The following is a 57,542-nucleotide window of genomic DNA, read 5'->3' on the forward strand; positions in this document are numbered from 1 at the left end:
ATTAGCACAAATAGCAGCATTAGCTCCTGCAAAAGCAGTAGGTGATTGATGAACCGTTACCTGCATGCTTTCAGGTGTTTCGAGAGTGCAGCCATTAGCATCGGTGTAGTTGACAAGTACATTATGAGTACCTGCATTAGTCCATTGAACTGTGGCTTGATAAGTACCATTAGCGCTTATGATATTACCTCCGCTTGATAAACTCCATGTGTACCCTTGCATGCCTGCTTCAGTTATGTAAACATATTGCTCATTTACGCAACAGGGTGTGGTGCCTGTAATACTGATTGTTGGTAAAGGATTTACAGTTACAATTTTTTCGGTTATCCTTGCACCGCAATTATGTGAAGTGGAGACTAGAGTTAGAGTTTGTTGACCCACACTAGTCCATTTAACGGATACAGTGCTTGTGTTGTTAGCTCCTATTATTGTACCACCAATAACCGACCAGGAGTAGCTGGTTAGATTTGCAGGGGTTGCATCATAATTGATTACCGAGTTTAAGCAAGCAGTATTGTCACCGTTTATTATTGGGACTGGATCATCTACTACTGTTATGGTTAACGAGGGTGATAAGCCACCAACTCCGCAATTCTCATTATAGCCTCGTACCTGAAGTGTACCACCGGAACCGAGAGTTGGAAAAGTGAGCGTTATGGAATTGGTTAGTGTTGTATCAATACTGCCATCGGGTTTGTGCCAAATGTATTTCTCTGCGGAAGTGATTGGCGGTATCGTGTAGGTCTCTATGCCACCTACGCAGACTGTACCTTCACCTGTTGGGGCTACTGCAGGTGTTACTGGTATTGACATTACCTGAACGACTAAATTATAACTGCCTTCAGTAAGATAGTACCACCAGGTATTAATCATCCTATTATCTCCAAAAGGTCTACTCCAGGAATGACAGCCTGTAACATACGTAGACGTAGGATAAACACATCCTACATCAATATTAGCAGTACCGCCGTAAATACTAGTATCGTCCCAATACACCGGCAGAATTGTAGAGCCTGTCGGTAGTGGTCGCACAATGTCAACCTTTATTCCCCAAGGGTTAGCTTCCATATCCCAAAAAGGCAAGTTGGTTAATCCATGCATATAGGATACACTTGTATTAATGTTATCACCAGCAGATACAGGTTGATTATATCCATTAAGACCATTCCATTTTATGGTATCAACAAGTGAGCAGTCAGGAGAACCTGTAACTTCTCCTGTCAAAACAACATCTTCACCTCCGGCTCCAGCGGGAGGAACATCTATATTTAATGTTATTGTCCCGGGTTGTGTTACTCTTATCAAATAATCTATACTACCATCACAATTACTATTTGTAGATACATTACATATGGTTCCGGGCGTTCCTGTAGGATAAACGTTTATATCGGGATTATTTAAAAATAATTTATACTGGGGCAAATCGCCGCCTGCGGGCCAGTTTGGAGTGGATTTTCTATCTTGAATCCAATTGCCTGTATTGGAAACACCCCATTGGTTACAATATGCCGAAAAAACTCCACCCGCAAGACCATTAAGATCCACAGAGGTAACAATACCGTCGTCGGAATAAACATAAAACTTAGTCATACATATGGGTTGATTTGCATAGGTAGTATTATTTGTAACTTGCCATGCCTTACTCCATAGACGTCCTAATTTCATTCCACTATTAACACTATTTACAGTAATATCAAATCTGCTAACTGTACTGTATGGCACATGTGAACCAGCCAAATCAGAAGCAAACTCAATATAATAATCTCCATTTTTTTGAGGAGTTATTACTAAAGGTGAGTATCCTGCAGGGTTACCTCCACCTATATTAGGTCCGGCATAAGCCTGAGAATGAGTGTTAATGAAACCTGCTTCTCCATCGACGGGCATGAGTTTAAATCCACCCGAAATGTCTATTCCATCAGGGTCTTTAAAACGATAATACATTGCTGTTGTTCCTAAGTTATGGGCAACCTCTCCAAAACCAAAATATATAACTTCTTTTGTATGGTCGGCTATGTGCACATTAAGTCTATATGGTTCGGGGCAGCCATTTTGAGCAAAAAGAGTTCGATGTTCGCCGATATCAGTATATAAACACAATTTGCAACATTGCGAAGCAGGACCATGGGATGGCTCAAGTTCTTTAGTACCTTCGGCATACGCAATAAACGGTAAAAAAAAGATTGAAATACTCAGTACCATCATTTTAAAATGATTGTATATACATTGTATCAATCCTTTTTTTCTCATAAAATTTTTATTGAGGCTATAAAGGTACAATATTTTTATTTTCAAAGTGTTTATTTATCAATAAATAAAATTGCATGCTTACGCAGAAGGCAGAATGGTGCTAAAAACGCCTACTTTTAACAACAAAAAATCTTAATATTACAAAGTAGTTTAGTACCTTTGCACACGAAAAACAATAAATAAATATGGATTATTCGTTCAAAGATATAGAAGAAAAATGGCAAAAACGCTGGCAAGATGAACAGGTTTACGAAACTAAGATAGATGAAGATAAACCTAAGTTTTACGTTTTAGACATGTTTCCTTATCCATCTGGTGCGGGCTTGCATGTCGGTCACCCATTGGGTTACATTGCTTCCGACATTTTTTCAAGATATAAAAAGCTGAAGGGTTTTAATGTCCTTCATCCCATGGGATACGACGCTTTTGGACTACCTGCCGAGCAATACGCTATACAAACAGGTACGCATCCGGCAGTAACCACTGAAAAAAACATTGTTAGATACAGACACCAATTAGACCGTATTGGCTTTTCGTACGATTGGAGCAGAGAAGTTAAGACCTGCGACCCTAAGTATTATCACTGGACGCAATGGGCTTTTGTAAAAATGTTCAACTCGTGGTACAACAATGAAACACAAAAAGCCGAAGATATTTCAACATTGATAAAAGAATTTGAACGAAACGGAAACGTAAATATAAACGCCAGCACGACTTTTAAAGGAACTTTTACAGCCAACGATTGGAACAGCTTTGCCGAAAAAGAGCAACAAGATATTTTGATGAATTACAGAATTGCGTTCAGAGCAGAAAGTTCGGTAAATTGGTGTCCCGAATTGGGAACTGTTCTGGCAAACGATGAGGTTTCGGAAGGTTTGAGCATTAGAGGCGGTTATCCTGTCGAGAAAAAACTCATGATGCAGTGGATGCTTAGAATTACAGCGTATGCAGACAGGCTTTTGGACGGACTTGACGATTTGGACTGGAACGAATCTATTAAAGAAATACAACGCAACTGGATTGGCAAGAGCAAAGGTGCAAGCATTTGGTTTGATATAGAAAATTCGGACAAGAAAATCGAAGTGTTTACTACCAGACCCGATACCATATACGGTGCTACCTTTATGGTTCTAGCACCCGAACACGAACTCGTTGCCGAAATAACAAACAAGGATCAAGAAAAAGCCGTAGCCGACTACGTTGCGTGGACTAATTCAAGAACGGAAGTCGAAAGGATGTCGGAAGTTAAAAAGGTTAGCGGTGAGTTTACAGGTGCATACGCTATTAATCCTTTAAATGGCAACAAAATCCCCATTTGGATAGCCGATTATGTTCTTATGGGGTACGGAACCGGTGCTATTATGGCTGTTCCGGCACACGATAGTCGCGACTTTTTATTTGCCAGACATTTTAATCTTCCCATAATTCAGGTTGTAAAAAACACCAAAGACGAAGTAACCGTTCCTACCGATGAATGGACTGAACCCTACGATTCTAAAGACGGTTATTCCTGCAATTCGGATATAATTAACGGTTTGAGTGTTGAAGAAGCAATAAAAAAGATTATCGAAGAAGTTGAGAATAAACAGATAGGAAAAGCTGTAACAAACTACCGTCTGCGTGATGTTATTTTCAGTCGTCAGCGATATTGGGGTGAGCCGATACCGATATATTACAAAGACGGCATAGCATACAGCTTGAAGGAAGAAGAATTACCACTTTGTTTGCCTAACGTTGATTCGTATCTTCCAACATCAACAGGTGAGCCGCCATTAGCAGGACTTTCAGACTGGAAAACCAATGAAGGCTACCAACTAGAAGTTACCACAATGCCTGGTTTTGCCGGTTCAAGCGCCTACTATCTGAGATATATGGATCCTAAAAACGACAAAGAGCTTGTAAGCCAAAAAGCAATTAATTATTGGCAAAACGTCGATTTGTACGTTGGAGGAGCCGAACACTCAACCGGGCACCTTTTGTATGCTCGATTTTGGAACATGTTTTTGTTCGACCTTGGAATTACTATTTCAACCGAACCTTTCAAAAAAATGATTAACCAAGGCATGATTCAAGGTCGTTCGAGTATTGCGTACAGAATTAAAGGCGAAAATACTTTTGTTTCACATAATTTAATTGGAGATTACGACGTGCAACCTATTCACGTTGATATTGGACTTGTTCATAACGACATCTTGAACATTGAGAAGTTTAAGCAATGGCGTCCCGAGCTTGCTGATGCAGAGTTTATTTTGGAAGATGGTAAATACATTTGCGGTTGGGAAATTGAAAAAATGTCGAAATCGTTGTACAACGTTGTAAACCCCGACGAACTTATAGACCAATACGGAGCCGATACATTAAGAATTTACGAAATGTTTTTAGGTCCTATTGAACAAGCTAAGCCATGGGATACTAACGGCATTGAAGGTGTTAGCAGATTTATCAGAAAGTTTTGGAGACTGTTTCATGATAATAACAACGATTTTGTTGTATCAGACGAAACTCCCACAAAAGATGAATTGAAAATTCTACATAAAACCATAAAAAAAGTTGAAGAAGATATAGAACGTTTCTCTTTCAACACAGGCGTCAGTGCCCTAATGATATGCGTTAACGAACTTACCGACCTTAAATGCAACAAACGCAGCATTTTGAACGACTTGATTATATTAGCTTCGCCTTACGCACCGCACGTTGCCGAAGAATTATGGCATCTTATGGGTAACCAAACATTTGTCGTTGAACAAAAATTTCCTGTATACAATCCTGAATATATAGTGGACGACACATTTAAATACCCTGTTTCGTTTAACGGTAAAACTCGTTTCTTTATCGAACTGCCTGCATCGCTTAGTAATGCTGAGATTGAAGCAGCCGTCAGACAAGCTCCTGAAACAACAAAATGGGTTGCCGATAAGTCAATTAAGAAAATAATTATCGTGCCTAAAAAGATAGTGAACTTTGTTATCGGCTAAAATTCTGATTTATGAATTATAAAAATCAAAATAACAAACAATACAAAGAACGTAAGAAGCCAAAGAACTTAATTTACGGTGTTCATCCAATACTTGAAGCGATTAACAGCGACAAGCAAATTGAAAAAATATTTATTTCACGCGATACAACCACACCTCAGATTAAAGAAATATGGCAACTTGCAAGAGCTAAGCAAATATATATTCAAAAAGTTCCGACAGCAAAACTACAATCACTTACCAACGGCAACCATCAAGGTGTTGCTGCATTTTTGTCTCTTATCGAGTATCAAGATATTGAAGAAATTTTGATGAAATCATTCGAAGAAGGTAAAAATCCTTTTGTATTAGTTTTGGATAGAATAACCGATGTTAGAAATTTCGGAGCGATAGCTCGTACAGCCGAATGCGGCGGAGTTGATTGCATTATCGTGCCATCGCAAGGCAGTGCAATGATTAATTCCGACTCGATAAAAACCTCAGCCGGAGCCCTGAACAGAATACCTATACACAGAAGTCATAATTTAAAAACCACACTCAATTATCTAAAAGGCTCTGGCTTATCAATATATGCTCTTACCGAACATGCAGAAGATTCGTATTACGATGTCAACTTTAACAAGCCTATCGCTATTGTTTTGGGATCCGAAGAAGACGGCATTTCTCCCGAATACTTGAAAATCTGCGATAGCGAAATTAAAATACCTATGGTTGGCAATATTTCGTCGTTAAATGTTTCGGTAGCCGCAGGAATTATTATCTTTGCTTCTGTAAAACAAAGACAAAATATTTAATCTAAATAAATTTGCCTTAAAATATGAACACTCGAATTAAGAAAAACACAACTTTTGCCATTGTATCTCTTTTGGTTCTTACTCTTTTGATTTCTTGTAAAAAAACCGAATATCAGTACCACCACGATGGTAGCCTTGAAGCCGAAATAGTTTACAGAGGGAAAAAACTGCACGGCACTACTAAATGGTATTATCCGATGGGAAACATCAAGCAAATTATTGAATACAAGAACAATAAGATTAACGGCGAGGTGAAAAAGTTTTACCCTACGGGAGAAAAAATGAGTTTGGAAAATTTTGTTGACGATAAATTAGACGGCGAAGCTATATATTGGCAGAAAAACGGAGGCATTTACGAAACACTTAATTACGACAAAGGTTTAAAAAATGGCGAATACATCAGCTACCACCCCAATAAATCAGTAAAAACAGAAGGCGGTTTCTACAACGACCTTTTCGACGGAGAATGGACATATTACGACGAAAACGGTATTACCGTGGGTAAAGGCGTTTTCGATAAGGGTAATGGCGAACTAACATCTTTTGATTTAAGAGGAAAAATTACCAGAAAAGTCAGTTATAAAAACAACATGAAAAACGGCGAGGAAATTTGGTACGATGAAAGTGGCAACGTCTCTAGAACCCTAATTTACGAAGACGATAAATTAGTTACGGAATAAAAACAAACTTGCTATGAATTTTGTTAAACAAATTCTGAAACCACTTTGCGTTATTGCAACTCTTGTTGTGGCACTAGCCTACTCGTGCAATAACAGAGAGTGGAACGATGACCCAAACTTTGAACTAAAATTCAGTAGCGATACCATCTTTTTTGATACGATTTTTACTTCCATCGGGACTTGCACCTACAACATAAAAATATACAACACCAGCAATAAGCCTGTAAATATCAAACAAATTATTTTGAAAAACGGCGAATCATCTCCTTTCAGGATTAATGTTGACGGTGTTAGTGGCACAACTTTCAACGATGTTGAAATATACGCCAACGACAGTTTGTTTTTATTTGCAAAAGCTACGATAGACCCCAACAACACAAGCACACCTTTTATTTGCGAAGACGATATTTTGTTTTTTGTAAATAACTCCAAACAAAATGTTAAACTGTTGGCTTGGGGACAGAATGCTCATTTTTATAATGATAGCACCATAAAAGGCAACATCACTCTCACAAACGACAAGCCACACGTGATTTACAAAACTCTGATTATTGATACCCTGTCGGAAATTAATATTGAAGAAGGCACACAGCTTTGTTTTCACAACGATGCTGCATTGATTGTAAAAAGCGGAGCAAAAATTTTGTCTCACGGAACCCTTGAAAATCCCGTAGTTTTTAGAGGCGATAAATATGCGGCAAATAAGCCTGATATAGATATAGTTCCCGGGCAATGGATAGGGATATTTTTTGAAAACAGTCACTCAAATGTTTTTACTTATACCGAGATCAGGAATGCAAAAGTCGGTTTATATATCGATAGTTGCGATAATAGCCAAACTGCAATAACGCTACACAACTGCCTTATAAGCAATAATGTTAGTTACGGATTACGTTCGGTTAATGCAAATATAATAGCTGCAAATACTGAATTTAGTAATAGCGGTGGTTATTTACTTTCTGTTGAAGGAGCAAGTACGTTAGATTTCAGGCACTGCACGTTTGCAAATTATTTTAGGTTTGGAAGTAGAAAAAGTTCTTCTATCCTTCTAGCTAACACATATTACGACACTAATTTCAATATAATTGCCGCACCAATTAATAATGCTTTGTTTGGGAATTGTATAGTTTACGGTTCTAGAACGGAAGAAATAAACATTAGAAAAGATGACAACAACAATTTTAATGTAATATTTAAAAATTGTTTGATACGTACCGAAAACAACGAAACTTACCAAACACTGTACAATAATTGTGTTTTTAACGAAGAGCCAAAATTTATCGATGTAAATGAATCTAACTTCCTATTAGATTCGCTATCGGCTGCGATAAATATAGGAAATGCCGAAATTATACTAACTTCACCATTGAATATTGAATACGACCGATTAGGAATTAGAAGAGAATTGCAAATTGATGCAGGTTGTTACTCGTATAATAAGACAGTACGTGGGTTGTAGCTTACTCTTAGCTATTGGCTGTTAGCTGATTCGTGTTGCGGGGTTCGAGTTCGACATTTTTGGTCATTTCAATGTTTTCGATTGCTGAAAGTCCCCGCTCGATTTGCAAAATCGAGCGAGCGTGGGTTCGACATTTTTGGTCATTGAGTACCGATATTGAGCGAAGCGAGATATCGGTGTATCGAAATGCCGAAAATGGAGGGAACATTGTCTCCAACACTTCGGCACTTCGATACGCCTTCGGCACTCAGTGACCGAAGTGTTTTAACTCGCACCATTCACCATTCACCAACCACTCATCACCACTTCAAGGTTTTATCAGACATCTATAACAAAACACTTCTACGTTATTAATATTGGGAACGGCGAGAGTTTCCGTAAAAGTAATTTTAATTTTTCTTGATTTAGTATTTTCTCCCTTTACCAATCGCTGATAGCCGACAGTTTTGCCTTTGCCGAACTCTATCCAATTGTTTCCGTCGTGAAATTCAACTTTAAAACCGGCTATATGTTGACCTAACTCAATATACTCTTGAATTTTAACAATGTTAAATTCTTTTATTTCGCCAAAATCGATAATTAAAAATCTGTTGCTGTCGTTATCTGTACATCTCCAATATGTGTTATAATCGCCGTCTATAGCATTAAAAGCCAAAAAATCTGCATTCTCACACGAAGAAGACTCAATTGTAGCGTTTTCGGATATTAAATTGTCCTTGTGTAATTTCTTGATTTCTTTCCCAAAATTTATCAAAGTAGCCGAATCTATCGGGTGAATTTTGCCTTCACGATTTGGAGGAACATTCAGCAACAACGGAATACCCATGCCGACTGTTCGCATATAAATGCTATCTATCAAATAACTGACATCTTTAACGCTTTTATCTTCTTGCGAATGGTAGAACCAACCCGGTCTGATTGAGACATCAGCTTCCGAAACACAAAATAAATTTCCGGTTTCGCTACGACCTTGCTCTCCGTTGTCGATTTTGTCTAAATCAATCAAGCACCAAGCCGGATCGTTTATGTATCCGTCTTCATTACCAACCCATATTGCATCAAGAACATAGTCGGTTCTTTCACCATTTTGATTGAAGTGCCATTTGTTGTCCATCCAAATGCAGGCGTTGAGTTGCAATTCTCTTACAGTCTTGTAAAAACGGTTCAAATCGTAGGTTTGCTTGTTTAAACTTCCCGAAGCTCCGTCAAGCCAGACTTCCACAATTTCCCTTTTGCCTGTTTCGGGATTCATTCTTCCATAATCGCCACTCAAAAGCTCAATCAGCTGATTTACATAAAAATCGTTATAATCGCCTGGTGTAGTATCGCCGTAGCTGACTTCGTGAGCATCCCAAGGTGATAAATATATACCCATGTCCATTCCGTACTTATCACACGATTCAGAAAATTCTCTTGCCAAATCACCTTTGCCGTTCATGTACGGACTGTTAGAAATATTGTAATCGGTCTGCTTTGTTTGCCACAAACAAAACCCGTCGTGGTGCTTCAAAACAATGATTACTCTACCAAAACCTGCCTTTTTGAACAGTCGCACCCATTGGTCAGTATCAATTTTATCAGCAGTCGGATTAAACGAAGTTGCCGGCTCTTTACTTTTGTCGCCCCACTCTATTCCATCATCTCCCGTATATGTGTTTATTCCGTAATGGATAAATCCGGCTAAAGGCGAATGCAAATACTTCATCTGAATGGCATTAGGTCTGGGACTATGCACATCAGAAATTTGTACTTGCGACAGCATGCACTTGCTAAGTAAAATTAAAAAAAGAAATAAAATTAGATATTTTGTTTTCAAGATATACTAATTGGAAAAGCTAAATGATGATTATTTGTCAAGCAAACTTTTCATGGTTTTACCAATAACAGCCGGCGAATCAACCACAACTACACCACTTTCTCTAAGGATTTTCTTTTTCGCTTCAGCAGTGTCGTCTTTACCACCTACAATAGCACCTGCGTGTCCCATTGTTCTTCCTGGAGGAGCAGTAGCTCCTGCAATAAATCCTACTACCGGCTTAGTGCCATATTCTTTAATATATTTTGCTGCTTCGGCTTCCATAGTACCTCCTATTTCGCCAATCATAACAATACCCTTAGTTTCGGGGTCTTTCATAAAAAGTTCTATAGCTTCTTTGGTTGTTAGTCCAATTATTGGGTCTCCGCCTATACCAACAGCAGTACTTTGTCCAAGTCCAGCTCTTGTAAGCTGATCAACAGCTTCGTATGTAAGAGTTCCCGACCTTGAAACAATACCTACAACGCCTTTTTTATGAATAAAACCAGGCATTATTCCTACTTTAGCTTCTTCGGGAGTTATAACACCAGGGCAGTTTGGACCAATTAAGGTACAATCTTTATTTTTGATAAAGTCCTTAACTTTAATCATATCGTTCACCGGAATACCTTCGGTAATGCATACTATTACTTTTATTCCAGCTAATGCCGATTCTAAAATAGCGTCGGCTGCAAATGCAGGCGGAACAAAAATAACTGAAACGTCGGCTCCGTGTTTTTCAACCGTCTCTGACACTGTATTATACACGGGTACTCCAAAAATCTCAGTTCCACCTTTACCCGGAGAAACTCCTGCAACGACCTGAGTGCCGTATTCTAACATCTGTTGTGCGTGGAAAGAACCTTCGCTACCTGTAATGCCTTGTACTATTACTTTTGAATTTTTATTTACTAATATACTCATATGCGATTTTTTTTCAAAGATAAAACTTCTGTCTTATTTGCGAACTATTTATGTTTTTTTTGAAAATTTAAGCGTACACACTCATATAGAATTTCAAACTATCAGCAATAATTTCTTTTGAAACACTGCAAACTTCAAACTCTCCTCCTAAATCTTTAAGCAATGAAAAATTGATTTTACCTATGCTTGTATTCTTCTTATCACTGTGCATAAGTCTTACAACATCATCTATGTTTTCTTCCTTAAAATTATAATACTCAAAGTTGTTTTTAGTAATACCACACACTTCTTTTACAACACTTTTGGGAAAATTGCACAATACTTCCGACAAATACAACTCGGCAACTACACCTATCGCTACAGCCTCGCCGTGGGTGAGTTCGGGAGCCAAACTTTCTTTGAAATTAAATGCCTCTATAGCATGAGCGACCGTATGTCCGAAATTAAGCATTTTTCTCTGCCCTTTTTCGTACATATCGTTTTCAACTATTGCCTGCTTTATCGTAGCCGACTTTGCAATTTCATCATAATTTAAAATCTGCTCGGGAAATTGCTTAACAACAAAATTTTGGTAATAACTTTTGTCGCTAAGTAGTGCATGTTTAATCATCTCGGCGTAGCCGGCTCTTAAATGCTTAATTGGAAGAGTTTGCAAAAAATCGGGATAAATAAACAAACCTTCGGGCTGATAAAAAGTGCCTATCTGATTTTTGAATCCCGAAAAGTTTATTCCGGTCTTCCCTCCAATAGCCGCATCAACCATTGCCAATAATGTTGTAGGCACATTGATGTACGATATACCTCTGTGATAAGTTGAAGCTACAAAACCTCCAATGTCGGAAACAGTACCTCCGCCAATATTAACAAGCAAACTGTTTCTGTTGGCTTCTAAAAATAACATCTGTTTCCACAAATCAATAACTTGCTCAATGTTTTTTGAATTTTCAGAAGCTTCTATTTCAAAAACTTTAAAATTGTATTGGCTTATAATATTTTCCAATATGGGAAAACATAATTTTTTTGTATTAGTATCGCACAATACAATTATTAAATTAGGATTAATTTGCTTTAATTCGCCTTCAAAATCTTTTAATGATGCGGATTTAAAAATATTCATACAAGAAAACATTTATACAAAAGTAAGGAATTTACCGAATTCATATTTATATTTTCAAGTTATTTTGCAATACGCACAACACATCGCAACATATGTTGCTTTAAAACAAAATTAATTTAAGATATATTTTTTTAATTTTGTTTAAAAATTTAATACTTTTGTAGTTTCATTTTTAAATGTTTATACGATGATTAATTTTAATGATACCCAAACAGCTTTTGAATACAAAAGCACAAGCAGTTTAAAACAATCGAAATTATTGTTTAAAACTATAGCTAGCAATACAATGGTAAAAATGGGAAAAGCTATGGCAAATACAGCCATAAAAATCAAATTCCCTATAGGTTGGGCAATAAAACCAACCTTGTACAAGCACTTTGTAGGAGGCGAAACTCTGAACGACTGTGAAAAAACAGTAGAATTACTCAACAAGTATAACGTAAAAACCATATTGGATTATTCGGTTGAAGGCTCAACCGACCGTTTGCATATGGAAGCTACGCTTCAAGAAACATTAGCATCGGTAATTCATGCTGCTAAACATCCAAACATTCCGTTTGCAGTTTTTAAACCTACGGCTTTTGCTTCAAAAGAACTACTTACACGTATTGCCGATAATAGCAACTTGTACGAAAAAGAAAAAGATGATAAAGAGTTTTTTGAAAATTCGGTAGAAACCCTGTGCAAAACAGCTTACGAAAATGATATTCCTATCATGATTGATGCTGAAGACTCGTGGTATCAAGAATACTTAGATGACCTCATCGAAAAGCTTATGATTAAATACAACACCGAAAAGGGAATTGTTTTTAATACCTATCAGATGTACAGAACCGACAGATTGGAATATCTTAAAGGTCAGCTTGAAAGAGCAAAAGCTCAAAACTTTATTATTGGAGCTAAATTTGTTCGCGGAGCATATATGGAAAAAGAAAGAGAACGTGCTGCACTAAAAGGTTACCCATCACCAATTCAGCCCGACAAAATCTCGACCGATAAACACTTTGACGCCGGAATTGAATTTGCAGTCGATAATATCGAAAAATTTGCAATATTCTGCGGTACGCACAACGAAAAAAGCAATTTGAGATTAGCCGAACATATGGTTGAAAAAAATATCAGCCCAAATGACAATAGAATTTGGTTCTCGCAACTATATGGAATGAGCGACCACATCAGCTTTAACTTGGCTAAAGCAGGATACAATGTTGCCAAATATACTCCTTACGGCAAAGTTAATAGCATACTTCCATACCTTATCCGTAGAGCCGAAGAAAACACTTCGGTTGCCGGACAAACAAGTAGAGAATTATCGTTAATTAACGCCGAACTCAAAAGAAGAGGCAACAAGGCATAGTACTAATAACTGATTGTTTTCTTGATTTCAACTTCTAAAATTAAATTTTATATCTGATGAAATATAATTTTATTGGATAAATATCGTTATTGCTTAATTATTAACACTATTAATTTAAACAAAATGCTATACAACAAAAGAGGACTACTACTAACAATTACACTCATCATCACGACAATATTCGGCACATGTTTATTTGCTCAGGAAAGGACTCCCGACGATGACCTAAAAGACGAAAAAGCTGCTACTCAAATTATGTTGCGTATTTTGGGCAACGATAGCGAAAAAATTAATTTTCAGATTATACCCAAAAAAGACAATGAAGACGTTTATAGGGTTACAGCCAAAAACGGTAGTGTTACCGTCAGAGGTTCATCAGTAATTGCCATGGCACACGGTGCATACCGTTATTTGCAAGATGCTTGTAATTTTCAATACAGCCGATACGGAAAAAGCAGCAACCTACCCAAACCTCTTCCTGAATACGAAATTCCTCAAACAACTATGAAATATAAAGTGTTTTCGTACCTAGACTTTAACACCTTTGGTAACGAAGTTGCTTACTGGAATTGGCACGATTGGGAAAGAGAATTGGACTTCATGGCTATAAACGGAATAAATGTTGCGCCGGCAATGCTTGGTCAGGAAATTGTATGGCAAAAAGTTTATAGGAAGTTGGGAATTTCAGGCAAACAATTAGATAATTTCTTTTCAAGCCCTGCTTATCAGCCTTGGCAACAAAGAGGTAATTTTGCCGGACTAAACAAACCCTTGCCTCAATCGTATATAGTAAACTCTTCTGAAATTCAACAAAAAATACTTATCAGAATGGAACAGTTTGGAATGACGCCTATAATTCCCGTCTTTAACGGTGTTGTTCCTAAAGAGTACATTACCAAAAATAGCAGTGTTGTTTCGCACAAAGTTAGCAACTGGAACAATTTAAGCAATCAGTACGAAGCTCACATCTTAACACCCGGAACTACAAACTTTTTAACCTTAGGAATACAGTTTTTAGAAGAATATATCAATACCTATAAAAAGTTCTATACCAAAAATGCATACTATAGTTGTAAATTCCCTGACCTCAGCGAACAACAACTGACACAAAGTGGTATAAGCCAAAAGATGACTCTTTTGGGACGCAGTATTATGGACGTTATAAAAGCCATAGATGAAAAAGGTGTTTGGATTGTTAATATGTCGCCGAACGGCAACAACGCTTTTGAAAATTCGTACAATGCAAAAAAACTTATAGAAAGTGCTGCAAAAGAAGATGTTATAATTTACTACAATGTAGATCCAAAAGAAACTGAAAACTTAAAACTTCCGAATGAGCTAAGTAAATGGCATTGGGTACTAAACTTAAAAACTAATTATTCCGATAATCTTGCTATCCCATTCTTCATAGGAAATAACAATATTACTGAAATAACTAATTCTATACCCAACAATATTGGTGTAGGCTACGCTCCAGAAAATATTTACTCCGACGATATTAACCTTTTCTTAATTTCCAATACCGGCGCAGATAGTACTAGTAGTTTTAAAAACCTGATTGATAAATTTGCCAAAACCAGATACAATACCACCGAAAACAACTTAACTTTCGCATGGATGAGTTATTTATACCATATGGATAACAATAACTTCTATCCGATTTTTATCAATAATCCCCAAAAAAACTATAGTATTAGCTCTCCAAAGATTTCTGATTTTAAACATATTGCTTTAGAAATTTTAGATATAGCTAAAAAAACTAAAGACAAACTAAGCCCAACATTACAAGCCGACCTGGTACAATTTACGGCAACCTATGCTACCGATGTTATCAACTTGCTTTTAAAACAGGCTTTAGTGAGCATCTCCGAAAACGATAACCGTAAAGCTAACGAGTACTCAAGCAAAGCTTTTGAACTTATGGAAATGTTAGACGGATTAATTGCGCTTAACATTAACAACAACCTAAACTATATTACCAACAAAGCCATAAAAATTGGGTATAATAAAGAAGATACGTTGTACTATACCAAAGATATTAAGCGAATGGTTCTGTACGAAAGCCCATACACCGATTGCCAACCGGGAAAATACAAAACTAAACTTTGGAGCGGAGTAATAAAAAACTTTTACATGCCTACGTGGAAAAGGTTTATACAAAATTGCAGCAATAAAAGGCAAATGGACTACAATTCCTATTGTTTGCAATGGGTAGATTCGGACAAAAAGTTATCACTTCCAATGACAGCAGGTTTTGCAGTTAATTTTGCCGAAAAAGTTATAGAAAAAGCGGCTCTGTACGAAACTGAAACGCTACCATCAATTGTTCATAATTTCGTGTTTAAATCAACTAATGATTTTGAATTAAGAATGACGCCTATAGATAATTCGGGAACAATATACTATACTACTGACGGAACCATGCCAAATGCAATGTCTTTAAAATATTCGAGTCCAATCAATACCGAAAATTCTAAAATAATAAAAGCAATTGTTGAAGATAACAATAAGTTCAGTTCAGTTACTACAATCAACATTCCACCTTCGCTGTATAAATCTTACACCATTTCTCCTGTTGACAGACATTCAACCGAAATTGTGGATAGAAACACCTTGAACAACGGCGCTTTCGCCGACAATAATAAAAACGATTATAATTGGGCTACACTCAAATATCAAACTTCTTCAGTTACTTTCAATTTAAACGAAACTACCGAAATAAATAACATCAGAGTGGGCTTGTACTCATCGGCTTCCGACAATATTCTATTGCCGAATATAATTATGGTTGAAACTTCCGAAGATGGAACGTCGTACAAAAACGTTTCAAACAAAACAATACCCAAAGACGATAATTTGTCGGGAAAATTTAATGTAGACATCGATTTCACAAGCACTAAAACCAAGTTTGTACGTATTACATTCCATTGCCACAGCAATATTTCATCAAAAGTTGAAAACAGTTTATATATAGACGAAATAACCATAAAATAGCCTGTAACTCTGCTTAATTCAGTAGATGCAGGAATCCTTACCGACTTCAAACACATTTTTCCTTCCGAAAAATATTTTCAAAAATTAGGAAATTTGTAATGATAGTCGGTTTTTTATTACCTTTGTAGTCCTAAATCGTTGCTTCTTCGATGTGAGTAACGTGGCGGAGCTGTGCGAAGCTCTCAAAATTAACAACACAAATATTTTAAAATGCAAAAAAGATTCGCTTTAATAGGAGCTGCTGGATACATTGCTCCAAGACATATGAAAGCTATTAAAGATACGGGAAACATCCTTGTGTCTGCGTTAGACGTCTTTGATAGCGTTGGTATTATTGACTCTTACTTTCCTGATGCTTCATTTTTTACCGAGCCCGAACGTTTCGATAGGCACCTTGATAAGCTCAGACGCATAAAAGGTCAGGAAGTTGAATACGTGAGCATATGCTCGCCCAACTACCTGCACGATGCTCATATCAGAATGGCTTTACGTAACGAAGCTAATGCAATTTGCGAAAAGCCTTTGGTTCTTAATCCGTGGAATATTGATGCTTTAGAAGAAATTGAGAAAGAAACAGGAAAAAATATTTACACAATTTTACAACTACGCCTACATCCTGCGGTTATTGGCTTGAAACAAAAAATCGACAATAGCCCAAAAGACAAAATACACGATGTTGACCTTACTTACATAACCAGCAGGGGAAAATGGTATTTTTATTCGTGGAAAGGAGATGTGAAAAAATCAGGCGGATTATCTGCCAACATTGGAATACACTTCTTTGATATGCTGACTTGGATTTTTGGCGATGTTGAAGATATTAGCTTAAACCAAAAAGAAGATTCAATTGTTAGCGGCAACATTAAATTTAAAAAAGCCAATGTCAGATGGCTACTTAGCGTTGACGAAAACCAACTTCCTGCTGATTGTAAGAAAGAAGGTAAACGAACTTTCAGAAATATTGTTGTCGACGGCGAACCTGTTGAGTTTAGTCAAGGTTTCACCGACCTACACACCGTTAGTTACCAAAACATCTTAGATGGAAAAGGATTTGGACTAAATGACGCAAGAAAAAGTATTGAAATTGTCAGTACAATAAAAAACATGTGATAATTATAAATACTCCGATATGTTATTCAATATAAACAATTTTATAAAACACTTGTATTACGACGAAGATATTGTTATTCCCGACAATATTATTTCAGAAGTAAGCGACAACTTTAATTTTTTAGATGAATTTGCCAAAGGCAAAATAATTTACGGTATTAATACGGGTTTTGGTCCTATGTCGCAACATAAGATTGAGCCAAAAAACTTAAATCAGTTGCAGTACAACCTTATCAGAAGCCATTGTACAGGCTCTGGTGTTCCAATTCCGCAACGATACGTAAAATCTGCAATGATATGCAGATTACTATCGCTGTGCAAGGCTAAATCGGGTATACACCCCGACGCTATACTGCTACTACGCGATATGATTAACAACAACATTATTCCTGTTGTTTATTCGCATGGAAGTGTTGGCGCAAGCGGCGACTTAGTACAGTTGGCACACATTGCTCTTGCCATGATTGGCGAAGGCGAAGTTTTTTACGAAAACAAAGTGATGAAAGCCAAAGACGCCTTCAAAAAATGCAAACTTAAGCCCTTAAAGGTACATATACGTGAAGGGCTGTCGCTAATAAACGGCACTTCGGTAATGACCGGTATTGCTGTTGTTAACATAATTCACGCCAGAAATCTTATCAACTTGGCTTTATGCCTTTCGGCAATGGTTAACGAGTTGGTTGAAAGTTTCGACGACACCTTTTCGCAAGAACTTAACTGCAGCAAACTACACTACGGTCAGAAGCATGCTGCTCATATGGTTAGCAATATATTACGCGACAGCAAACTGCTTAAGAAAAGGGACAAATCTCTTTACAAAAAGAATAATCAGAAGAATGAGATAATTTCCGAAAGAGTGCAAGAGTACTACTCTTTAAGATGCTTCCCACAAGTTTTAGGACCAATCATCGATACTATCGAATATGCCGAAAATGTTATAATAAACGAAGCCAATTCATCTAACGATAATCCTGTGGTCGACACATTCACAAAAACAGTTTATCACGGTTGCAACTTCCACGGCGATTATATTTCCTTAGAAATGGATAAAGTGAAAATATGCATGACCAAACTATCTATGCTGATTGAAAGACAATTGAACTTTTTACTTAATCCTAAACTAAATGAAAGATTTCCTGCATTTCTGAACTTGGGCAAATTGGGCTTAAACCTTGGAATGCAAGCCATGCAGTTCACTGCTACATCAACCACAGCCGAAAACCAAACTTTGAGCTTCCCCAATTACGTTCACAGTATTCCTAACAACTTAGATAATCAGGATATAGTGAGTATGGGAACAAACTCGGCTCTGATAGCCCAAAAAGTAATAAACAACACTTACGAAATAATGTCTATTTACGTAATTGCGGTGTTGCAAGCGTACCGAATAGTGAACAAATTCGATAAAATGGCATCGGCTACGTTAGATTTTTATAAAGAATTTGACCAAATAGCACCTGTTTTTATTGAAGACACAACAAAATACGATGTAATAAGAGATGTAACCGGTTATTTGAAAAATCAGTCCTTACAAAAATATTTATCAACAATAGTATAATGAAACACGCATTAGTTACAGGAGGTTCGAGAGGCATAGGCAGAGCTATATGTATAGAACTGTCGAACTTGGGCTACAACGTTATTATCAACTACAAAGGCAACAAGGCTGCCGCCGAAGAAACCCTTAATATGATAAAAAATAACGGCAAAAGCGCCGAATTGCTTCAGTTCGACATTTCAAATGTTGATGAAGTTGATAGCCAATTAGAAAAGTGGTTTAACAATAACGAAGGCAGTTATATTTCGGTGTTGGTTAATAACGCCGGTATAAGAAACGACAGTTTGATGCTTTGGATGCAAAACGAACAATGGAAAAATGTTATTGATACTAACTTAAACGGATTTTTCTACGTAACCCGTCGCTTAATAAAAGATATGCTGGTGCGTAAGTCAGGACGCATAATAAATATTGTTTCGCTTTCGGGAATTAAAGGATTGCCCGGTCAAACCAACTACTCGGCTGCAAAGGCAGCAGTTATTGGAGCTACAAAGGCATTGGCTCAAGAAGTTGGCAGAAAAGGCGTTACCGTTAATGCTATCGCTCCGGGATACATTAAATCGGAAATGACTGAAGATTTAGACGAGAAAGAACTGTCGAAACTTGTCCCTGTAAACCGTTTTGGACTGCCCGAAGAAGTAGCTTACCTCGTAGGCGTTCTGACCAACGAAAGAGCGGCATATATTACAGGCGAGGTAATATCAGTAAACGGAGGTATTCACACGTAAACAACAAAAATAAATTATGAGGAGAGTTGTAGTAACAGGTATTGGAATTTATTCAAGTATTGGAAAAAACATCGACGAAGTAACTCAGTCGTTGCGTGCCGGCAAATCGGGTATAGGCATTGACCCGCTTAGAACCGAATACGGTTACCAATCGCCTTTAACCGGCATATTGGAAGCTCCAAACTTGAAAGGTAAATTAGAAAGACGATTAAGGTCGGGCATGGCTGAAGAAACAGAATACGCTTACGTTGCCACGCAAGAAGCCTTAGATATGGCTAACATAGACCTTGATTTTTTGGAAAACAACGTTGTAGGTATTTTCTACGGAAACGATTCGTCGGCAAAAGCCGTTATAGAAGCCCACAATATTGCCGTTGAGAAAAAAGACACCATGCTTATGGGCTCTGGGGCAATATTCAAATCGATGAACTCGACGGTTACAATGAATTTGTCGGTAATATACAAAATAAAGGGCATAAACATGACTATAAGTGCTGCCTGCGCCAGCGGTTCGCATTCGGTAGGATTGGGTTTACTATTCATACAAAACGGTCTGCAAGACATTGTAATATGCGGCGGAGCTCAAGAAACCAACTTGTATTCAATGGGTAGTTTTGATGCTTTAGATGCTTTTTCAAAAAGAATAGATGAACCTACAAAAGCTTCACGCCCATTCGACCGCGACAGAGACGGACTTGTGCCAAGCGGCGGAGCTGCAACACTTATTTTGGAAGAATACGAACACGCTAAGAAAAGAGGTGCAAATATTCTTGCCGAAATCGTCAGCTACGGATTTTCATCAAATGGCGAACACATCTCGCAACCCAACAATGTAGGCTCGCTTATAGCTATGAAAATGGCTTTAGATAATGCTAAATTATCCCCAGCCGACATAGACTACATCAACGCACACGCAACATCTACTCCTTTGGGTGATAGAAACGAAGCTATGGCAATAAGCTCTCTGTTTGGCGAATATAAAACACCCGTGAGTTCGACAAAATCGATGACAGGACACGAGTGCTGGATGGCAGGTGCAAGCGAGATAGTATATTCAATACTAATGATGAAAAACAATTTCATTGCTCCGAATATTAATTTCGAAAACCCCGACGAAGAGTCAGAGAAAATTAACATAATTGGGTCAACAACCGAAGCTAAGTTAGACACTGTTCTTTCTAACTCTTTCGGCTTTGGTGGCACCAACAGCGCCATAGTTATAAAAAACTTATAAATCCGATTATTATTTAAATAAATAATTCAAAATTTATATCTTTGCAAATGTTAACATATTTAATATTATGACAAGAACAGAAATTGAAAATAAAGTCAATACTTTTTTAGTTGATGAAATTGAAGTCGAACCCCATCTTATAAAGCCCGAAGCTTTATTAAAAGAAGATTTAGGTATCGACAGCCTTGACTTTGTTGACATTGTAGTTATAGTTGAGCAAATTTTCGGATATAGAATAAAAGCGGAAGAAATGGCAGAGGTTCTTACTCTTAACCAGTTTTACGATTTTATAGAAAACGTCCTTAATTCAAAAGCATGATATCAAACGATACATGGCAGGGAAAAACTCAAATCAGCAAAATAAGTTACAATCTTTCCCTTTTTTTTATTAGAAATTTTGGTGTAATTCCCGGCTACGCAATAGGACTTGTGTTGGTTCCATTTTTTCTAATAATTCATCATAGAGAAACAAAAAACACATTCAGATATTTTAGAAGAAATCAGCAATTTGGCGTACTGAAATCCACATTTTCAGTAGTTAAAAATCATATACTTTTTGCTTTTGTAATTGCCGATAAGTTTGCCGTATTATCGGGCTACAAAAAAGGATTTAGCCTCAAAACGGTCGACCAACACATTTTTGATGATGTAGCCAACAATAAAAATAGCAGTGGATTGCTTGTACAATCGCATGTGGGAAATTCGGAAATTGTTGCTTTCTTTCTTAAATCCGAGAATAAAATTATTCACTCTCTTGTTTACGGATTTGAGGCAAAGCACATACAAAAACACAGAACGGAATTACTTGCAAAACAGAATACAAAGCTAATACCGGTTGTAGACCCCTATTCGCATTTTATATCAATTTATCAGGCTGTTGATAACCGCGACCTTATGGGCGTTTCGGGTGATAGAACCTACGAAGGCTCAACCAATATAGAATGCGAGTTTTTGAACAATAAAGCCTTGTTCCCATTAAACCCCTTTCAAATTGCCACCAAATTAAATCTCCCTGTAATTGTGCTTTTTACTATCAGAAAAGGATATAAAAAATATACTACATATATCTATAGAATTGAAGTCGATGGCGACAATCTACCTTTGAAAGAAAAATCGGTTCTGCTTCTGAAAGAATATGTAAAAACCCTCGAGACAGTTGTAAAAAAGTATCCCTTGCAGTGGTTTAATTATTACGATTTTTGGAATTACAGAAAACATTAATTTCACATTATGGCAATAAAACGAAGTAATAACTATAAATCGGCTCATCAGGCTCAGTTTGATGCCCAAAAAATAGCATTCGCTCCAATAATGTTTCAAGCTGCAAGATGTTTGGTAAAATTTGGCATATTGGAAGTGTTAAATAATAACGAAAATGGCATTTCATACAAAGACGTTGCAGACAAGTGTAATATATCCGAATATGCAGCCAAAGTATTGCTAGAAGCAGGATTACACATTGAAGTAGTTGAAGAAAAAAACGATTTGTTTTTCTTAACCAAAACCGGATGGTTTTTACTAACAGACGACCTAACAATAGCCAATATGAACTTTGTTCACGATGTAAATTACAATGGCTTTTACTATTTAGATGAAGCTCTGCTAAACGGAAAACCCAAAGGTTTAAAAGTTTTTGGTAAATGGGATACTATTTATCAAGCACTTTCGGAACTTCCCGAACAGGTCAGAAAAAGCTGGTTCGAGTTCGACCACTACTACTCCGACTTCTCATTTCCATTGGCTTTGCCTATAATTTTCTCCGATAATCCTAAAAAGATTTTAGACATTGGCGGAAATACCGGAAAATTTGCAATAGAATGTGCAACATTCAACCCCGATGTTAAGGTAACCATTTTAGACCTTCCGGGACAGCTGAAAGATGCGGAAAAAAATATAAAAAAGGCAGGATTTGAAAACAGAATAGATTTACAAGCTGCCAACATCCTGAATTTTGACAAAAAATATCCAAAAGGCTACGATGTTGTGTGGATGAGCCAATTTTTAGATTGTTTCTCGCAAGAGCAAATTGTAAAAATTTTATTGAACGTGAAAGAAACACTAAACCCCAACGGCAAAATATTCATAATGGAAACATTTTGGGATAACCAAAAAACGGTAGCCGGTTCGTATTGCCTAACAGCAACAAGTTTATACTTTACCTGCATGGCAAACGGCAACAGCCAGATGTACAAATTTGACGACATGGCAAAACTAATTGAAAAAGCCGGACTTAAAATCAACCGCACCCATGATAACATAGGCATAAGCCACACAATTGTTGAATGTACGATATGAATGATATAATTAATATAAATGTTGAAACACTTTTGCCGCAAAAGCGACCTTTTATCTTTATTGATAAGTTGGTTGAATGCAGTCAGGAATTTGCAAAAACTGTTTTCAACATTAAACCCGACAATGTTTTGGTAATCGACAATGTGCTTAGCGAAGCCGGATTGATGGAAAATATTGCCCAAACTTGCGCTGCTCGTATAGGGTACTTAAATATGAAGGGCGGTAAAGGAGTAAACGTAGGCGTTATTGGCAGTGTTAAAGATTTTGAAATAAAAATGCTTCCTGCTGCAAATCAAACAATAGAAACTTGTATCAAGGTTTTAAATGTTTTTGCCAGCATAACCATGATTGAAGCTATTGTTAAACTTAACGATGAAATTATCGCCACAGGCGAAATGAAAGTATCCGAACAATGAAAATACTATCGGCAACAAAAGAAATAGAAATCCGCTTTAGCGAAGTTGACTCTATGGGAATAGTGTGGCACGGAGCTTATGCAAAGTATTTTGAAGATGCTCGCGAAGCTTTTGGAAAAAAATACGGAATCGGATACTTAGACATTAAAAAAAATGGATACTACGCTCCTTTGGTAAATTTAGATTTTAGCTTCAAAAAACCTTTGACCTACGGCGACAAAGCTATAGTTGAAGCTATTTACGAACCTTGTGCAGCAGCGAAAATAAAGTACAAATACAATATTTTTGATTTGTCGCAAAAGATAGTAATCGCAACGGGAAGTAGCGTGCAAGTTTTCTTAAACGCCGACTACCAACTTGAGTGGAATACACCGGAATTTTTTCTGAAATGGAAACAAAAATATAATTTGTTGTAATGAGTTTTGTATATCAAATAGGTAACAATATTATATCGCCATTGGGTTTTTCAACCTACGAAAACTATAATGCCATCAAAGAAGGCAAAACTTCGCTTACCAAGTACGACAAATCGGCTCTGAACTTAACCGAAGATTTTTGTGCATCAATAATTGATAAAAATGAGTTGGAAGTTCAACTTAAAGCTGCTAATATCCAAAATATAGACAATACTTTCGACAAACTGATAATACTTTCTGCTCACAAAGCTGTACAGCAGGCAAACATAAATCCGTCTTCAAAAGATGTTTTGTTTATCCTATCAACAACCAAAGGAAATATCACAGCAATTGATAATACAAACAAGAATTGCACAGATACAAGTCAAGCGTATTTATGGAGAAGTGCAAACATATTGTGCAAACATTTCGAAAACAGCAATCAACCAATAGTAATCTCAAACGCTTGCATATCGGGAGTATCGGCAATTGTAATTGCTAAGCGACTTCTGATTGCAAAGAAATTCAAATACGTTATAATAGTTGGAGCCGACTTATCAAGTCGATTTATTGTTTCAGGATTTCAGTCGTTTAAAGCCCTATCAGATGAGCCTTGTAAACCTTTCGACAAAGACCGCAAAGGTCTTAATTCGGGTGAAGCTGCTACAACAATAATTCTAAGCATCACAGATAATAAAGATGAATTGAAAGATAAAATTATCATCGAAGGTGGCGCAATAACCAACGATGCAAACCATATTTCGGGTCCTTCCAGAACAGGCGAAGGTCTTGTGAAAGCTATAAACAAAATAAAGGAGTCGGTATCCAACTTCAACCCCGATTTCATAAATGCACACGGAACTGCGACTCCGTACAACGACGAAATGGAAGCCATTGCATTTGGCAGAACTGATTTAAACAGAGTTTACACTAATAGTTTAAAAGGTTACTTCGGACATACAATGGGAGCCGCAGGTGTTATTGAAACTGTTTTATGTGGCGAAGCCCTGATTGACAATACGCTTATCAAATGCTTGGGATTTGAAAATTTAGGCACAAGTGTAGACATTAACGTTATTGACAAAACCGTAAATCATAAATCGGGACTTAAGCAGTGTTTGAAAACTGCCTCAGGATTTGGCGGATGCAACGCTGCCGTGCTAATTTCTAAAATGATTTAACATGCAAGATAATACGATTAAATACTGCAAAATTTCATTGGAAGAAGTCAATTATTCCGATAAGGATTTTTATCGCAATAATGATAAGGCAGATATGATTACATTTGCAAAAAAAATTTATAAATCGTTGGAAATAGATTATCCGAAATTTTATAAAATGGACTTGCTTGCGAAATTAGGGTTTTTATCTACCGAAATACTTTTTCAAAAAGCTGAACTATCAGTTGAGGAAAAAGAAAATCTTGCATTGTTTATGCTAAGTTCGTACTCGTCGTTAAGCACCGATTGTAATTACCAAGCCACATTAGGCGATGATTTTTTTCCAAGTCCGGCAGTATTTGTATACACCTTGCCAAATATAGTTTTGGGCGAAATCTGCATACGACACAAAATCTACGGCGAAAACACTTGTATAATTTCAGAAAATAAAAACAACGAAAATTTTATAAATATCATTGACTCAACATATAGCACGTCGGATACAAACCATGCTATAGTCCTATTTGTTGACGAATTCAACGATATTAATTATGCAGAAGCATATCTGATAAACAGGAGCAACTACAAAAATCTGAAACAAATAATAAATTAAATTAGAGCATATAAATTTTTTAAATTTAAGTACATATGAAATCATTAATTGATACGCTAAAGGAAGAGATAATAGAAGTTTTAAATTTAGAAGAGATATCTCCCGAAGATATTGACGAAAAAGCCCCTTTGTTTGGCGCCGGCTTAGGCTTAGACTCTATTGATGCTCTCGAACTAATAGTACTAATGGAAAGAAACTACGGTATAAAACTAAAAGATGCCAATGAAGGTAGAGAGATTTTTTCTTCGGTAGAAACAATGGCGCAGTACATTGAAAAACATCGTACAAAATAAAATGAAAAACGAGCAAATAGTTGTTACCGGTATGGGTGTTGTTTCGGCTATTGGAAACAGTGTTGCCGAAATTTTGCATTCTATTAAAAATTCAACTTGTCCAATCGGCGAAATCAAACATTTGGATACTATAAATAAATATCCTGTCGCCGAAGTTGCCTTGTCGGATGCCGAAATGAAGCAAATGCTCAACCTGCCCGAAGATGCCGAACACACTCGAACTACGCTCATGGGGATTTTAGCTGTACAACAAGCTATAGAATCCTTAAGCGACGAAGAAAAAACGACAAAGCGTGTAGCATTTATAAACGGTACAACTGTTGGCGGTATGGAAAAAAGCGAAAAGCATTTCTTAGACTTTTTTGAAACCGACGAGTACGACAAGTATATCAAAGTCCACGACTGCGGTTCCAGCTCGGAAGCTATTGCCGACTACTTCGGATGTTTCAGTCACGTATCAACTATATCAACAGCTTGCTCGTCGGGAGCGAACTCCGTAATAATGGGTTGCCGACTTATAGAAAACGACCTTGTTGATATTGCCATTGTCGGCGGAAGTGAATGTTTGACGAAGTTTCACATAAACGGTTTTAGCACGCTTTTAATTTTAGATAATGAAATTTGTAGCCCGTTTGATAAAAACAGAGCCGGCTTAAATCTTGGCGAAGGTGCAGCATATATAGTTTTACAAAAAGCATCTGACGTAAAACCTCAAGATAAAGGCAAAATTTTGTGCAAAGTAAGCGGCTATTCCAACACCTGCGATGCTTACCACCAGACTGCTTCTTCGCCCGAAGGCGAAGGTGCATACTTGGCTATGCAAAATGCCTTGATAAACTCAAATCTGAAACCTCAAGACATTGACTACATTAGCGCACACGGCACCGGAACACCAAACAACGACTTGTCGGAAGGCATTTCCATACAAAGAATTTTTGGCGATAATATTCCGCCTGTCAGCTCCACAAAATCGCTTACAGGACACACTACCAGCGCCTCGGGTGCAATTGAAGCAATTATCAGCATTTTAGCTCTCAACGAAGGTTTTATTCCGCCCAACTACAACTTCAAGGAAAAAATGCCGGAACTTAATTTTGCTCCGCAAAAAGAAATTGAAAGCCGCAAACTAAAAAACGTACTCTCTAACTCCTTCGGGTTTGGCGGCAACAATACCAGTATAATATTTTCGCTGTACAACTAATTTTTATGAAACGAACTCCAATATACATTAATGGCATAGGTTTAATATCTATTCAGAAACCGTTGTCGGATGATGTAATATATAATCCCGAAGATTTTAGCAGCAACTACGTTAAGTGTCAAGAACCTGATTACAAGCAGTACATAAATGCCGGTACTGCACGCAGGATGAGTCCCATTATAAAACGAAGCATTGTAACTTCAAAAACTGCTTTAAAAAATGCAAACATTGATATTCCTGACGCTATAATTTCGGGTACAGGTTTGGGATGCGCTACGGATACCGAAAAGTTTTTGACCTCAATGGTAGAGAACAATGAAGAGTTCCTTTCTCCAACGGCTTTCATTCACTCAACTCACAACACACTAAGCAGTCAGGTTGCAATTGATATTAATTGCAAGAACTACAACAATACTTTTATGCAAAAAGGTGTATCGTTCGAGCATGCCCTATTAGATGCCGTTTGTATGATAAGAAACAACGAAATAAACAATGCTTTGGTTATGGGCAATGACGAGTTTAACGAAAAGTTTCATAAATTGTACGATAATCTTAAATTTTGGAAAACAAATGTCGAAAGCACATTAAACATAGCCAAACAGAATGATAGCTACGGTTCATTTGCAGGCGAAGGCAGTTCGGCTTTGGTAGTTACCAACCGGTTTAACGAAAAATCATATGCTAAAATAACCGACCTTAAGGTAACGTATAATTGCAAAGGTATTGACATAGATTTTGTTGAGAATTTTTTGGCTGAAAACAACCTTAACTTCAGCAACATCGATTTAATACTTACAGGTATTGACGGAGATAAAGAAAACGACTTGATTTACAGCAATTTATTTAATAACAGTGAAATCTCCAACAAAATTGGGTTGTATAGGAATTTGAGCGGTTATTATTACACGTCGAGCGGATTTGGGTTTGGTGCAGCTACCATCTGTCTGAAAAACGGACTCATTCCAAAACATCTTACACTTAACGGTAAAGAAATAAAAAATCCGGAAAATATACTTTTCTATAATCATTCAGATAATAAGCAACACGCACTTTCAATTATTTCAAAATGTACAGACTAATAGGTTTATCATTAATACAATCGACTTTTTTGGTCGCAGCTCAAGTGTTTTTGAAATTTGCGATGCAAAGAATGGGAAAATTCTCGTTTACGATAGAATTTTTCAAGCAATTACTTGTAAATTGGCAACTTCTGTTCTCAGGAATTTCAATAGTAATAGCAACATTGCTTTGGATGTACATATTAAAACACTTCGATTTTAGCATGGCTTATCCGCTAATCAGCATGAGTTACGTTATAGGTGCAATAGCTGCTGTCGTCATTTTTCATGAAACAATACCCATTAATCGTTGGATTGGACTCGGCTTGATAATTTTAGGCGTAATATTTGTAGTACAGAAGTAAAATTCTAAATCATGAGAGTTAAAACTAATTTTTACGTCCTTACTTTGCTCGTTTTGTTCAGTATTTTTAATTCAAATCTGAACGCTCAAAACTACACAAAGCTTAATGATGCCGATGCCATTGCTTGTAAAAATCAAATAAAAAAATCCGCTGAAAGCGTAAATACCATACAATGCAATTTTGTTCAGGAAAAAGAAATGTCGTTTTTAGATTCAAAACTGATTTCTAAAGGAAAAATGTATTTGAAAAAAGATAGAAAACTGCTTTGGCAATACACCACTCCTTACGAGTTTTCTTTTGTTATCAACGAAAATAATATTGCAATGGTAAACAAGGATCAAAAAAATTCTTTTGATTCAAATTCCAATTCGTTTTTTAAAAATTTAAGTTCTATTGTTGTTGGCAGCTTCAATGGCGAACTGTTGGACAATAAAAAAGATTTTGACATCACTTATTTTAAACATAACAATAATTACAAAGTTGAAATCGTCCCTAAAAACAAAGTTTTAGGCGATATGATTAGCAAAATCTCGCTGCATTTTAACAGTAAAGATTGGAGCGTTGATTCTATACTTTTGCACGACAAACAAGGAGATGTTACAAATATCGCTTTTTCTGAAAAGATATTTAACAAAAATATTGATAACCGCGTTTTTGATATCAACAAATAACGTAGTTTCACAATCAGTTTACACACAAAAACCCTTCGAGCCGTACTACATTCTACAATTAGAAGATGTAGGCACGTACTTATTTTCGTTTTCTATAGAATATGGCAACAACGGTTTGTCGGGAATTATGTTGGCTAAATTCGACGGAAACAAAATAATGGCTTCGATAGTAAACGAGTTTGGAATTAAAATTATTGATTTTTCGGTATCCGACGGCAATGTTGAAATAGACTACGCTGCCGACAAACTTAATAATCGCTTTGTGAAAAAAATAATTGAAAGCGACCTGGGATTTTTGTTTTCAAAATTTCCGCCAAACACAAACAAGAAGTATAATTACGAATTACAGTTTAATCCCAACGGCTCGTATAAAATAAGCAAACTATTAAAACACAAGACGGTACAGTGCTTTGAATGCAACAAAGACCGAAATTACACCGTAATAAATCTCAGAAACAATATATCTTACAAACTTACTTTTTTACAATTTGATGAGTAATACCGAACTTAAAAACTATTTTTACAAAATAACCGACAGCAAAAAGTCAGATGACGGATTCGCTTATACGATTAAACTTAACAGCAATCATTGGGTTTTTGAAGTCCATTTCGCAGGTAATCCCATAACTCCAGGTGCACTTTTGTTGCAAATTACCAAAGAATTGATAAGTACCGAACTTGGGAAACAAATTAGCATAAACAAAACGCAAAATATAAGGTTTTTAAATGCTATAAATCCTATTGAAAACCCGATTGTGGAGTTTGTGTTTACAAAAGACGAAGCAAATAAGTTGAATATCGTTATCAAACACGATGACACAATGTTTGCAAGAATTAAACTAACTTACTCAGTGCATGACTAACAATAATAGCAAAGTTGAAGATATTAAAGAGCTTGGTGTTTTGGTTGTAATACCAACCTACAACAATGAAAAAACTTTGTCGAAAATTATTGAAGATGTTTTAATGTACACGCCGGATGTTTTGGTTGTAAACGACGGCTCGACCGACAGCACTGCCGAAATACTTGACAAATTCGGCGACAAAATAAATACCATAAGCTACAACAAAAACAGGGGCAAAGGTTACGCTCTGAAACAGAGTTTTAAATACGCCGAACAAAACAATTACAACTACGTAATAAGTATTGATTCTGACGGTCAACACTTTGCAGAAGATATACCTGTTTTTGTAAACAAAATTGCTGAAAAACCCAACTCAATGATAGTTGGCAGTAGGAGTTTTGTGCAAGAACACATGAAAGCAGGTAGTAGCTTTGCCAACAAATTTTCAAACTTCTGGTTTACAGTACAGACAAGCAAAAAACTCCCTGACACACAGTCGGGGTATAGGTTATACCCTATTAAGCATATCAGAAAAACGAATATACTTACAAACAGATACGAAACGGAACTTGAAATATTAGTCCGATTAGCTTGGAAAAACGTAAGTATTATTCCCGTCAATATCAACGTATATTATCCACCGAAATCCGAGAAAATATCGCATTTCCGACCCTTCACCGATTTTTTCAGAATAAGTGTGCTAAACACTTTTTTGTGCATCGTTGCGATAATATACGGTTATCCCTCCATTTTGTTTCATTGTTTAAAAAATCGTTTTACAAATGAGTAAAATAGTTCAAGCTATATACGATTTTTTTAACAAAAACCGCCTTTTGGCAATGGCAATCCTCGTATTATCGATTGTTGCGGGTGTGTTTTTTGCCTTGAGATTAAATTTTAGCGAAGATATATCGGAGTTTTTGCCAAGTAGCGACAAGCAGACAGATTTTCTCATAAAGCAGCAAGGACTTGAAAATAAGTCAATTGTGATGCTAAGTCCGAAAGACACGAATTCCGTTGATATAGACCTGCTTTGCGAAGCTGCGGAAGTTTTTGTTCAGTATCTCGATTCTGTTGATGCTACGCTAAACGCCAAAGATGATATAATGTATAAAATTGATACCGACAAAATGATGGAAGTATCCGATTTTATCGTTGAGCATCTACCCTACTACCTCACAACAGAAGATTATGCAACAATTGATTCGGCTATAAAGCCAGAAAATATTGAAAAAACTTTAGAAAGCAACAAGCAATTGCTTGGTAGTTTTGCCGGTATAGTTTTAAAAAATCAAATTCTGAACGATCCTTTACATTTTTCAGTCCCGATTTTAAAGCGACTTAACAGTTTTAGCGTTGGCGAAAACTACAAATTGCATAATCAGTACATATTTACAGCCGACTACAAAAACCTCTTCATTTTTATAACTTCGCAGACCAGCAGTAGCGAAACTGCAAACAATAAGAAACTTGTAAAAAACATTGAAAACTCCTTAGATTACACCGAAAAACATTTCAAAAACAGGTTGTCAACAAGCTATTTCGGAGCTTCGGCGGTAGCTGTTAGTAACGCTCAGCAAATTAAAAAAGATAGCGCAATTTCAATAACAATAGCCGTTGTAATAATCTCTATATTGCTTTTGAGTTTTTACAGAAGAATCAAGATAATTGCTTTAATATTTGTTCCTGTTTTTTACGGCGGATTGTTGTCACTCGCCACATTATCAATAATAAAAGATTCTATTTCGGCAATATCAATAGGTGCAGGCTCGATAATATTGGGAATTGCAATAAACTACGCACTGCACTACATGACTCAGCACAGAAACGGTGCCTCGCCACGACAAATTCTGGGCAACATAAGCTCGCCACTTATTATTGGCAGTTTTACGACAGTCGGTGCATTTTTGAGTCTTCTATTTATCTCCGCCGAACCCATGAAAGATTTCGGCATATTTGCTGCCGCCGCCCTTATTGGAGCTCTTATTTTTGTAGTCATTTTTCTACCTCATATCCTAACTAAAACAATAGAAAAAAAATCTGACGAAAACTACCGATTGATAAACAAAATAGCCGAATACCGATTTGATAAGAAAAAGGCTTTACTGATAATATTGCTTATTGTTACTCCTGTTCTGTTTCATTTTTCAAAACAAATAAAATTTGAAACCGACATGAACAAAATAAATTACATGTCGGAAAAGCAAAAGCAAGCTTTTAAAACAATTAGCAAAAACTCTTCTTTGGGCAAAAACACAATTTTCTGCGTATCGCAAGCATCTACAGTTGATTCGGCTATTATGCAATACGAAAAAATTCTGCCTAATTTAAAGCAAATGCTTGCCGATGAAGAAATAACTGAAATAAACGGAATTGGCAATTTTATTCCTTCGCAACAAGCTCAAAAAGAAAAACTTAAACAATGGGAAGATTTTTGGAAAGATAGAAAAGACGATTTGAATAAAAATTTAATGACAATAGGCAAAAAATTAGGTTACAAACAATCTGCCTTCGATGGAATTAACAATCTCATCAGCAAGAGCTACTCAATATTGCCTTTCGATGAATTTTCGGTAATCAACAACAACTTAGCAAGCAACTACATTCATAAATCATCAGAACAGTACTCGGTTGTAACAGTATTGCACACACCGCCGGACAAAAGCAATGAAGTAATTAGCCAAATTAACAAAAGCGAAAATGTATTTGCTGTGGACAATAGCAGCGTTGTAAAAAGCATGGTAGGCAACCTTAGCAAAGACTTTGACACGGTTTTGTATATCTGCGGTTTTATTGTGTTTGCGTTCCTGACAATATCGTTCGGGCGTTTTGAATTGAGCTTAATTGCCTTTATTCCAATGCTGATAAGCTGGGTATGGATATTAGGAATTATGGCTTTGTTTAATATCAATTTTAATATTGTAAACATAATACTAGCCACGTTTATCTTCGGTTTGGGCGATGATTACACAATTTTTATGCTTGACGGAATGATAACGGGTTACGCAAGAAAAGACAAGTTGCTGAACACGTACAAAACATCTGTAATACTATCGGCAGTAACTATGTTTGTTGGTATCGGCTCGCTGATTATTGCAAAACATCCTGCTATGTTTTCGCTTGCACAGGTTACCATGGTAGGTATGTTTTCGGTTGTGATGATGACCTTCATTCTAACACCTTTCTTCTACGACCTGATTACAAAAAAGAAAAGCGGAAATCGCCTGACTCCCATTACTTTCAAAAATCTGTTTACCACTTCGTACAGCTTTGTGTTCTTTGTTTTTGCAAGTCTTTTCATCACTCTATACGGATACGTGTTGTTAGGATTATTTGGCAAAACCGATAAAAACAAACTCAGATTTCACGTTTTACTCCAAAAAACCTGCAAATTAGTCGCTAAGATTATACCTTGGGTATCGTACAAAGTTACAAATCACTCGGCGGAAGATTTTGAAAAACCAGCAATAATAATAAGCAATCATCAGTCGCACTTAGATTTGATGTACATTATGATGCTGTCTCCAAAAATTATTATTCTGACTAACAAATGGGTTTGGAATTCGCCGTTTTACGGCAAACTCATAAAATTTGCCGATTACCTGCCTATTTACGATGGTATTGAAAATCACGTTGAAGATATTGAAAAACTTGTTGCCAAGGGCTACAGCATTATGGTTTTTCCCGAAGGGACACGCTCCGAAGACGGCACTATCAGTCGTTTTAAAAAAGGGGCTTTTTATTTGGCAAATAAACTCAACTTGGATATTGTTCCTATTGTCATGCACGGCGTTGGTAATGCACTTCAAAAGTCTGAATTAATTCTGAACAAAAGCTCTGTAAGTATCAATATTTACGATAGAATTAATAGTCAGTCGGAATTGTGGGACGATAATTACTCCGAAATGAGTAAAGCCGTCAGAAGATGGTACAGAAAAGAGTACGAAAGCATTTCAAACGAAGCCGAAACTCCAAGCTATTTCAAGCATAAAATCATTTCCAATTACATATACAAAGGTTCATATCTTGATTACAAAACCAAGCGTACGCTGAATAAATACAGTTGTTTTACCGATATTATTAATCTTATTCCCAACGAAGGTAAAGTTTTGGAACTTAACTGCGGTTACGGCACGTTTAGCTTACTCAACAGCTTGGTAAAAAAGCAAATAACTCACGTTGGCGTGGATAATGATGTGAACAAAATTAATTTGGCTAAAAACTGCATTTCAGTACCCGAGAATTTGGAATACCAATGTAAAAATTACGATGAAATTAATTTTTCCGATTACGACTTTGTTGTCAGCATCAATCCTGATACAGAGTTGGCAGAATATATAATCGAAAATTGCGATATTCCTTTTGTTATTCAAACCGACTATGGAACGGATATTCAAGCCAATAACAAAGACATCTGGCAAATGACAGTCGATGATAAAATAACTTTTACAACCAATATTAAATCGGAAGAATGGCAATGAAAAAACACGATGTAATAATTATTGGGAGTGGCTTGGGCGGACTTATGTGTGCTTTTTTGTTGAGCAAATTCGGCTACAATGTTTTGGTTTTGGAAAAAAACAATCAAATCGGCGGTTGCTTGCAAACATTCAAACGCAAGGGTATTACTTTCGACACAGGAATGCACTACATAGGAAGTCTGAAAGAAGGACAAATTATGAATACATTTTTCAAGTACTTCAATCTGACCGACAATGTTAAGTTACAAGAGCTTAATCCATCGGCTTACGATACAATTAGCATCAACGGCACAGACTTCGATTTTCCTGTAGGTTACGATAATTTGAAAGAAAATTTGCTAAACTCTTTCGGTTCCGAAAAAAAAGCCATCGACACATACATAAAGGATATAAAGCAAATTGCAAATTCTTCGCCTTTTGTAAACCTGAAAAAGCTCGATGGATACGAGTTTACCAACAATCCTTACAACAACATCAGCGTTTCTGAATATATCAGCAAAATAACTTCAAACCCCAATTTGCAAAATGTTTTGGCAGGCAATCTGTTTTTGTACGGCGGAGAAAAAAATATTACACCATTGTATATTCACGCTCAAATCAGAAATTTTTACACGCAAGGAGCGTACAGAATTGTTGGCGGAAGTGACAGCATTGCCAAAAGTTTAGAATCGTCAATTTTGAAAAATGGCGGTAAAATTCTTGCCAATTGCGAAGTTACGGAAATTAAATGCGATAGCTCCAAAGCCGAATACGTTGTTACAAAAGGCAACGAAAAATTCTACGCCGATCATTTTATATCTGATATTCATCCTCAAACTTTGTTAAAACTAATTGATACTCCATTGCTACGCAAAGCGTACAGAAACAGAATTAACAAAATAAACAACACGGTTTCTAATTTTGGCATATACATTAAGTTTAAAGACGATGCCAAACTTGCGTACAAAAACACGAACTTGTACAGATTTGCATGCGACAGCGTTTGGGACTATATTCCTGATGATAATTTCACCACACCAAAAAGCTATCTGCTTATGCATCAAGCTGAAAGCATAAATCAAAAATATGCCAAAAGTGCGGTAATCCTAACTCCTATGAAATTTGAATCGGTGGAAAAATGGGAAAACTCATTTACAGGAAAAAGAGATAAATCTTACTACGATTTTAAACAAGAATGCGCCGAAAAAGTTTTTTCTCTCGTCAGTCAATTTGACAACGAAATTATAAACGCAATAGACTACTACGAAACCTCATCGCCGCTTACATACCGCGATTATACTTATACCGCAATGGGTTCAACTTACGGAATTATGCACAACGCCGACAACATAGCCGAAAGCTATATTCCACACAAAACAAAAATACCCAATCTGCTACTTACCGGACAAAACATCAATACTCACGGTATGTTGGGCGTTACCATAGGTTCAATCATAACATGTAGTTCGCTTATAGACTACAACACGCTAATAAAAGACATTACAAATTCTACAAATCATACAAATGAAATTTAAACTCATATACCCTAAGTGGAAAAAACTAACGGGGCAAACTACTTTCAATCTGCCGCCTCACGGTCCTGTAGTTATGGCAGCATCGCTCCCCGACTATGTTTCGGTATCATTTACCGACGAAAATATTGAAGAAATCGACTTTGACGAAGAATGCGATTTTGTCGGCATCTCGATGATGCTTAGCACACAAGCTAACAGGGGCTGGCAAATAGCAAAGGAATTTAGAGCAAGAGGAAAAAAAGTGATTTTCGGAGGAATTGCAACAATGCTTCATGCCGAAGAAACAATGCAGTACGCCGATTCGGTTTTCCTTGGCGAAAGCGAAACTCGCATGGAAGAAGTTTTTAACGATTTCAGAAACAACAAGCTCAAAAAACTGTACAATTATATCAATCAGTTTCCTCCTATAGAATGTGTGGGACCTGCCCGCAGAGACTTGCTTAAAAAGGAATATTACAATCATAAAGGCGTGCAAATGGTCGATTTGTTCCACGCCTCCAGAGGTTGCCGATTTAATTGCTATCCCTGCGCTGTCGGCTACTTAGGCGGAAGACAATTTAGAGCCAGACCAATAGATAAAGCTATTGAAGAATTGGAAACTATTGAAAACAATCGCTTGTTCATAGTCGATAACTCGCTTGCTCAAAATACCGAGTGGGAAAAAGAGCTATTCAGAAATATGATACCGCTCAAAAAGAAATGGATTAGCCACACCATAGAAGACAAGCCAGAAGTGTTAGACCTTGCAGCACAAGCCGGTGCTTGGTACGTGTATCAGGCTGTATTCGACACATCCGATTATATAAAAGAGCGTATCAAACGCTACCACGACTACGGAATAGGCGTCGAAGGCACTATCTTGCTCGGGCTAGACAACCAAACCGAAGATGATATAAAACGTTTAATCGACTTCTTACTTGAAATAGACTTGGATTTAGCCGAATTTACAGTTCTATCGCCATTCCCACACACCAAAGCATACAACGACCTTAAGAGAGAAAATCGCATCTTCGACACCAATTGGGATAATTACAATGCCGAAAAGGTGGTTTATTATCCTAAGCACATGTCGCCCGAAAGACTCAGCGAGCTGTATCATTACGCTTGGGAAAGATTTTATGAAGATGAAAGCCAGGAACAAAAAATGTTTAAACTGTTTACCAAAGTAATGATGAGAGAAATGGAAGACGGCACTTACAAGCCCAGAAATAGGAAACTAGTCAACAAAAGTTTTGGTAAAAAAGTAAAACGCAACATAAATTAAAAAAATGAAAGTATCGCATCAATATATAGACGAAATTTTTGAATTTGAAGGTCAATGGGGAATACCTTCTCGTTGCGGAATTACTATTACCGAAAAAGACGACAAGTACTACGTTGTAGTTACCGAGTTGTACGACGAGAACAAAGGCACTCCTATAGCGAATGTCAGTGCTTCGTTGGCTCAACAAATCTGCAACAAATACGAAATACCTTTGGAAAATCTTGTTTATTTTGAAAGGAATCCCGAGACCAATTCAAAATTGTCGTTTTACGGAGAAGAAGTCTTTAAAGTAGATTTTGATATCTTTGAAAATAAACTTGCAAATCCTAGGTATTCAAAAATTGATCCCGAAGAACTAAATAAAATTATTGATTAGTGGTTGGTGGTTAGTGGTTGGTGATGAGTGATGAGTGATGAGTGATGAGTGATGAGTGATGAGTGATGGGTGATGGGTGGCTGGTGGCTGGTGATTGGTGGTGAGTGATGAGTGATGAGTGGTAGAAAGTCCAAAGTTATGAGTCAAGAGTTGTTCCCAAATTTTCGGGACAAAACTCGAAACTCAGAACTCAGAACTCAGAACTCGAAACTAACCCGTACCACGCACCACGCACCACGCAACCCGCAACCCGCACCACGCAACCCGAAACCCGCACCCTTTATCGAACATTAATAATTATCTATTTCAAATCTTATATTATCTTTATCCTTTTATAACTTTTGAATATGAATCTGTCAATTATATTAATAAGCATTTTATCGTTAGTTTTAAACGTTAAGCCTCCAGGTGAAACTGTAAAGTTGTGGAACGACAACGACGACATAAAAGGAAAAACAAAGCTTTATGTTAGTTATCCTACAGCCGATAAACATAACGGTTCGGCTATAATAATTTGTCCCGGAGGCAGCTATCATCACTTAGGCTTGAAACACGAAGGTCATCAAGTTGCCGAATGGTTCAACGAACTTGGCTTTACAACATTTGTGTTGCGTTATCGCGTTGGCTTTTATGGTTGGAGTCATCCGGCAATGATACAAGATGCACAAAAAGCAATTCTGTGGGTAAGAAACAATGCCGAATATTATAAAATATCTCCCGAAAAAGTCGGAATTATAGGATTTTCGGCAGGTGGTCATTTAGCAGCATCAACAGCTATTTTAAGCGACTCAAATTTTATAAACCATGCAAGCCAAAAAGACAATATACTCAAACCCGATTTTGCCGTGCTGATGTATCCGGTTATTTCTCTTACCGACAGCATTGGACACAAAAGGTCTGCCAGAAACTTGTTAGGAAAAAACTACACTCATAAAACTAAAGAAATGCTTTCGCTTGAATTTAACAATTCCCAAAGCACCTCACCTATTCTTATTATTCATGCTATAGACGACGAAGTTGTAAACTATAAAAATAGTGTGTATTTTTACAAAAATATTGAAAACAAAAACTCTGCAAATAAACTAATTTTGTACCAAGACGGTGGACACGGCTTCGGCGCAAAAAATCGTCCAATTGTGGAAAAATGGAAACAAGACTGCCTTAATTGGCTTATTGATAATAATTTATATTAAACAGCACCAAAAATTATATACATGAAATTTGTCCCTTCTATAGAATTTGAACCTCCTGAAATTATTAAAAAATTTCAGGACGAAAAGCTTAAAGAAAACCTGCTGTATTTGAAAAACAATTCAAAATACTATCAAAACGTTTTTAACAAAAACAATATAAAAATCGAGAAAATAAATAGTGTTTCCGATTTAAGCAATATTCCGTTCACTACCAAAACCGATTTGCACAACTACAACACTGATTTTTTGTGCGTTGAAAGAGAAAAAATTGTCGATTATATTACCACATCAGGAACTTTGGGCAATCCAGTAACATTTGCAATGACCGACAAAGACTTAGAGCGACTTGCATATAACGAAGCAATTTCTTTCACCTGTGCCGGTGGAAAATCAACCGACATATATCAACTAATGACCACCATAGACAAGCGCTTTATGGCGGGACTTGCATACTTTTTGGGTATCAGAAAAATGGGTGCGGGAATTATTAGGGTTGGCAATGGCGTTGCCGAACTTCAGTGGGACAGCATCAAGCGATTTAATCCAAATACGATTATTGTAGTCCCCAGCTTTATTTTGAGAGTTATTAAATACGCCGAAGACAACGGAATTGACTATAAAAATTCCAGCATAAAAAAAGCCGTATGTATAGGCGAAAACTTGCGCGATACCAATTTAGAACTTAATCTTTTGGGTAGCAAAATAAAAGAAAAATGGGATATTCAACTGTTCTCGACATACGCCTCTACCGAAATGGCAACAACATTTTGCGAATGTGAATACGGCTGCGGCGGACACGAACATCCAGAACTTATCATCACCGAACTTGTTGACGATGACGGAAACGTAGTTGAAGATGGACAAATAGGCGAATTGTGCGTTACTACACTTGGAGTTGAAGGAATGCCCTTGCTTAGGTTTAAAACCGGCGATATGGCTAAGTTTTACACCGAAAAATGCAAATGCGGCAGAACGACCAAACGTATTAGCCCAATTATAGGCAGAAAGAACCAAATGATTAAATTTAAAGGTACTACCCTATTCCCTTCGGCTATCTTCGAAGTATTAGACAACACTGACTTGGTTAACAATTACTACGTAGAAGTGAGCACCAACGACATAGGAACCGACGATATAGAAATTTTTGTCAGCACAAACTGCGAAACAGAAAATAATTATAAATTTGTAGCCCAACTAAAAGATAAATTTAAAGCACGATTACGCGTTACTCCCAGAATATCAATTACAAGTAGCGACGTGATAAACAAAGTTCAAGGTAAAGAAATAAACAGAAAACCTAAAAAATTTATAGATAAAAGAAGCAATAACCATGACAATTAACACATTTGACGATATAAGACCGTACTACGACAGCGAAGTTAACGAGGCAATGTTGCGTATAGCCGATGATCCTCTGTTTGAGAATATAGCCCGCTTTTTGTACCCCGACGGAGATATTGAAGAGGTGAAAAATAATTTGCGTAAGATAAACACCACCCACGACTTTCAAGTACAATTTATGGATTATGCAATTAAAAAAATTGCAGAACTTACAGCAAACAAATTTACTACCGAAGGATTTGAAAAACTAGATAAAAACAAATCATATCTCTTTGTTTCAAACCACCGCGATATTCTGCTAGACTCAGCTCTACTGCAAATAGCACTGCACGAAAACGGTTTAAAAACTTCGGAAATAACTTTCGGCAGCAACCTAATGCATCCACAACTTGCAGTAGATATTGGCAAATCTAACAAAATGTTTAAAGTAAAACGAAGCGGAACCCCTCGCGAATTTTACTTCAACTCTTTGGAACTATCGAAATATATACGCTACACTATCCTGGATAAAAAAGAATCGGTTTGGATTGCTCAACGAAACGGCAGAACCAAAAACGGCAACGACAAAACCGACCAAGGACTAATAAAAATGTTTGCCTCATCGGCTAATAATACCGAAGAATTGTTGCAATTAAACATCACTCCTGTAACTATTTCTTACCAATGGGAAACCTGCGACATTGAAAAAGTTTACGAAAACTTTGTCAACCTGACAGGAAAATACGAGAAAAAACCAGGCGAAGACCTCAACAGCATCATCAAAGGTATTACTCAGTACAAAGGTAATATACACATCAACATTGGCGATACAATAACTCGCGACAATTATGAAATGGAAGACGTATTAGCCAAAGACATTAATCGTATTGTTGAAATTATCGACAATGATGTTCACAAAAACTACAAACTTTGGGACAATAATTACATCGCCCACGACCTACTTAACAACAAAAACACATACATTGATGTGAAATACAACAGCGGCGACAGACAAAATTTTGTCGAAAAAATGAACGAGAAAATATCAGCAATAGAAACAGATGATAAAGATACTTTAGTAAATTTGTATCTTGATATTTATTCAAATCCTGTTGTTAATCAAATTAATAGATTATGAAATGAATAGTCTTTACTCCCCATAAAGGTGAAAAAATGAAATTTTCAACAAAGTGTACCAACTTTTTTTCAGAACTATGCACTTTTATTATACTCGCCAAACCTGATACTAAATCAAAAACTGTGGTTATTAGTCTTAACTGTTTTAAACTGCAATTTATATATATAAACAAATTAATAATCATTTAACCTTACTTATTATATTAATTTATTATTTTTGCGAGATTAAAGGTTGCAACGTATGTGAGTGACGTGGCGGAGCTGTGAGTAGGGAGCAGTACATACATTCTTTAATGAGTGAAAATAATTCATAATAATTTGAAGAAGCTTTTTGCACAATAGGATATAGTATTCCAAACAGTTTGATTAAGCCATAAAAAAAGTACAATGAAACAAGAGTTATCAAATAAAACAGAAAAAAAAGAAATTAAAATATGCGTTGTCGGACTTGGCTACGTAGGACTACCGTTAGCAAGATTGTTTTCAACCAAGTTCCCAACCATTGGATACGATATCAATCAAGAAAGAGTAAACCGTCTTATGCAAGGCAAAGACGACACACTTGAGGTAGACGACTTCTTACTACAAGAAGCAATAGATAAAAATAACTTCTTTTGTACAACCGATATAGAAAAAATAAAAGATTGTAATTTTTATGTAGTTACGGTGCCTACCCCTGTAGATAAACATAATAACCCTGACCTTACTCCACTTCGTAAAGCCTCCGAAACAATAGGAAAGGTAATAAGCAAGGGTGATATAGTTGTTTATGAATCCACAGTATATCCGGGAGTAACAGAAGAGGAATGCCTCCCAGTAGTGGAAAAAGTTTCAGGATTGACTTTCAATAAAGATTTTTTTGCAGGTTATTCACCGGAGAGAATAAATCCTGGCGACAAGGAACGTACAGTAGAAAAAATAAAAAAAGTAACATCTGGTTCTACTCCAGAGATTGCAAAATTGATAGACGAAGTATATAATACTGTTTTGATAAATGGAACCCATCTTGCACCAAGCCTAAAGGTTGCGGAAGCATCAAAAATTATTGAAAATGCACAGAGAGATGTAAACATTGCTTTCATGAATGAATTGGCAAAGATATTTAATGCAATGGGAATAGATACCAATGATGCAATAGAAGCTGCAGCCTCTAAATGGAACTTTATTAAACTAAAACCTGGCTTGGTAGGAGGTCATTGTATAAGTGTTGACCCTTATTATTTGATACAGAAAGCACAAGTTTATGGAGTTTTACCGCGCTTAATGACTGATGCAAGGCGCCTTAATGACAATATGGGAGAATATGTTGCCAATAGAGTTATAAAACTAATGAATTATAAAGGAGTTATGGTAAAAGACGCCAAAATCCTAATCTTGGGAATAACCTTTAAGGAAAACTGCCCAGACATTCGCAACACAAAAGTAGTAGATATAGTTCATACCCTAGAACCTTACACCAAAAACATAACAATCTACGACCCATGGGCAAATAAAGAAAATGTAAAACATGAATATAATTTAGAAATAACCAATACCCTACCAAAAGAAAAGTTTGACACAATTATTCTTGCTGTGGCACATAAGGAATTTTTGGATATAGGTATAAATTCAATGTTAAAAGATACATCTGTACTATATGATGTGAAATCAGTATTGGATAAAGATATTATTGACGGAAGATTGTAAAACTATATGATACAACATACATTAAGTTACGGGTCAATGGAAGAAGAGGGCTATTTTACTGGTAGGAAATAAATGTATTGTAAAAAGCAAATTCATTTACTGCTCTCACTAAATAAGTGGGTTATTGAATGTCAATTATTTCAAATAACAATTGTTTTTATGTAGACAATAACGAATAAATATTAATAACGTAAATTTTATATAGTATGAAAGGAATTGTTCTTGCAGGAGGCTCGGGTACTCGATTGTATCCCATAACAAAAGGTATATCAAAACAGTTAATACCCATTTATGATAAGCCAATGGTGTATTACCCTATTTCGACTCTTATGCTAGCCGGAATTCGTGAGATATTAATAATCTCTACACCGCAGGATTTACCTGGGTTTAAGAGACTTTTAGGTGATGGGACTGATTATGGTGTGAGGTTTGAGTACGCTGAGCAACCAAGCCCAGATGGATTGGCACAGGCATTAATTATTGGTGAACAGTTTGTAGGAGATGATGCTGTGTGTCTTGTATTAGGAGATAATATTTTTTATGGACAAGGTTTTAGTCCAATGTTAGGGGAGGCGGTAGAAAATGCAGAGCAACAAAAGCAAGCTACTGTTTTTGGATATTACGTGGATGACCCTGAACGATACGGTGTTGTGGAATTTGATACTACTGGCAAAGCCTTAAGCATTGAAGAGAAACCCGAAAACCCAAAATCCAATTATGCTGTGGTAGGTTTATATTTCTATCCAAAAGGAGTTGCCGAAATAGCTAAAAATGTAAAACCTTCACGAAGAGGAGAATTGGAGATAACCTCTGTTAATCAAGAATATTTGAAAAATCAAACTCTCAGTGTGCAACTTTTGGGTAGGGGTTTCGCATGGCTAGATACAGGTACTCATGAATCTCTTTCAGAAGCATCCAATTTTATAGAGGTTATAGAAAAAAGACAAGGATTAAAAATTGCTTGCTTAGAAGAAATAGCCTATAAGAATGGGTGGATTTCCTCAGAAGACATGGCTCGTATCGCCGAACCAATGAAGAAAAATCAATATGGACAATATCTATTAAAACTTTTATCTAATTAAATATTAGTTTAAAGTTTAAGGTTCAAAGGCTGAATTAAATGGAAGAGTATAAATTTTCTTTTAAAAAGTTAGATGTTTGGCAGAATTCAAGATTGTTGGTAAAAGAAATTTATACCATTTTTCCAAACTCCCATTAGAAGAAAAGTATGTAATTTCAGACCTATTAAGAAGAGCAGTGATTTCTGTCCCTTCTAATATAGCAGAAGGTAGTGCTAGGCTATCCACAAAGGAGCAGATTAGATTTTATGAAATTGCCTTTGGCTCTTTAATGGAGGTTTATTGTCAACTTCAGTTATGCATAGATGTAGAATATCTAATTTCAGAAGATATAAAAAATTCAAAAAAACTAATTTTTACTATATCTAAACAATTGTCCAAAATGAGAACTTTTTTACAAACTAAAACAAAATAAGTCAATTTATAACTAAACAAATAAATTTAATTTATTAAACCTTAAACGTGCTTTGGCACAAAATTAAACATTAAACATCTTTTTGAAGTATGAAAAAAAATATATTAATTACCGGAGGTGCAGGTTTTATAGGCTCACACGTTGTTCGCTTATTTGTAGAAAAATATACTAAATATCGCATTATTAACTTAGATAAGTTGACATACGCAGGTAACTTGTCAAATCTTAAAGATGTAGAAGATAAAGAAAACTACATTTTTGTAAAGGCTGATATTTGCGACTTTGACAAAGTGTTAAAAGTGTTTAATGAGTACGATGTTACTGACGTCATTCATTTGGCAGCAGAAAGCCATGTTGATAGAAGTATAAAAGACCCGTTTACATTTGCAAAAACAAATGTGTTAGGCACATTGAGCTTGTTACAAGCTGCGAAAGAACTTTGGAAAGAAGACTATTCAAAGCACCTCTTCTATCACGTTTCTACTGATGAAGTGTATGGTGAATTGGAATTTGACGATACACTTTTCACTGAAGAAACCCCTTACGATCCGCATTCGCCCTACTCAGCAAGTAAAGCCGCTTCTGACCATTTTGTTAGAGCATTCACTGACACATACGGTTTACAAACAGTCATTTCAAACTGTTCAAACAACTATGGACCATATCAATTTCCAGAAAAACTGATACCGTTGTTTATAAACAATATTCGTCATAGTAAACCATTACCTGTTTACGGAAAAGGTGAAAATGTTCGTGATTGGTTATATGTAGAAGATCATGCACGTGCTATTGATCTAATTTTCCATAAAGGAAGAATACGTGAAACGTACAATATTGGCGGCTTCAATGAATGGAAAAATATCGACTTAATTAAAGTAATGATAAAAGTAGCAGATAGGTTATTGGGTAATTCTGAAGGAACCTCTGAAAAACTTATTACTTACGTAACAGACAGAGCAGGACACGACCTCCGTTATGCCATTGATGCAACAAAAATTAAAAATGAATTGGGCTGGGAACCTTCTTTGCAGTTTGAAGAAGGAATTGAGCTAACGATAAAATGGTATTTGAACAATCAGGAGTGGATGGATAATGTAACTTCCGGAGATTACATGAAGTACTATGAAAGTATGTATAAGGATAGATAATTGCACAAACAATATATCTTGTGATTATGACTGTCAATGATGTTCGCTTAATAGACTTGCCTAAATTCCTCGATGCTCGAGGAAATCTTTCATTTGTAGAAAACATAAAACATATTCCATTTGAAATCAAACGCACCTACTGGTTATACGATGTACCAGGTGGTGAAGCGCGAGGTGGTCATGCTTACAAGGAAAATGATGAGTTTATTATTGCCCTATCAGGTAGCTTTGATGTGGTTATTGATGATGGAGAAAATAAAAAAACTTTTTCTCTTAACCGATCTTATTATGGATTGTATGTACCTAAAGGTCTCTGGAGAGTCATAGACAACTTTTCATCCAATGCTTTTGCATTAGAATTTGGTTCTATACCTTATTCTGTTTCTGACTATATCTATGACTACAGTGAATATGCTGATTATAAAAGACTTGCAAAAGAGAAGAGCGAAGTTGTTCATTCGCACCATAAAGATGCTCCCATCCAATATAACATTATTGATAAACCCCAATCATTCAATGTTTTCGATTGCACTATAATAGAATTAGATAGGCATCATTCCGACCGTAAGGGTAACCTCACTGTAGTGGAGAATGGTAAAACTTTGCCTTTTGATGTTAAAAGGGTTTATTATCTTTACGATATTCCGGGAGGAGAAAGCAGGGGTGCCCATGCCCATAAAGAACTTAGCCAATTAATTATTGCTGCTTCCGGCTCTTTTAGTGTAACATTGGATGACGGTAATTGCAAACGCAGTTTCTTCCTTAATCGTCCTTATCAGGGGTTGTACGTAAAACCAGGTATGTGGCGAAACTTAGAAGACTTTAGTTCCGGCGCAGTTTGTATGGTGCTGGCATCTGATGTTTATAAGCAAGAAGATTATATTAGGGAATATAATAAGTTTGTAGAATTTAGAAATCAATAGTTTTTGTATGAAGCAATCAATTTTAGGTTTATATTATGAAGATTTTATAGTAGGGGAAGAAATTAAGCACTCGCTTTCAAAAACGATTTTTGAAAGTGATAATAATTTATTTAGTTTATTAACAATGAATCACCATCCTGTGCACACAAACCTCCATTATGCAGAAATAAATCAGCATGGTAAAATTATGGTTGTGGGCACACTTGTCTTTTCTGTTATAGTTGGAATGACAGTTCCTGATATCAGCGGAAAAGCTATTGCTAATCTAGGGTATGAAGATGTGAAGCACGTTGCGCCTGTGTTTATTAACGATACACTTTATGCAAAAACCAAAATTTTAAGCAAAAGAGAATCTAAAAGCAAACCTGATAGAGGGATTGTGTATGTAGAAACTGTTGGTTACAATCAAAATGGCGTGGAAGTTATAAGTTTTAGAAGGAAAGTATTAATTAAAAAACAAAACCAAGTATGAGAACAGATTTATTAATGAGGAGTCTAATGTTTGTTCCAGCTCATAATGAGACCTTAATTGAGAGTGCATTAAGAAGAGATGCAGATGTATTACTATTAGATATTGAAGACTCTGTGCAACCTACAGAGAATAAACAAATAGCAAGGGATAATATTGTTAAATACCTTAAAGCTGGGAAGTTTGATAATAGAGTTCTTTTTCCGAGAGTTAATGATAGAGAAAGCGGTCAATTGCTTAAAGATGTTTATCAGTTAGCTTGCGTGGGAATAAATGGTTTTATGTATCCAAAAGCAAAAAAAGGAGAGGATATTTATTTTTTTGGTAAACTATTAGAAACAATAGAATATGAAAAGAAATTACCTCTGCATACTTTTAAAATAATTGCCCTCATTGAAACTCCTGGAGCTGTAATGAATATTCAAGATATTTGTACTGCATGTCCGGAAAGGTTAGTTGGAGTAGCTTTTGGTTGCGAAGATTTTATGACTGAGTTAGGTGGACAACACGATAGTGAAGGGCAAAGCATCTTTACTGCCAGAGCTATGATTGCAATGGGAGCAAAAGCAAATAATATTGTGCCAATAGATACAGTGCATATAAAAGTACATGATTTAGTAGATTTAGAAAAAAATCTAATACTATCGAGAAAATTAGGTTTTGAAGGAATGCTAGTCCTTAACCCAAAAGAATTACCATTAGTTCATCAATACTATTCCCCATCTCAAGAGCAGGTTCAGTGGGCAAAAGAGATGTTGGAATTATCGGAAGAAGCCGTAAAACAAGGAAAAGGGGTTGCAATGAAAGACAACAAATTTATTGGCCCCCCAATGGTAAAAATGGCTAAGGATATATTAAATAAAGTTGATCTTATAAAAACCATAAAAAATGAGTAAGAAAATTATAATTATTGGAGGTGAAGGGAATGGGGGCGTTATTGCTTCTTGTATTGAGGATAATAGAATTAGATATAATGATTTTGAGTGGGAGATTGTTGGGTTTGTTAATGATTTTGAAAGTGAAGTTTCAGGATACCCTGTAATAGGTAAGCTAGATTCTATACAGAACTTGATAGAAACCACAGATTATTATTTTAGTTGGGGTATTCATCTAGTGGGAAGAAATGTTCTGACAGAAAAATTATTTAGAAATGCAAATATTCCAACAGAAAGATTGGGAACAATCGTCCATAAATCTGCTTTTGTTGCAAAAAATGCAATACTGGAGCCAGGAGCTTTCGTAATGTCAAATAGTTATATAGGTCCTGGAGCATATATCGGTATAGCTTCTTTAATAATGGCGAATTGTTCGATAGGACATAATATAAAGATGGGAGCATTGTGTCATTGCTCAGTAGGAAGTATAATGACTGGATATTCTGAGTTAGGCTTATGTTCCGACTTAGCGGTAGGATCAACATTATTGGCATCAAAAACTATTGGAGACTTTGCAATGTTAGGTGCTGCTAGTTTAGCAACTCATGATATTCCTGATTATGAAATTCATGTTGGAAGTCCTGCTAAATTTTTTAAAAGAATAAGAAAAGATTAGTATTATGGTTAAGTTTTTAGATTTACAGAAAATAACAAATCAATATTCAGAAGAAATACATAAAGCTGTAAGTAGAGTTGTGGATTCGGGTTGGTATTTGCAGGGTAAGGAGAATAGGAAATTTGAAGAAGAGTATTTAAATTTTATTGGTACAAAATATTGTATCGGAGTTGCTAACGGTCTAGATGCTTTAATTTGGATTCTTAGAGCATATATTGAACTAGGAATTATGAAAGAAGAAGACGAGGTTATTGTTCCTGCAAATACCTATATTGCTTCAATTCTCGCAATTACAGAAAATAATCTTGTTCCTGTTTTGGTGGAACCAGACATAAATACTTTTCAAATTAATGAAAATAAGATTGAGGAAGCAATCACTCCAAGAACCAAAGCAATAATGATTGTCCATCTTTATGGCCGTTGTGCTTATACAGATAAGATTGGAAAAATTTGCAAAAAACATAATTTAAAACTTATTGAAGATAATGCCCAAGCTCAAGGCTGTTATTTTTTAGGAAATAAAAATGTAAATATACGTACCGGCTCACTTGGTGATGCTGCTGGTCATTCCTTTTATCCCGGGAAAAATCTTGGAGCTTTTGGTGATGCGGGAGCTGTAACAACCAATAATAAAGAATTAGCAAACACAATAAGAGCTCTTGCAAATTATGGTTCTTCAAAGAAATATGTTTTCAAATATAAAGGAAGAAATTCTCGTTTAGACGAAATTCAAGCTGCTGTATTATCAGTAAAACTAAAATATTTAGATAAAGATAATGCTCATAGAAAAGAAATTGCAAAATACTATATAGAAAACATACATAATCCAAAAATCGTACTGCCAAAGGTAGTAGATTATAATTCTCATGTGTTTCATATCTTTCCTATACTTTGCAAGCAAAGAAACGAATTACAAAATTATCTAACAGAAAATGGCGTCCAAACTTTAATACATTATCCAATTCCACCTCATTTACAAGAATGCTATCAAGCGTCAAACCTCAAAGTTCAAAATACAAAACTAAGTATTACCGAACAAATACATAACGAAGAATTAAGTTTGCCCATATCCCCTGTTATTAGCATGGAAGAAGCTAAAATTGTTATTGAATTGATAAATAAGTATTAATCTGTGTCAGAAGTAAAACAAAATTCGAATAACACTGAAGAAATATCTGCTTATAGAAGTATTTTTAAAGCTACATCTCTTTTTGGTGGAGTTCAACTTTGGAAAATATTAATTGAGATTGTAAAACAAAAATTTATTGCAATACTTCTTGGCCCGACAGGTATGGGAATTAGAGGATTATATATATCAACTACTCAGCTTATCCAAGGACTAACCGCAATGGGTTTATCTTCAAGTGCTGTAAAAAACATAGCAGAAGCAAATGGTAGTGGGGATTTTCAAAAGATAAGTAGAGTTGTAATAGTTTTAAGAAGATTGGTATGGTTTACTGGGTTATTGGGCATGATCGTTGTGATTGCATTTTCGCCAATACTCAGTAAGTCAACCTTTGGCAACTACGATTATACAATTCCTTTTATTTTCTTATCTGTAACTTTATTATTTCAACAACTTTCAGCAGGACAATCTGTTATTTTACAAGGAATGAGAAAACTTAAACATCTTGCAAAGTCAGGAGTTTTGGGTTCATTTTTTGGATTAATCATATCTATTCCTATTTATTATTTTTTCGGAATTAAAGGAATTGTTCCAACTCTTATTCTTAATTCAATTACCACATTGCTATTAACCTGGTATTTCTCAAAAAAAATTAAAATTGAGAAACAAAAGATTACACCTAAACAAACATTTCAAGAAGGAAAAGAAATGTTAAAAATGGGGTTGGCTATGTCTTTAACAAATATTCTTGTATTAGGCATTGGATATATAATTAGAATATATATAGTACGAATAGGTGGCACAGAAGAAGTTGGATTATTTACTGCAGGATTTGCGATAGTTAATGGATATGTTGGATTAATATTCACTGCAATGGGGACAGATTATTATCCTAGATTAGCGGGAGTGAATAAAGATAATCAAAAATGCAAGGAGATAATTAATCAACAGGCAGAAGTAGCAATTTTAATTTTAGCTCCAATAATTATGATATTTCTATTAACAGCACCCTATGCAGTTTCTTTATTATATTCAAATAAATTCGTCCCTATTACTGGTTATATGCAATGGGCAATGTTAGGAATGATATTTAAAGCCACATCTTGGTCAATTTCATTCATTTTTGTAGCAAAACAAGATATGAAAATATTTTTATTAAATGAGATATCAATAAAAATATTTAATGTTCCTCTATATTTGTTGATGTATAAATATTTTGGATTAGATGGTTTAGGAATTGGATTTATGATTAATTATTTTGTGTATTTTATATTAATGTATTTCGTTTCAAATAGAAAGTATAAGTTTAGGTTTGTACCTTCTTTTAATCGACTGTTTTTCATATGTACTTTTTTAGTCTTATTATGTTTTATTTTAATATACCTTTGGAAATCAAATTATGTATATATACCAACAATAATATTAACTTTAATTTGTTGTATGTACTCATTAAAAGAAGTGGACCGGAGGATGAAATTAAAAAGCATAATCTGTAAATTTAGAAATTCAAGTACGTAATTAGACGTTATGAGAATAACTGAATTATATATAAATAAACTATACGATAAATTAAAAAACAAAGCAAAAAATTCTTTTAAAAGAAATGATTTTGATAATTCTTTGATTTATCTGCAAGGAGCTTCATTTACTGCATATAATTTTCATTTAGGTTTTAAAGATGATGATATTGAAAGTATGTTAAAAAACATATCAAAAATTTTGAAAAAGAATACAATAACTGAAGCGTTTGATAATAATAAATGTGTTTTTTTTGATAGTTTTTCCCTAGATCATCAAGCTTTAACTCAACAGTATATAAAAGCAATAATTCAATCTGGTTGGAATTTGCTTTATATCACAGAGGCAAATATCAATAGTGAAAGAGCTAAGGATATAAAAAATGAAATTATGCAATATGATAAATCTTCTATTATTCAAATTCCATCCTATATTAAAGGAATAGATAGATCTCAATTTATATATGATTCTATAATTAAATTCGAACCGTCTAAACTTTTTATGCATATACTTCCAAATGCTGTGTATGCAGCTACTGCATTTTATGCATTACCAAAGGGAATAGACAGATTTCAAATTAATCTAACAGATCATACTTTTTGGATAGGGAAAGGTTGTTTAGATTATTCAATAGAGTTCAGACCTTTAGGCGCTTTGCTGTCCTTAAGACGTAGACTAATTCCGAAAAACAATATATTTATCATTCCATATTATCCTATTATTTCTTCTACAAAGTTTCAGGGTTTGCCTTATCAATGTGAAGATAAAATAGTGGTTCTATCTGGTGGAGCATATTATAAAATATTAGATGAAAAAAATACTTTTTTCAAACTAATGAAAATAATTTTAGAGATCTCGGAAAATGTAATTATTATTTTTGCAGGCCGAGGTGATCCTACATTATTTCAAAAGTTTATTAAAGAGAATAATTATGAAGATAGATTAATCTTAATTGGATATAGAAAAGATATTAATGAGGTATTTAAAAAATCTGACATATATTTAAATACGTATCCTTTTATTGGGGGTCTGATGTGCCAGTACGCCGCTCTAAATTCAAAACCTATATTAAGTTATTATTCTGAAAAAACAAGTAAAGCAGAAGAAACTGTATGCCAAAAAAAACATATAAATATTTCATTGTCTGATTTCGAGAGTTTTAGGCTTGAGGCAGAAAAATTTATTTTTGATAAACAATATAGAGAAAGCAGGGGAAAAGATTTAAAAAGTTGTATTGTAGATGAGTCAGATTTTAATGAAATATTTATTAGAACAATAACTAAAAAAAAGAATCTATTTGATTTCTCATTGGATGATAAATATAAGGATAATGATACTAGTGCGAAAATAAAATACGAAAATCAAACTAACGAATATAAAAAATCTATCGTAAAAATTATTGGTTTTAAATCTATCTTTTTATTTCCAAATCTCTTTTTAGATGTAATGATAAATATTTTACAAAAACGTTCTGTGTTTGTTTATTTGAAAAAACATATAAAGAAAAAAATATGAAATCAAAAATATCGGATATTTGGAATATATATAAAATTGTTTTGCTTTTATGTTTACTACAATCATTTAGAGCTTGGTTTTTTTGGGGAATTAGTGATCTCTTTGCTAGTTTACTTTTATTATTATTTGGTTTATTTTTATCTTCACTACACAAAACTTGGTTTGTAATTGATTTTAAATTAATAATTCATTTTTTATTGCTATTAATCGCAAGTTTTTTAACGTCTAGATTTGACAATATTAATAGCATTTTACTTTCAATAATAAGAATACTTCCAATATTATTCATTATAACTTTAAAGAATAGTTTGAAAATTGATTTATATATATTTGTTAGAAAATGTTTTTCTATTCTGTTGTTAATATCTTTAATCGGTTGGATTATATTTTTATTAGGAGTAAATATTCCTAGTTCAATAGTATATTATGGATATATTGACAATTTGTATCATTATTCATATACTAATTATTATTTATTTTTAAATAATAATGCCACAGACTATGTTGATTATTATAGATTTTGTTCTGTATTTCTTGAACCAGGATATTTAGGATGCTTATTATCAGTTTTTCTTTTTCTGGATCGATATAGATTTAATAAAATAAACTTCATATTTTACCTGTCTTTATTTTTTACGTTTTCAGTAGCAGGATGGCTAATCACAATTATTGGTTATATTTTATACTCATTAAAAAATTCTAAGCGTAAATTTTTGTGGTTGATAATGATTATAACAATATACTTTTCTACAATAAATATAGCGCAGAATTATAATAGTGGTGACAATTGGGTTAATAATGCTGTTATTAGTAGATTACAATATGATGATGAAAAGGGATTGTCAGGTTATAATAGATCGTCAGAAACCACAGACCAATGGTTTTGGGATTATTATATTTATGAGAAAGATTTTTTATGGGGTAGTTCTTCAAAAATTGATAATATTGGTGTTGATTGGAAAACTTATATAATCCTATATGGATTTATTGGTTTTATTTTTTATATTTTATATTTAATTTTCCCATTATTTGACAAAAGCTCTAATAAATATGAATTATTGATATATTTCATTATTTATTCTTTAATATTTGCTCAAACAATACATGGAATATATTGGTTATTATATTTATTTCTATATATTGTTGGGATTGCTGTAATAAATAATTATCCTAAATCAAATTTGGCATATAGATAATTGGACAAATATTTGTTAAAGTAATTTATCGTATACATATAACCTGAGTATTAATAAATAAAATTACTTATATGAGTGAATTGAAAAAAGCAAGAGTTATAGCGTATTATTTACCACAATTTCACCCTATACCTGAAAATGATGAATGGTGGGGAAAGGGTTTCACAGAATGGACTAATGTAGCAAAAGCAAAACCATTATTTAAAGGGCATTATCAACCCAGAATTCCAAAGGATTTAGGTTTCTATGATCTACGATTACCTGAAGTAAGAGAGGCTCAAGCTGAATTGGCAAAAGAAGCTGGGATAGAAGGTTTTTGTTATTGGCATTATTGGTTTGGTAATCAAAAAGAACTTTTAGAAAGACCATTTAATGAGGTTGTCAAAAGTGGGAAACCTGATTTCCCTTTTTGCTTGGGTTGGGCAAATCACACATGGTCAAGTAAAACCTGGAAATCTTTAAATACAAAAAAAGATACTATATTAATTAAACAAACCTATCCAGGAAAAGATGATCATATTGAACATTTTTATAAATACCTTAATGCTTTTAACGATAAAAGGTATATTAAAGTAGATGGAAGATTATTATTTGTTATTTTTAGACCACTTGATATTCCTAATGTAAAATTATTTATTAACTTATGGAATGATTTGGCTATAAATAATGGTTTACCGGGATTTTTCTTTGTTGGAGTTACTTATAATACTTCAAATTCGAGATTGTTTTCAAAAGGGAAATTAGATTTTTCATTAGCTAAAACTACAGAAAGTAATGAGCTGTTTAATATGGTTTTAAATGAAGGTTTTGATGCCGTAAATTCTCGAGGTATCATCAGAGCGGAAATTCTTGCTAAAGGAAAGTTTAGAAGGTTGTTAGGCCAGTTTATTCAAAAAAAAATATATTCAGCATACGTAAATAAATATAATTATTCTGACATTATGAAGAACTATTACACTTATGAAGATACATTTAAAAATGTATTTCCTACTATTTTACCTCAATGGGATAGAAGTCCTAGATCAGGTAATGCTAGTGGGATATATCATAATAGTACTCCAGAACTTTTTAAGAATGCGGTTGAAAATGCTTTAGAAGTTATAAAGGGAAAGGACTATGAGTATAAAATATTGTTTTTACAATCATGGAACGAATGGGCGGAAGGTAATTATATGGAACCAGATCTAAAGTATGGAAAAGGATATTTAAATGCGTTGAAAGAAGCAATTTTATACTAATAATCATGGGAATAATAAAGAAAATTAAATATGGCATTTCAAGAGCTATTGCAGAATTAAAAGGGGAAAATGATTATTGGCATCCGAGATTGAAGCCTTTAGATAAAACTGAATGCTCTAATGATATATATTTTTTAGATATGTCTCCTAAAGCTGATTATTATGGAGAAATGGAAGGAGCTGTTCCAATATTTTATTTAAATGGGAAATATCCGGTTTTTTTTTATATCACTATTTTAAATTATGGATTAGGCTTGTTAAATAAGAAGAAAAAAGGAATAAATGTAGATGAGGAAATTATTAATACATTAAAATTTATATTGGATAAACAAAATGACGATGGCGAATGGGTGTACACATTTCCTGATGGTGCTGTACATAAATTAAATAATAAAAGTTCAGGCATGACCCAAGGATTGGCAATTTCATTTATTATAAGATGTTATTATTTAGGTTTTTTAGATTATGAACTGTGTATTGATAGAATTAAAAAAGCAAAAAATGCTATGTTAAGCAAAAAACACATATCGATATATAATAATTGTGAAATTATCGAAGAGTTTTATACTCCAGGAGATACTCCATTAAATGGTGCAATTTTTGCATTATTTGGGTTGTATGATTATTGTAAATTTATTTCTGACATGTCAGAATTCAATAAATTTAATAATGATTATAAAAAGCATGTTCATAATTACGAATTTTATAAATGGTCATATTATGATGTAAAGAAAAACATTTGTAGTTGTTTTTATCACCAGTTACATATTGATTTATTAAATGCTTTATTTATTCTTACTGGGGATATGGTTTATAAAAGAATTTCGAAGAAATGGGAGAAAGGCTTGAAATATAAATATGTTTTTATAATACTTAAATCGTTTCAAAAAATTACAAATATTAAATCCATGACAATGTCCTATGATAAATTACAAAAATAAACACATCAAAATATGAAAAAAAATAATATACTTGTTTTTGGAGCTTTTGGTTATAAGGAGAATAGATTAAGTGGGCAAACTATTAAAACACGTAATGTTTATGAGATGTTGAAATGTTGTTGCATGGATTCTAATGTTTATTATTTTGATACACAAGATTTATCTTATTCGATAATTAACATGTTTGATATGATTAAGAAGTTGTTTGTATGTGATACTATTATTTATTTACCTGCTCAAAAAAATCTTAAATATTTATTCCCTTTTTTATTTTTAATAACTAGAATAAGAAAAGTTCCTATAATTTATTTAGTAATAGGTAGTTGGCTTTCAGATTATATTAAAAATAAAAAAATACATATCGTTTTTTTGAGTAAAATCAAAAAGATATATACAGAAACTAACACCTTGAAAAAGAGATTAGAAGATGAGTATAAGTTTAAAAATGTTGAAGTGCTTCATAATTTCAGAATTAATAATTATGTTCCTAATATTTCCGATAATAATCCAAATGAGTTATATTTAGTTTTCATGTCTAGGATAAATAAACTTAAGGGTTATACGACCATATTTGATTTAGCTAAATATATAGACAAAAATAACTTAAATATATCTTCGTTAATTAGCATTACATAACCGTCTATTGCAAGACAGTATAAAATAATATTTAATGCGTTTGTATTTTCAAATTCTATAAAACCTGCGTCGTTTTTTGTGCCTTGATACGCCAAACTTGAAGCATAATTTGTTATATCGTAACTTAATCCCAACAAATCAAGAATTTTAACAACTAAATCTTTGTGAGTAATCACTTCATCTAAATTTACGTCTATATCGATTTTTAACTTATTAAGCAAACTTTCCGTCGAGTATTTAGTATTAAACGTCGTATCGGTCAAAATCTCGCGTTGACTTGAGAGGATGTTACGTTTAATAATTTGATTTCCAGAAATCGATAAATCTATATCAGAAGTATCAAAAGTTCCGACAGTAAGAAAGTTCCCAGTATCGTTAAAATTTATACAATCTATTTCAAACGTTAAATTTATACCTGTATCCATTAGCCCCACCCCACATTTTTTAAATCTTCATCTGCTAATCTTTCGCCCAATAACCCTAAATTCAAATCGTCAAATCTAATATTGTAAAAATTAAAATTTTCAAT

Annotated in this window: 52 protein-coding genes and 1 pseudogene; 48 read left to right on the forward strand and 5 right to left on the reverse strand. The window is 34.9% G+C overall.

The features are described 5' to 3' along the window. Positions 1 to 2,250, reverse strand: a 2,250-nt coding sequence (locus PHP31_02020) for a hypothetical protein (GenBank protein MDD3738056.1), incomplete at its 3' end; no start/stop codon positions are given. Positions 2,251 to 2,435: 185 nt separating this feature from the next. Between PHP31_02020 and leuS the strand changes: the two genes are divergently transcribed. Genes leuS through PHP31_02040 form a run of 4 tightly spaced genes read left to right on the forward strand, consistent with a single transcriptional unit; the run spans position 2,436 to position 8,158 of the window. Next, positions 2,436 to 5,225, forward strand: a complete 2,790-nt coding sequence (gene leuS, locus PHP31_02025) for a leucine--tRNA ligase (protein MDD3738057.1) — start codon at positions 2,436 to 2,438, stop codon at positions 5,223 to 5,225. Positions 5,226 to 5,236: 11 nt separating this feature from the next. After that, positions 5,237 to 6,019 carry a 23S rRNA (guanosine(2251)-2'-O)-methyltransferase RlmB gene (gene rlmB / locus PHP31_02030; protein ID MDD3738058.1) on the forward strand — a complete coding sequence of 261 codons (783 nt, stop codon included), beginning with the start codon at positions 5,237 to 5,239 and terminating at the stop codon, positions 6,017 to 6,019. A 23-nt stretch (positions 6,020 to 6,042) separates the two neighbouring features. Then, on the forward strand, positions 6,043 to 6,699 hold the full coding sequence (locus PHP31_02035; protein ID MDD3738059.1) for a toxin-antitoxin system YwqK family antitoxin: 657 nt from the start codon (positions 6,043 to 6,045) through the stop codon (positions 6,697 to 6,699). Between the two features lie 13 nt (positions 6,700 to 6,712). Next, positions 6,713 to 8,158: a right-handed parallel beta-helix repeat-containing protein gene (locus PHP31_02040; protein ID MDD3738060.1), complete on the forward strand. Its 1,446-nt coding sequence runs from the start codon at positions 6,713 to 6,715 to the stop codon at positions 8,156 to 8,158. Positions 8,159 to 8,465: 307 nt separating this feature from the next. On the opposite strand, the gene PHP31_02045 is transcribed toward PHP31_02040, so the two are convergent. The 3 genes from PHP31_02045 to aroB form a co-directional block, all read right to left on the reverse strand. Then, positions 8,466 to 9,920 carry an alpha-L-fucosidase gene (locus tag PHP31_02045; protein ID MDD3738061.1) on the reverse strand — a complete coding sequence of 485 codons (1,455 nt, stop codon included), beginning with the start codon at positions 9,918 to 9,920 and terminating at the stop codon, positions 8,466 to 8,468. Between the two features lie 84 nt (positions 9,921 to 10,004). Then, positions 10,005 to 10,877, reverse strand: a complete 873-nt coding sequence (sucD, locus tag PHP31_02050) for a succinate--CoA ligase subunit alpha (protein MDD3738062.1) — start codon at positions 10,875 to 10,877, stop codon at positions 10,005 to 10,007. Between the two features lie 67 nt (positions 10,878 to 10,944). Next, entirely contained in the window at positions 10,945 to 11,994 is a 1,050-nt protein-coding gene (aroB, locus tag PHP31_02055) for a 3-dehydroquinate synthase (protein MDD3738063.1), read from the reverse strand. A 187-nt stretch (positions 11,995 to 12,181) separates the two neighbouring features. Here aroB and PHP31_02060 point away from each other — a divergent pair, with 187 nt between their 5' ends. The 44 genes and pseudogenes from PHP31_02060 (at position 12,182) to PHP31_02275 (ending at position 57,013) form a co-directional block, all read left to right on the forward strand. After that, positions 12,182 to 13,351: a proline dehydrogenase family protein gene (locus PHP31_02060; GenBank protein ID MDD3738064.1), complete on the forward strand. Its 1,170-nt coding sequence runs from the start codon at positions 12,182 to 12,184 to the stop codon at positions 13,349 to 13,351. Between the two features lie 123 nt (positions 13,352 to 13,474). Continuing rightward, entirely contained in the window at positions 13,475 to 16,345 is a 2,871-nt protein-coding gene (locus PHP31_02065; GenBank protein MDD3738065.1) for an alpha-N-acetylglucosaminidase TIM-barrel domain-containing protein, read from the forward strand. 210 nt (positions 16,346 to 16,555) lie between these two features. After that, positions 16,556 to 17,455, forward strand: coding sequence for a Gfo/Idh/MocA family oxidoreductase (locus PHP31_02070; GenBank protein ID MDD3738066.1), 900 nt, complete (start codon positions 16,556 to 16,558; stop codon positions 17,453 to 17,455). 19 nt (positions 17,456 to 17,474) lie between these two features. Then, positions 17,475 to 19,013: an aromatic amino acid ammonia-lyase gene (locus PHP31_02075; protein ID MDD3738067.1), complete on the forward strand. Its 1,539-nt coding sequence runs from the start codon at positions 17,475 to 17,477 to the stop codon at positions 19,011 to 19,013. After that, the gene (gene fabG / locus PHP31_02080; GenBank protein MDD3738068.1) at positions 19,013 to 19,741 is read left to right on the forward strand and encodes a 3-oxoacyl-ACP reductase FabG; all 729 of its coding nucleotides are present in this window, start codon (positions 19,013 to 19,015) and stop codon (positions 19,739 to 19,741) included. Before PHP31_02075 ends, fabG begins: the two co-directional genes overlap by 1 nt. Positions 19,742 to 19,757: 16 nt before the next feature. Beyond that, positions 19,758 to 20,975 (forward strand): beta-ketoacyl-[acyl-carrier-protein] synthase family protein, encoded by a 1,218-nt coding sequence (locus PHP31_02085; GenBank protein MDD3738069.1) that lies wholly within the window; start codon positions 19,758 to 19,760, stop codon positions 20,973 to 20,975. A 67-nt stretch (positions 20,976 to 21,042) separates the two neighbouring features. Further along, entirely contained in the window at positions 21,043 to 21,294 is a 252-nt protein-coding gene (locus tag PHP31_02090; protein MDD3738070.1) for a phosphopantetheine-binding protein, read from the forward strand. Next, a complete protein-coding gene (locus PHP31_02095; GenBank protein MDD3738071.1) occupies positions 21,291 to 22,196 on the forward strand; it encodes a hypothetical protein in 906 nt (301 codons plus the stop codon). Before PHP31_02090 ends, PHP31_02095 begins: the two co-directional genes overlap by 4 nt. 9 nt (positions 22,197 to 22,205) lie before the next feature. Then, positions 22,206 to 23,270 (forward strand): methyltransferase, encoded by a 1,065-nt coding sequence (locus PHP31_02100; protein MDD3738072.1) that lies wholly within the window; start codon positions 22,206 to 22,208, stop codon positions 23,268 to 23,270. After that, a complete protein-coding gene (locus PHP31_02105) occupies positions 23,267 to 23,686 on the forward strand; it encodes a pseudouridylate synthase (GenBank protein ID MDD3738073.1) in 420 nt (139 codons plus the stop codon). The genes PHP31_02100 and PHP31_02105 overlap by 4 nt, the downstream gene beginning before the upstream one ends. Then, positions 23,683 to 24,102 (forward strand): acyl-CoA thioesterase, encoded by a 420-nt coding sequence (locus PHP31_02110; protein MDD3738074.1) that lies wholly within the window; start codon positions 23,683 to 23,685, stop codon positions 24,100 to 24,102. Before PHP31_02105 ends, PHP31_02110 begins: the two co-directional genes overlap by 4 nt. Further along, positions 24,102 to 25,262, forward strand: a complete 1,161-nt coding sequence (locus tag PHP31_02115) for a beta-ketoacyl synthase N-terminal-like domain-containing protein (protein ID MDD3738075.1) — start codon at positions 24,102 to 24,104, stop codon at positions 25,260 to 25,262. Before PHP31_02110 ends, PHP31_02115 begins: the two co-directional genes overlap by 1 nt. 1 nt (position 25,263) lies before the next feature. Further along, positions 25,264 to 25,854 (forward strand): hypothetical protein, encoded by a 591-nt coding sequence (locus PHP31_02120; GenBank protein MDD3738076.1) that lies wholly within the window; start codon positions 25,264 to 25,266, stop codon positions 25,852 to 25,854. A 35-nt stretch (positions 25,855 to 25,889) separates the two neighbouring features. Continuing rightward, a complete protein-coding gene (locus tag PHP31_02125) occupies positions 25,890 to 26,147 on the forward strand; it encodes a phosphopantetheine-binding protein (protein MDD3738077.1) in 258 nt (85 codons plus the stop codon). A gap of 1 nt (position 26,148) precedes the next feature. After that, positions 26,149 to 27,348 carry a beta-ketoacyl-[acyl-carrier-protein] synthase family protein gene (locus tag PHP31_02130; protein MDD3738078.1) on the forward strand — a complete coding sequence of 400 codons (1,200 nt, stop codon included), beginning with the start codon at positions 26,149 to 26,151 and terminating at the stop codon, positions 27,346 to 27,348. Between the two features lie 5 nt (positions 27,349 to 27,353). Next, positions 27,354 to 28,427, forward strand: a complete 1,074-nt coding sequence (locus tag PHP31_02135) for a beta-ketoacyl synthase chain length factor (protein MDD3738079.1) — start codon at positions 27,354 to 27,356, stop codon at positions 28,425 to 28,427. Further along, positions 28,415 to 28,771, forward strand: coding sequence for an EamA family transporter (locus PHP31_02140; protein MDD3738080.1), 357 nt, complete (start codon positions 28,415 to 28,417; stop codon positions 28,769 to 28,771). Before PHP31_02135 ends, PHP31_02140 begins: the two co-directional genes overlap by 13 nt. Positions 28,772 to 28,782: 11 nt before the next feature. Next, positions 28,783 to 29,442: an outer membrane lipoprotein carrier protein LolA gene (locus PHP31_02145; protein ID MDD3738081.1), complete on the forward strand. Its 660-nt coding sequence runs from the start codon at positions 28,783 to 28,785 to the stop codon at positions 29,440 to 29,442. Beyond that, a complete protein-coding gene (locus PHP31_02150; protein MDD3738082.1) occupies positions 29,426 to 29,941 on the forward strand; it encodes a hypothetical protein in 516 nt (171 codons plus the stop codon). Before PHP31_02145 ends, PHP31_02150 begins: the two co-directional genes overlap by 17 nt. Then, on the forward strand, positions 29,934 to 30,305 hold the full coding sequence (locus PHP31_02155; protein ID MDD3738083.1) for a hypothetical protein: 372 nt from the start codon (positions 29,934 to 29,936) through the stop codon (positions 30,303 to 30,305). Before PHP31_02150 ends, PHP31_02155 begins: the two co-directional genes overlap by 8 nt. Continuing rightward, positions 30,298 to 31,077 (forward strand): glycosyltransferase family 2 protein, encoded by a 780-nt coding sequence (locus PHP31_02160; GenBank protein ID MDD3738084.1) that lies wholly within the window; start codon positions 30,298 to 30,300, stop codon positions 31,075 to 31,077. Before PHP31_02155 ends, PHP31_02160 begins: the two co-directional genes overlap by 8 nt. Further along, complete coding sequence (locus tag PHP31_02165; GenBank protein MDD3738085.1) at positions 31,070 to 34,768, forward strand: 1-acyl-sn-glycerol-3-phosphate acyltransferase; 3,699 nt, start codon at positions 31,070 to 31,072, stop codon at positions 34,766 to 34,768. The genes PHP31_02160 and PHP31_02165 overlap by 8 nt, the downstream gene beginning before the upstream one ends. Further along, complete coding sequence (locus PHP31_02170) at positions 34,765 to 36,282, forward strand: NAD(P)/FAD-dependent oxidoreductase (protein ID MDD3738086.1); 1,518 nt, start codon at positions 34,765 to 34,767, stop codon at positions 36,280 to 36,282. Before PHP31_02165 ends, PHP31_02170 begins: the two co-directional genes overlap by 4 nt. Then, complete coding sequence (locus tag PHP31_02175; GenBank protein MDD3738087.1) at positions 36,272 to 37,546, forward strand: radical SAM protein; 1,275 nt, start codon at positions 36,272 to 36,274, stop codon at positions 37,544 to 37,546. Before PHP31_02170 ends, PHP31_02175 begins: the two co-directional genes overlap by 11 nt. Positions 37,547 to 37,550: 4 nt before the next feature. After that, complete coding sequence (locus tag PHP31_02180; protein MDD3738088.1) at positions 37,551 to 37,922, forward strand: hypothetical protein; 372 nt, start codon at positions 37,551 to 37,553, stop codon at positions 37,920 to 37,922. A gap of 347 nt (positions 37,923 to 38,269) precedes the next feature. After that, positions 38,270 to 39,115 (forward strand): alpha/beta hydrolase, encoded by an 846-nt coding sequence (locus tag PHP31_02185; GenBank protein MDD3738089.1) that lies wholly within the window; start codon positions 38,270 to 38,272, stop codon positions 39,113 to 39,115. Positions 39,116 to 39,136: 21 nt separating this feature from the next. Next, a complete protein-coding gene (locus PHP31_02190; GenBank protein MDD3738090.1) occupies positions 39,137 to 40,456 on the forward strand; it encodes an AMP-binding protein in 1,320 nt (439 codons plus the stop codon). After that, positions 40,446 to 41,573 (forward strand): acyltransferase, encoded by a 1,128-nt coding sequence (locus PHP31_02195; protein ID MDD3738091.1) that lies wholly within the window; start codon positions 40,446 to 40,448, stop codon positions 41,571 to 41,573. The genes PHP31_02190 and PHP31_02195 overlap by 11 nt, the downstream gene beginning before the upstream one ends. A 386-nt stretch (positions 41,574 to 41,959) precedes the next feature. Next, complete coding sequence (locus tag PHP31_02200) at positions 41,960 to 43,258, forward strand: nucleotide sugar dehydrogenase (protein ID MDD3738092.1); 1,299 nt, start codon at positions 41,960 to 41,962, stop codon at positions 43,256 to 43,258. A 206-nt stretch (positions 43,259 to 43,464) separates the two neighbouring features. After that, on the forward strand, positions 43,465 to 44,340 hold the full coding sequence (rfbA, locus tag PHP31_02205; GenBank protein MDD3738093.1) for a glucose-1-phosphate thymidylyltransferase RfbA: 876 nt from the start codon (positions 43,465 to 43,467) through the stop codon (positions 44,338 to 44,340). 76 nt (positions 44,341 to 44,416) lie between these two features. Then, complete coding sequence (locus PHP31_02210) at positions 44,417 to 44,752, forward strand: four helix bundle protein (protein ID MDD3738094.1); 336 nt, start codon at positions 44,417 to 44,419, stop codon at positions 44,750 to 44,752. Between the two features lie 89 nt (positions 44,753 to 44,841). Next, positions 44,842 to 45,900, forward strand: coding sequence for a dTDP-glucose 4,6-dehydratase (rfbB, locus tag PHP31_02215; GenBank protein MDD3738095.1), 1,059 nt, complete (start codon positions 44,842 to 44,844; stop codon positions 45,898 to 45,900). A gap of 26 nt (positions 45,901 to 45,926) precedes the next feature. Further along, a pseudogene (locus tag PHP31_02220) lies at positions 45,927 to 46,328 on the forward strand (FdtA/QdtA family cupin domain-containing protein). Positions 46,329 to 46,394: 66 nt separating this feature from the next. Then, on the forward strand, positions 46,395 to 46,823 hold the full coding sequence (locus tag PHP31_02225; protein ID MDD3738096.1) for an FdtA/QdtA family cupin domain-containing protein: 429 nt from the start codon (positions 46,395 to 46,397) through the stop codon (positions 46,821 to 46,823). A gap of 7 nt (positions 46,824 to 46,830) precedes the next feature. Then, positions 46,831 to 47,295 (forward strand): MaoC family dehydratase, encoded by a 465-nt coding sequence (locus PHP31_02230; protein ID MDD3738097.1) that lies wholly within the window; start codon positions 46,831 to 46,833, stop codon positions 47,293 to 47,295. Continuing rightward, a complete protein-coding gene (locus PHP31_02235; protein MDD3738098.1) occupies positions 47,292 to 48,188 on the forward strand; it encodes a CoA ester lyase in 897 nt (298 codons plus the stop codon). The genes PHP31_02230 and PHP31_02235 overlap by 4 nt, the downstream gene beginning before the upstream one ends. After that, entirely contained in the window at positions 48,181 to 48,843 is a 663-nt protein-coding gene (locus PHP31_02240; protein ID MDD3738099.1) for a sugar O-acyltransferase, read from the forward strand. Before PHP31_02235 ends, PHP31_02240 begins: the two co-directional genes overlap by 8 nt. A gap of 4 nt (positions 48,844 to 48,847) precedes the next feature. Then, complete coding sequence (locus PHP31_02245; protein MDD3738100.1) at positions 48,848 to 49,972, forward strand: DegT/DnrJ/EryC1/StrS family aminotransferase; 1,125 nt, start codon at positions 48,848 to 48,850, stop codon at positions 49,970 to 49,972. Between the two features lie 3 nt (positions 49,973 to 49,975). After that, positions 49,976 to 51,487: an O-antigen translocase gene (locus tag PHP31_02250; protein ID MDD3738101.1), complete on the forward strand. Its 1,512-nt coding sequence runs from the start codon at positions 49,976 to 49,978 to the stop codon at positions 51,485 to 51,487. 9 nt (positions 51,488 to 51,496) lie between these two features. Further along, positions 51,497 to 53,002, forward strand: coding sequence for a hypothetical protein (locus tag PHP31_02255; GenBank protein ID MDD3738102.1), 1,506 nt, complete (start codon positions 51,497 to 51,499; stop codon positions 53,000 to 53,002). Further along, entirely contained in the window at positions 52,999 to 54,198 is a 1,200-nt protein-coding gene (locus tag PHP31_02260; protein MDD3738103.1) for a hypothetical protein, read from the forward strand. The genes PHP31_02255 and PHP31_02260 overlap by 4 nt, the downstream gene beginning before the upstream one ends. A 71-nt stretch (positions 54,199 to 54,269) precedes the next feature. After that, positions 54,270 to 55,436 carry a glycoside hydrolase family 99-like domain-containing protein gene (locus tag PHP31_02265; GenBank protein MDD3738104.1) on the forward strand — a complete coding sequence of 389 codons (1,167 nt, stop codon included), beginning with the start codon at positions 54,270 to 54,272 and terminating at the stop codon, positions 55,434 to 55,436. Between the two features lie 5 nt (positions 55,437 to 55,441). Next, a complete protein-coding gene (locus tag PHP31_02270; protein MDD3738105.1) occupies positions 55,442 to 56,377 on the forward strand; it encodes a D-glucuronyl C5-epimerase family protein in 936 nt (311 codons plus the stop codon). A gap of 12 nt (positions 56,378 to 56,389) precedes the next feature. Beyond that, positions 56,390 to 57,013: a hypothetical protein gene (locus PHP31_02275; GenBank protein MDD3738106.1), complete on the forward strand. Its 624-nt coding sequence runs from the start codon at positions 56,390 to 56,392 to the stop codon at positions 57,011 to 57,013. Here the strand turns inward: PHP31_02275 and PHP31_02280 are convergent. Beyond that, on the reverse strand, positions 56,935 to 57,447 hold the full coding sequence (locus PHP31_02280) for a hypothetical protein (GenBank protein ID MDD3738107.1): 513 nt from the start codon (positions 57,445 to 57,447) through the stop codon (positions 56,935 to 56,937). The genes PHP31_02275 and PHP31_02280 overlap by 79 nt on opposite strands. Positions 57,448 to 57,542: the final 95 nt, after the last annotated feature.

This window comes from Lentimicrobiaceae bacterium, assembly GCA_028697555.1.
Classification (GTDB): domain Bacteria; phylum Bacteroidota; class Bacteroidia; order Bacteroidales; family UBA4417; genus UBA4417.

What these genes read in the sequence shown, in the direction of transcription:
- leuS (MDD3738057.1), top strand. Translation starts at nt 2,436, where the DNA reads ATGGATTATTCGTTCAAAGATATAGAAGAAAAATGGCAAAAACGCTGG.
- rlmB (MDD3738058.1), top strand. Translation starts at nt 5,237, where the DNA reads ATGAATTATAAAAATCAAAATAACAAACAATACAAAGAACGTAAGAAG.
- PHP31_02035 (MDD3738059.1), top strand. Translation starts at nt 6,043, where the DNA reads ATGAACACTCGAATTAAGAAAAACACAACTTTTGCCATTGTATCTCTT.
- PHP31_02040 (MDD3738060.1), top strand. Translation starts at nt 6,713, where the DNA reads ATGAATTTTGTTAAACAAATTCTGAAACCACTTTGCGTTATTGCAACT.
- PHP31_02045 (MDD3738061.1), bottom strand. Translation starts at nt 9,920, where the DNA reads ATGCTGTCGCAAGTACAAATTTCTGATGTGCATAGTCCCAGACCTAAT.
- sucD (MDD3738062.1), bottom strand. Translation starts at nt 10,877, where the DNA reads ATGAGTATATTAGTAAATAAAAATTCAAAAGTAATAGTACAAGGCATT.
- aroB (MDD3738063.1), bottom strand. Translation starts at nt 11,994, where the DNA reads ATGAATATTTTTAAATCCGCATCATTAAAAGATTTTGAAGGCGAATTA.
- PHP31_02060 (MDD3738064.1), top strand. Translation starts at nt 12,182, where the DNA reads ATGATTAATTTTAATGATACCCAAACAGCTTTTGAATACAAAAGCACA.
- PHP31_02065 (MDD3738065.1), top strand. Translation starts at nt 13,475, where the DNA reads ATGCTATACAACAAAAGAGGACTACTACTAACAATTACACTCATCATC.
- PHP31_02070 (MDD3738066.1), top strand. Translation starts at nt 16,556, where the DNA reads ATGCAAAAAAGATTCGCTTTAATAGGAGCTGCTGGATACATTGCTCCA.
- PHP31_02075 (MDD3738067.1), top strand. Translation starts at nt 17,475, where the DNA reads ATGTTATTCAATATAAACAATTTTATAAAACACTTGTATTACGACGAA.
- fabG (MDD3738068.1), top strand. Translation starts at nt 19,013, where the DNA reads ATGAAACACGCATTAGTTACAGGAGGTTCGAGAGGCATAGGCAGAGCT.
- PHP31_02085 (MDD3738069.1), top strand. Translation starts at nt 19,758, where the DNA reads ATGAGGAGAGTTGTAGTAACAGGTATTGGAATTTATTCAAGTATTGGA.
- PHP31_02090 (MDD3738070.1), top strand. Translation starts at nt 21,043, where the DNA reads ATGACAAGAACAGAAATTGAAAATAAAGTCAATACTTTTTTAGTTGAT.
- PHP31_02095 (MDD3738071.1), top strand. Translation starts at nt 21,291, where the DNA reads ATGATATCAAACGATACATGGCAGGGAAAAACTCAAATCAGCAAAATA.
- PHP31_02100 (MDD3738072.1), top strand. Translation starts at nt 22,206, where the DNA reads ATGGCAATAAAACGAAGTAATAACTATAAATCGGCTCATCAGGCTCAG.
- PHP31_02105 (MDD3738073.1), top strand. Translation starts at nt 23,267, where the DNA reads ATGAATGATATAATTAATATAAATGTTGAAACACTTTTGCCGCAAAAG.
- PHP31_02110 (MDD3738074.1), top strand. Translation starts at nt 23,683, where the DNA reads ATGAAAATACTATCGGCAACAAAAGAAATAGAAATCCGCTTTAGCGAA.
- PHP31_02115 (MDD3738075.1), top strand. Translation starts at nt 24,102, where the DNA reads ATGAGTTTTGTATATCAAATAGGTAACAATATTATATCGCCATTGGGT.
- PHP31_02120 (MDD3738076.1), top strand. Translation starts at nt 25,264, where the DNA reads ATGCAAGATAATACGATTAAATACTGCAAAATTTCATTGGAAGAAGTC.
- PHP31_02125 (MDD3738077.1), top strand. Translation starts at nt 25,890, where the DNA reads ATGAAATCATTAATTGATACGCTAAAGGAAGAGATAATAGAAGTTTTA.
- PHP31_02130 (MDD3738078.1), top strand. Translation starts at nt 26,149, where the DNA reads ATGAAAAACGAGCAAATAGTTGTTACCGGTATGGGTGTTGTTTCGGCT.
- PHP31_02135 (MDD3738079.1), top strand. Translation starts at nt 27,354, where the DNA reads ATGAAACGAACTCCAATATACATTAATGGCATAGGTTTAATATCTATT.
- PHP31_02140 (MDD3738080.1), top strand. Translation starts at nt 28,415, where the DNA reads ATGTACAGACTAATAGGTTTATCATTAATACAATCGACTTTTTTGGTC.
- PHP31_02145 (MDD3738081.1), top strand. Translation starts at nt 28,783, where the DNA reads ATGAGAGTTAAAACTAATTTTTACGTCCTTACTTTGCTCGTTTTGTTC.
- PHP31_02155 (MDD3738083.1), top strand. Translation starts at nt 29,934, where the DNA reads ATGAGTAATACCGAACTTAAAAACTATTTTTACAAAATAACCGACAGC.
- PHP31_02160 (MDD3738084.1), top strand. Translation starts at nt 30,298, where the DNA reads ATGACTAACAATAATAGCAAAGTTGAAGATATTAAAGAGCTTGGTGTT.
- PHP31_02165 (MDD3738085.1), top strand. Translation starts at nt 31,070, where the DNA reads ATGAGTAAAATAGTTCAAGCTATATACGATTTTTTTAACAAAAACCGC.
- PHP31_02170 (MDD3738086.1), top strand. Translation starts at nt 34,765, where the DNA reads ATGAAAAAACACGATGTAATAATTATTGGGAGTGGCTTGGGCGGACTT.
- PHP31_02175 (MDD3738087.1), top strand. Translation starts at nt 36,272, where the DNA reads ATGAAATTTAAACTCATATACCCTAAGTGGAAAAAACTAACGGGGCAA.
- PHP31_02180 (MDD3738088.1), top strand. Translation starts at nt 37,551, where the DNA reads ATGAAAGTATCGCATCAATATATAGACGAAATTTTTGAATTTGAAGGT.
- PHP31_02185 (MDD3738089.1), top strand. Translation starts at nt 38,270, where the DNA reads ATGAATCTGTCAATTATATTAATAAGCATTTTATCGTTAGTTTTAAAC.
- PHP31_02190 (MDD3738090.1), top strand. Translation starts at nt 39,137, where the DNA reads ATGAAATTTGTCCCTTCTATAGAATTTGAACCTCCTGAAATTATTAAA.
- PHP31_02195 (MDD3738091.1), top strand. Translation starts at nt 40,446, where the DNA reads ATGACAATTAACACATTTGACGATATAAGACCGTACTACGACAGCGAA.
- PHP31_02200 (MDD3738092.1), top strand. Translation starts at nt 41,960, where the DNA reads ATGAAACAAGAGTTATCAAATAAAACAGAAAAAAAAGAAATTAAAATA.
- rfbA (MDD3738093.1), top strand. Translation starts at nt 43,465, where the DNA reads ATGAAAGGAATTGTTCTTGCAGGAGGCTCGGGTACTCGATTGTATCCC.
- rfbB (MDD3738095.1), top strand. Translation starts at nt 44,842, where the DNA reads ATGAAAAAAAATATATTAATTACCGGAGGTGCAGGTTTTATAGGCTCA.
- PHP31_02230 (MDD3738097.1), top strand. Translation starts at nt 46,831, where the DNA reads ATGAAGCAATCAATTTTAGGTTTATATTATGAAGATTTTATAGTAGGG.
- PHP31_02235 (MDD3738098.1), top strand. Translation starts at nt 47,292, where the DNA reads ATGAGAACAGATTTATTAATGAGGAGTCTAATGTTTGTTCCAGCTCAT.
- PHP31_02240 (MDD3738099.1), top strand. Translation starts at nt 48,181, where the DNA reads ATGAGTAAGAAAATTATAATTATTGGAGGTGAAGGGAATGGGGGCGTT.
- PHP31_02245 (MDD3738100.1), top strand. Translation starts at nt 48,848, where the DNA reads ATGGTTAAGTTTTTAGATTTACAGAAAATAACAAATCAATATTCAGAA.
- PHP31_02255 (MDD3738102.1), top strand. Translation starts at nt 51,497, where the DNA reads ATGAGAATAACTGAATTATATATAAATAAACTATACGATAAATTAAAA.
- PHP31_02260 (MDD3738103.1), top strand. Translation starts at nt 52,999, where the DNA reads ATGAAATCAAAAATATCGGATATTTGGAATATATATAAAATTGTTTTG.
- PHP31_02265 (MDD3738104.1), top strand. Translation starts at nt 54,270, where the DNA reads ATGAGTGAATTGAAAAAAGCAAGAGTTATAGCGTATTATTTACCACAA.
- PHP31_02270 (MDD3738105.1), top strand. Translation starts at nt 55,442, where the DNA reads ATGGGAATAATAAAGAAAATTAAATATGGCATTTCAAGAGCTATTGCA.
- PHP31_02275 (MDD3738106.1), top strand. Translation starts at nt 56,390, where the DNA reads ATGAAAAAAAATAATATACTTGTTTTTGGAGCTTTTGGTTATAAGGAG.